This window comes from Brevibacterium sp. FME17 (genome assembly GCF_014897515.1).
GTDB lineage: Bacteria > Actinomycetota > Actinomycetes > Actinomycetales > Brevibacteriaceae > Brevibacterium.
Genome location: NZ_JABUYD010000002.1, coordinates 227,136 through 284,806 on the forward strand (window position 1 = coordinate 227,136; position 57,671 = coordinate 284,806).

52 protein-coding genes (2 of these 52 cut by a window edge) are annotated in these 57,671 nt (G+C 61.8%); 31 read left to right on the forward strand and 21 right to left on the reverse strand.

The features are described from left to right. Positions 1-796 carry the 5' portion of a PaaX family transcriptional regulator C-terminal domain-containing protein gene (locus tag INT40_RS02970; protein WP_226830678.1) on the reverse strand. The gene continues 11 nt to the left of window position 1, outside the view, so the window shows 796 of its 807 coding nt (coding positions 1-796); the start codon lies at positions 794-796; its stop codon lies beyond the left edge, outside the window. A 168-nt stretch (positions 797-964) separates the two neighbouring features. On the opposite strand from INT40_RS02970, the gene INT40_RS02975 reads away from it, so the two are divergent. The 8 genes from INT40_RS02975 (at position 965) to INT40_RS03010 (ending at position 11,058) form a co-directional block, all read left to right on the forward strand. Further along, on the forward strand, positions 965-2,350 hold the full coding sequence (locus tag INT40_RS02975; RefSeq protein WP_193095462.1) for an MFS transporter: 1,386 nt from the start codon (positions 965-967) through the stop codon (positions 2,348-2,350). Beyond that, complete coding sequence (locus INT40_RS02980; RefSeq protein ID WP_319021922.1) at positions 2,347-3,957, forward strand: long-chain fatty acid--CoA ligase; 1,611 nt, start codon at positions 2,347-2,349, stop codon at positions 3,955-3,957. The genes INT40_RS02975 and INT40_RS02980 overlap by 4 nt, the downstream gene beginning before the upstream one ends. Then, positions 3,954-4,778 carry a crotonase/enoyl-CoA hydratase family protein gene (locus INT40_RS02985; protein WP_193095463.1) on the forward strand — a complete coding sequence of 275 codons (825 nt, stop codon included), beginning with the start codon at positions 3,954-3,956 and terminating at the stop codon, positions 4,776-4,778. The genes INT40_RS02980 and INT40_RS02985 overlap by 4 nt, the downstream gene beginning before the upstream one ends. Positions 4,779-4,789: 11 nt before the next feature. Beyond that, positions 4,790-6,832, forward strand: a complete 2,043-nt coding sequence (locus tag INT40_RS02990) for an acetoacetate--CoA ligase (RefSeq protein ID WP_193095464.1) — start codon at positions 4,790-4,792, stop codon at positions 6,830-6,832. Continuing rightward, positions 6,829-7,800, forward strand: coding sequence for a 3-hydroxyacyl-CoA dehydrogenase NAD-binding domain-containing protein (locus INT40_RS02995; RefSeq protein ID WP_193095465.1), 972 nt, complete (start codon positions 6,829-6,831; stop codon positions 7,798-7,800). The genes INT40_RS02990 and INT40_RS02995 overlap by 4 nt, the downstream gene beginning before the upstream one ends. A gap of 73 nt (positions 7,801-7,873) precedes the next feature. Further along, positions 7,874-8,758 (forward strand): amidohydrolase family protein, encoded by an 885-nt coding sequence (locus INT40_RS03000; RefSeq protein WP_193095466.1) that lies wholly within the window; start codon positions 7,874-7,876, stop codon positions 8,756-8,758. 103 nt (positions 8,759-8,861) lie between these two features. Then, positions 8,862-10,649, forward strand: a complete 1,788-nt coding sequence (locus INT40_RS03005; protein WP_193095467.1) for a hypothetical protein — start codon at positions 8,862-8,864, stop codon at positions 10,647-10,649. A 217-nt stretch (positions 10,650-10,866) separates the two neighbouring features. After that, a complete protein-coding gene (locus INT40_RS03010; protein WP_193095468.1) occupies positions 10,867-11,058 on the forward strand; it encodes a hypothetical protein in 192 nt (63 codons plus the stop codon). Positions 11,059-11,073: 15 nt separating this feature from the next. On the opposite strand, the gene INT40_RS03015 is transcribed toward INT40_RS03010, so the two are convergent. Beyond that, positions 11,074-11,832: an SDR family NAD(P)-dependent oxidoreductase gene (locus INT40_RS03015; RefSeq protein WP_193095469.1), complete on the reverse strand. Its 759-nt coding sequence runs from the start codon at positions 11,830-11,832 to the stop codon at positions 11,074-11,076. A 33-nt stretch (positions 11,833-11,865) separates the two neighbouring features. Beyond that, positions 11,866-12,888 carry an acetamidase/formamidase family protein gene (locus INT40_RS03020; protein WP_226830681.1) on the reverse strand — a complete coding sequence of 341 codons (1,023 nt, stop codon included), beginning with the start codon at positions 12,886-12,888 and terminating at the stop codon, positions 11,866-11,868. A gap of 104 nt (positions 12,889-12,992) precedes the next feature. Here INT40_RS03020 and INT40_RS03025 point away from each other — a divergent pair, with 104 nt between their 5' ends. Beyond that, positions 12,993-13,757, forward strand: a complete 765-nt coding sequence (locus INT40_RS03025) for a phosphatase PAP2 family protein (RefSeq protein WP_226830689.1) — start codon at positions 12,993-12,995, stop codon at positions 13,755-13,757. 44 nt (positions 13,758-13,801) lie between these two features. Here the strand turns inward: INT40_RS03025 and INT40_RS03030 are convergent, their stop codons facing one another. The 3 genes from INT40_RS03030 to INT40_RS03040 all read right to left on the reverse strand — a co-directional run bounded on the left by INT40_RS03030 (position 13,802) and on the right by INT40_RS03040 (position 16,774). After that, a complete protein-coding gene (locus INT40_RS03030) occupies positions 13,802-14,404 on the reverse strand; it encodes a PadR family transcriptional regulator (protein WP_101569692.1) in 603 nt (200 codons plus the stop codon). Between the two features lie 70 nt (positions 14,405-14,474). Next, positions 14,475-15,878, reverse strand: coding sequence for a vanillate/3-O-methylgallate O-demethylase (ligM, locus tag INT40_RS03035; RefSeq protein WP_193095471.1), 1,404 nt, complete (start codon positions 15,876-15,878; stop codon positions 14,475-14,477). Between the two features lie 44 nt (positions 15,879-15,922). After that, on the reverse strand, positions 15,923-16,774 hold the full coding sequence (locus INT40_RS03040) for a methylenetetrahydrofolate reductase (RefSeq protein WP_193095472.1): 852 nt from the start codon (positions 16,772-16,774) through the stop codon (positions 15,923-15,925). A gap of 281 nt (positions 16,775-17,055) precedes the next feature. Between INT40_RS03040 and INT40_RS03045 the strand changes: the two genes are divergently transcribed. Continuing rightward, positions 17,056-18,369, forward strand: a complete 1,314-nt coding sequence (locus INT40_RS03045) for an MFS transporter (RefSeq protein ID WP_226830691.1) — start codon at positions 17,056-17,058, stop codon at positions 18,367-18,369. Between the two features lie 60 nt (positions 18,370-18,429). On the opposite strand, the gene INT40_RS03050 is transcribed toward INT40_RS03045, so the two are convergent. After that, complete coding sequence (locus INT40_RS03050; RefSeq protein WP_193095474.1) at positions 18,430-18,954, reverse strand: DUF3237 domain-containing protein; 525 nt, start codon at positions 18,952-18,954, stop codon at positions 18,430-18,432. 339 nt (positions 18,955-19,293) lie between these two features. Between INT40_RS03050 and INT40_RS03055 the strand changes: the two genes are divergently transcribed. Continuing rightward, positions 19,294-22,551 (forward strand): DEAD/DEAH box helicase, encoded by a 3,258-nt coding sequence (locus INT40_RS03055; protein ID WP_193095475.1) that lies wholly within the window; start codon positions 19,294-19,296, stop codon positions 22,549-22,551. A 92-nt stretch (positions 22,552-22,643) separates the two neighbouring features. Here the strand turns inward: INT40_RS03055 and INT40_RS03060 are convergent, their stop codons facing one another. Both INT40_RS03060 and INT40_RS21120 read right to left on the reverse strand, forming a co-directional pair. Further along, entirely contained in the window at positions 22,644-22,826 is a 183-nt protein-coding gene (locus tag INT40_RS03060; protein ID WP_101569686.1) for a hypothetical protein, read from the reverse strand. Between the two features lie 91 nt (positions 22,827-22,917). Continuing rightward, positions 22,918-23,994 carry a DUF418 domain-containing protein gene (locus INT40_RS21120; protein ID WP_193095476.1) on the reverse strand — a complete coding sequence of 359 codons (1,077 nt, stop codon included), beginning with the start codon at positions 23,992-23,994 and terminating at the stop codon, positions 22,918-22,920. Between the two features lie 152 nt (positions 23,995-24,146). Between INT40_RS21120 and INT40_RS03070 the strand changes: the two genes are divergently transcribed. Beyond that, positions 24,147-24,395, forward strand: a complete 249-nt coding sequence (locus tag INT40_RS03070; RefSeq protein ID WP_101569684.1) for a hypothetical protein — start codon at positions 24,147-24,149, stop codon at positions 24,393-24,395. A gap of 138 nt (positions 24,396-24,533) precedes the next feature. Here INT40_RS03070 and thpD read toward each other — a convergent pair whose 3' ends face one another. Next, complete coding sequence (gene thpD, locus INT40_RS03075; protein WP_101569683.1) at positions 24,534-25,439, reverse strand: ectoine hydroxylase; 906 nt, start codon at positions 25,437-25,439, stop codon at positions 24,534-24,536. A gap of 142 nt (positions 25,440-25,581) precedes the next feature. After that, positions 25,582-27,438, reverse strand: coding sequence for an acyl-CoA dehydrogenase (locus INT40_RS03080; protein ID WP_319021923.1), 1,857 nt, complete (start codon positions 27,436-27,438; stop codon positions 25,582-25,584). Between the two features lie 184 nt (positions 27,439-27,622). On the opposite strand from INT40_RS03080, the gene INT40_RS03085 reads away from it, so the two are divergent. From INT40_RS03085 to INT40_RS03110, 6 genes are all read left to right on the forward strand, one after another. Beyond that, entirely contained in the window at positions 27,623-28,966 is a 1,344-nt protein-coding gene (locus tag INT40_RS03085) for a dicarboxylate/amino acid:cation symporter (RefSeq protein ID WP_193095477.1), read from the forward strand. A gap of 302 nt (positions 28,967-29,268) precedes the next feature. Then, the gene (locus INT40_RS03090) at positions 29,269-29,751 is read left to right on the forward strand and encodes a hypothetical protein (protein WP_101569681.1); all 483 of its coding nucleotides are present in this window, start codon (positions 29,269-29,271) and stop codon (positions 29,749-29,751) included. 37 nt (positions 29,752-29,788) lie between these two features. Continuing rightward, entirely contained in the window at positions 29,789-30,814 is a 1,026-nt protein-coding gene (locus INT40_RS03095; RefSeq protein ID WP_193095478.1) for a D-cysteine desulfhydrase, read from the forward strand. 70 nt (positions 30,815-30,884) lie between these two features. Then, positions 30,885-31,352, forward strand: coding sequence for a ribonuclease E activity regulator RraA (gene rraA, locus INT40_RS03100; protein ID WP_193095479.1), 468 nt, complete (start codon positions 30,885-30,887; stop codon positions 31,350-31,352). A 2-nt stretch (positions 31,353-31,354) separates the two neighbouring features. Then, complete coding sequence (locus INT40_RS03105) at positions 31,355-31,660, forward strand: hypothetical protein (protein WP_193095480.1); 306 nt, start codon at positions 31,355-31,357, stop codon at positions 31,658-31,660. 99 nt (positions 31,661-31,759) lie between these two features. Then, positions 31,760-32,131, forward strand: a complete 372-nt coding sequence (locus INT40_RS03110) for a PH domain-containing protein (protein WP_193095481.1) — start codon at positions 31,760-31,762, stop codon at positions 32,129-32,131. A gap of 62 nt (positions 32,132-32,193) precedes the next feature. Here the strand turns inward: INT40_RS03110 and INT40_RS03115 are convergent, their stop codons facing one another. Further along, positions 32,194-32,691, reverse strand: coding sequence for a hypothetical protein (locus INT40_RS03115; RefSeq protein ID WP_193095482.1), 498 nt, complete (start codon positions 32,689-32,691; stop codon positions 32,194-32,196). A gap of 419 nt (positions 32,692-33,110) precedes the next feature. Then, the gene (locus INT40_RS03120) at positions 33,111-34,700 is read right to left on the reverse strand and encodes an acetolactate synthase large subunit (RefSeq protein ID WP_193095483.1); all 1,590 of its coding nucleotides are present in this window, start codon (positions 34,698-34,700) and stop codon (positions 33,111-33,113) included. A gap of 603 nt (positions 34,701-35,303) precedes the next feature. On the opposite strand from INT40_RS03120, the gene INT40_RS03125 reads away from it, so the two are divergent. The 4 genes from INT40_RS03125 to INT40_RS03140 are packed head-to-tail and all read left to right on the forward strand — an operon-like array spanning position 35,304 to position 40,115. Next, on the forward strand, positions 35,304-36,830 hold the full coding sequence (locus INT40_RS03125; protein ID WP_193095484.1) for a GntP family permease: 1,527 nt from the start codon (positions 35,304-35,306) through the stop codon (positions 36,828-36,830). Further along, the gene (locus INT40_RS03130; protein ID WP_193095485.1) at positions 36,827-38,266 is read left to right on the forward strand and encodes a four-carbon acid sugar kinase family protein; all 1,440 of its coding nucleotides are present in this window, start codon (positions 36,827-36,829) and stop codon (positions 38,264-38,266) included. The genes INT40_RS03125 and INT40_RS03130 overlap by 4 nt, the downstream gene beginning before the upstream one ends. A 46-nt stretch (positions 38,267-38,312) precedes the next feature. Then, entirely contained in the window at positions 38,313-39,359 is a 1,047-nt protein-coding gene (gene pdxA / locus INT40_RS03135) for a 4-hydroxythreonine-4-phosphate dehydrogenase PdxA (RefSeq protein WP_193095486.1), read from the forward strand. A 30-nt stretch (positions 39,360-39,389) separates the two neighbouring features. Next, a complete protein-coding gene (locus tag INT40_RS03140) occupies positions 39,390-40,115 on the forward strand; it encodes a DeoR/GlpR family DNA-binding transcription regulator (RefSeq protein WP_193095487.1) in 726 nt (241 codons plus the stop codon). Between the two features lie 82 nt (positions 40,116-40,197). On the opposite strand, the gene INT40_RS03145 is transcribed toward INT40_RS03140, so the two are convergent. The 5 genes from INT40_RS03145 to INT40_RS20480 form a co-directional block, all read right to left on the reverse strand. Beyond that, the gene (locus INT40_RS03145) at positions 40,198-41,823 is read right to left on the reverse strand and encodes a BCCT family transporter (RefSeq protein WP_319021924.1); all 1,626 of its coding nucleotides are present in this window, start codon (positions 41,821-41,823) and stop codon (positions 40,198-40,200) included. A 180-nt stretch (positions 41,824-42,003) separates the two neighbouring features. Next, on the reverse strand, positions 42,004-42,798 hold the full coding sequence (locus INT40_RS03150) for a universal stress protein (RefSeq protein ID WP_193095489.1): 795 nt from the start codon (positions 42,796-42,798) through the stop codon (positions 42,004-42,006). Beyond that, positions 42,795-43,100, reverse strand: a complete 306-nt coding sequence (locus INT40_RS20470) for a hypothetical protein (protein WP_226830693.1) — start codon at positions 43,098-43,100, stop codon at positions 42,795-42,797. The genes INT40_RS03150 and INT40_RS20470 overlap by 4 nt, the downstream gene beginning before the upstream one ends. Then, positions 43,027-43,311, reverse strand: coding sequence for a hypothetical protein (locus tag INT40_RS21305; RefSeq protein WP_413463544.1), 285 nt, complete (start codon positions 43,309-43,311; stop codon positions 43,027-43,029). Before INT40_RS21305 ends, INT40_RS20470 begins: the two co-directional genes overlap by 74 nt. Before the next feature lie 63 nt (positions 43,312-43,374). Beyond that, positions 43,375-43,563, reverse strand: coding sequence for a hypothetical protein (locus tag INT40_RS20480; protein ID WP_226830697.1), 189 nt, complete (start codon positions 43,561-43,563; stop codon positions 43,375-43,377). A gap of 35 nt (positions 43,564-43,598) precedes the next feature. On the opposite strand from INT40_RS20480, the gene INT40_RS20485 reads away from it, so the two are divergent. The 3 genes from INT40_RS20485 to INT40_RS03165 all read left to right on the forward strand — a co-directional run bounded on the left by INT40_RS20485 (position 43,599) and on the right by INT40_RS03165 (position 47,218). Continuing rightward, positions 43,599-43,781 carry a hypothetical protein gene (locus INT40_RS20485; RefSeq protein WP_226830699.1) on the forward strand — a complete coding sequence of 61 codons (183 nt, stop codon included), beginning with the start codon at positions 43,599-43,601 and terminating at the stop codon, positions 43,779-43,781. Positions 43,782-44,080: 299 nt separating this feature from the next. After that, complete coding sequence (locus tag INT40_RS03160; protein ID WP_180958862.1) at positions 44,081-45,466, forward strand: MFS transporter; 1,386 nt, start codon at positions 44,081-44,083, stop codon at positions 45,464-45,466. Between the two features lie 135 nt (positions 45,467-45,601). Beyond that, entirely contained in the window at positions 45,602-47,218 is a 1,617-nt protein-coding gene (locus tag INT40_RS03165) for a nuclease-related domain-containing DEAD/DEAH box helicase (protein WP_193095490.1), read from the forward strand. 58 nt (positions 47,219-47,276) lie between these two features. On the opposite strand, the gene INT40_RS03170 is transcribed toward INT40_RS03165, so the two are convergent. Both INT40_RS03170 and INT40_RS03175 read right to left on the reverse strand, forming a co-directional pair. Beyond that, positions 47,277-48,839 (reverse strand): AMP-binding protein, encoded by a 1,563-nt coding sequence (locus tag INT40_RS03170; protein WP_193095491.1) that lies wholly within the window; start codon positions 48,837-48,839, stop codon positions 47,277-47,279. A 30-nt stretch (positions 48,840-48,869) separates the two neighbouring features. Further along, the gene (locus INT40_RS03175) at positions 48,870-49,505 is read right to left on the reverse strand and encodes a TetR/AcrR family transcriptional regulator (RefSeq protein ID WP_180958861.1); all 636 of its coding nucleotides are present in this window, start codon (positions 49,503-49,505) and stop codon (positions 48,870-48,872) included. Positions 49,506-49,671: 166 nt separating this feature from the next. Between INT40_RS03175 and INT40_RS03180 the strand changes: the two genes are divergently transcribed. Both INT40_RS03180 and INT40_RS03185 read left to right on the forward strand, forming a co-directional pair. Beyond that, positions 49,672-50,814, forward strand: coding sequence for a thiolase family protein (locus INT40_RS03180; RefSeq protein ID WP_193095492.1), 1,143 nt, complete (start codon positions 49,672-49,674; stop codon positions 50,812-50,814). 27 nt (positions 50,815-50,841) lie between these two features. Next, entirely contained in the window at positions 50,842-52,008 is a 1,167-nt protein-coding gene (locus INT40_RS03185; protein WP_193095493.1) for an acyl-CoA dehydrogenase family protein, read from the forward strand. A gap of 61 nt (positions 52,009-52,069) precedes the next feature. Here the strand turns inward: INT40_RS03185 and INT40_RS03190 are convergent, their stop codons facing one another. After that, complete coding sequence (locus tag INT40_RS03190) at positions 52,070-53,041, reverse strand: NADPH:quinone oxidoreductase family protein (protein ID WP_193095494.1); 972 nt, start codon at positions 53,039-53,041, stop codon at positions 52,070-52,072. 153 nt (positions 53,042-53,194) lie between these two features. Between INT40_RS03190 and INT40_RS03195 the strand changes: the two genes are divergently transcribed. The 4 genes in view from INT40_RS03195 to INT40_RS03210 are tightly spaced (at most 50 nt apart) and all read left to right on the forward strand, a layout consistent with a single transcriptional unit that may run on beyond the window. Beyond that, positions 53,195-54,229 carry a phosphotransferase family protein gene (locus tag INT40_RS03195; protein WP_193095495.1) on the forward strand — a complete coding sequence of 345 codons (1,035 nt, stop codon included), beginning with the start codon at positions 53,195-53,197 and terminating at the stop codon, positions 54,227-54,229. After that, the gene (locus INT40_RS03200) at positions 54,226-55,053 is read left to right on the forward strand and encodes an SDR family oxidoreductase (RefSeq protein ID WP_193072497.1); all 828 of its coding nucleotides are present in this window, start codon (positions 54,226-54,228) and stop codon (positions 55,051-55,053) included. The genes INT40_RS03195 and INT40_RS03200 overlap by 4 nt, the downstream gene beginning before the upstream one ends. Beyond that, complete coding sequence (locus INT40_RS03205) at positions 55,037-56,242, forward strand: acyl-CoA dehydrogenase family protein (RefSeq protein WP_193095496.1); 1,206 nt, start codon at positions 55,037-55,039, stop codon at positions 56,240-56,242. Before INT40_RS03200 ends, INT40_RS03205 begins: the two co-directional genes overlap by 17 nt. A 50-nt stretch (positions 56,243-56,292) precedes the next feature. Next, positions 56,293-57,671, forward strand: partial view of a class I adenylate-forming enzyme family protein gene (locus tag INT40_RS03210; RefSeq protein ID WP_193072495.1) — the 5' portion only. 355 nt of this gene lie beyond the right edge of the window; the window shows 1,379 of its 1,734 coding nt (coding positions 1-1,379); it begins with the start codon at positions 56,293-56,295; its stop codon lies beyond the right edge, outside the window.

A 57,671-nucleotide genomic window follows, 5' to 3' on the forward strand; every position in this document is an offset into this window, starting at 1 on the left:
TACCGAACTCGCCGGAGAAGAATGAGGTAATGGCAGAGCACTCGGTCTGAGCCAACCGCTCGCTGAGTTGGCGGAATCGATCCCCTTGCAATGCGCCCGACCACTCGATCGGCAACAAATCCGCCGGCAACTGAGGGTCAGTTCGCGCAAGCAGAAGCCAATCAAAGTGCAACTCCACGCGCTTGACGAGCGCCTCTATCGGCGACAGCGACTCAGGATCGACAGCCCGCCACTTCTCGCCGAACGCCTCATAGTCCGCTCCTAACTCTCCCAGGTCGAACGCACCAACGAGAGTCTCCTCTGTCGTCGGCGGCTGCGGCATGCCATAAACAACAATCGGCGAGAGCTCGGATGCTTCCGAGCCCAAGATCGTGGCGACATCATGTTGCCCTGGCGCCACCCACGGCCCACCATCGACCTGGGCAAAACCGGCCCACGAGAGTCGCGACGATAATCGGTGCCGCAGAGTCCGCTTCGACTCCGGCACCTGGATGCGCACAAAGGTCCACTGACCATCCCAGTCCTGCGGCTGCCAGCCGGCAAACATCTTCTCTTGGCCCTCACGAAGGACTGACCGACCTCGATCGGACAGGATGTAGTAGGTCTTCCGCCCCTCTTTATGTCTGACGATGAACTTCTTTGCGCTCATCCGCTGCAGCACGGACCTCGCCGCTGACTCCCCCACTCCGAGCTGGCCCATGACGAACACGATCGAGGCGCCGCTGAGCGGCCTGAGGTCATCGAGCATGTGGACGCCGGCGAGTGCAAAGAAGAGTGACTGAGGTTGAACCGTCATGCCTCCACTTTACGGTCTCCACACCACCGCGGAACCTTATTACATCGCATTTGATTGACGCAACAGCACTGAGTTGCATAGTATCGATACGAGCCCGATCAGCGTTGATCGGGCTTCTCCCCCACCGCAACCGACCATCACTCAAGCCACACAATCAGCGAGGATCACATGGCTTCCGCGAACTCCACGCCAACGAAATCGACACCGATGCTCAAGCGAGCAGCCGCCTCGGCGTACCTGGGCAGCGTCATCGAGTACTACGACTTCTTCGTCTACTCCGTCTGCGCCGCCCTTGTCTTCAAGGACGTCTTCTTCTCCAACCTCACCCCGGCCGTCGGCACATTGGCCAGCTTGGCCACATTCGCCACCGGCTATCTGGCTCGTCCTCTGGGCGGCATCGTCTTCGGCCACTTCGGCGACAAACTCGGCCGCAAACGCATGCTCGTCGTCAGCATGTTCACCATCGGCATCGCCTCCACAGCGATCGGCCTGCTGCCCACCTATGACCAGGCCGGGCTCATCGCACCGGTCCTCCTTATCCTCATCCGCGTCATCCAGGGAGTTGCGATCGGCGGCGAATGGGGCGGCGCCATGCTCATGTCCGCAGAGCACGCCACCAAGAACCGCGGCTTCTGGGCCAGCTTCACCAGCGCCGGCGCGCCCACCGGTCAGCTCGTCTCCGCGCTCGTCATCGCCGGCACCCTGGCAGCCATGGGCCCGGATACCTTCATCGCCTGGGGCTGGCGCCTGCCGTTCCTCGCCTCGGTCCTCCTGCTCATCATCGGCGTCATCGTCCGCTCCGCCGTCGACGAATCCCCCGAGTTCCTCGCAGCGAAGAAGCGCACACCCAAGCGCGGCATCCCGATCATCGCCACCCTGCGCAAGCAACCCCTCACCCTCGTGCTCGCTGTGGGCGTCGGACTCTCCGCCTTCATGTTCCAGGGGCTGCTCACCACCTACTCCATCGCCTACGGCGTCCAAATCGGCATCGAACGACAGACGATCCTCAATGCTCTGTCCTTCTCCTCCTTCTTCGCCATCTTCGGCATCATCGGCTGGTCCCGCCTCTCCGACACCGTCGGCCGCCGCCCACTCGTCATCGCCGGAGCCGTGTTCATCGCCATCTGGGGCTTCGCACTCTTCCCCATGTTGGAGACGAAGAACGGACTCGTCATCACCATCGGCATGATTGTGGGACAGGGCATCATCCACCCGATGATCTACGGCCCCCTTGCCGGCCTGTATTCGGAGCTCTTCGACACCGAGCACCGCTACACCGGAGCTTCTCTGGGCTACCAAATCGCCGGCATCGGAGCGGGCATCTCCCCCGTCCTCTTCGCCGCGATCATGAGTTCTACCGGTTCGCCCTCGACCATCCCGCTCTCGATCATCATCACGATCGTCGCCGCCATCAGTATCCTCTGCATCTGGCGATTGGGCGAGACGAAGACACGTAATCTCGCCGAACAGCGCTTCGCCGAGACAGCAGCAACCACCAACACAACATCGACGAACACCACCCCACCGACAGCCATGGAAGGACCGACTCTGTGACCTTCGTCCACCCCAGCTTGGCCAGGCTTTCCGAACGCCAGGCCACCGACTACGGCGAGCAGACCGCCATCACCTTCGCTGGCACCACCTACTCCTACACCCGGATGCACGAACGCACCCTGGTATGCGCCGCTGACCTCCACAGCCAGGGTGTTCGCCGAGGTGACCGGGTCGCCTATCTTGGTCCCAACCACCCAGCGACGATCGTCGTCCTCCTCGCCTGCCTGCGTCTAGGAGCGATCTTCATCCCGCTGAACTGGCGACTGGCTCCCGCCGAACTCGACTATCAGCTCACCCTCGCCGAGGTGGCCCACCTGTACATCGCACCCGACATGGCCGACATGGCTGCCGGTCTCGCGGTCGACGTCCCCCAGGAAACGGTGCGCTGGGAGGACACGGCCACCTCGGCGAGGGTGCCGGTTGTGCCTGCTGCCGAGGTCACCGGTGACGAACCGGCATTCCTGCTCTTCACCTCCGGGACGACCGGGCGGCCCAAGGGGGCGGTGCTCTCACACGCGAATCTGCTGTGGAACTCCTTCAACCTCCTCCTCAACACGGACCTCACCGCCGATGACGTCACCCTAGTCACCGCTCCGCTCTTCCACGTCATCGGCCTCGACCAACAGGTGATGACCAGCTATCTGCGCGGTGCCCGCATGCTCATCGAATCCAAGTGGGACGTTGACCGTGCCTTCGACGCCATCGAACACGAGGGACTGACCTGGATGGCCGGCGTGACGACCATGTTCTCCGACCTGCTCCAGTCACCGAGGTGGAACACCGCTGACCTCACTTCGCTGCGCTTCGTCAATTCCGGTGGTGCCCCGATCCCGGTCTCCCTCATCGAGGCCTTCCAGGCCAAAGACATCATGTTCTGTCAGGGCTACGGACTCACAGAAACCTCCCCAGGTTGCACGTTCCTCCCCGCCGCGAGCGCCTTGGACAAGCCGGGATCGGCGGGACGGGCGGTGCCCTTCACCGAGGTGGAGGTCCGCGACGCTTCAGGGAACGTATGTTCGTCCGGAGTCAAAGGTGAGATCGTCGTTCGCGGACCCAATGTCACCAGCGGCTACTGGAACAACCAGGCCGCAACCGATGCGGCGTTCTCTCCCGGAGGCTGGTTCCACACCGGCGACATCGGCTACCTCGACGACGATGGGTTCCTATTCATCGTCGACCGGCTCAAGGACATGTTCATCTCCGGAGGCGAGAACGTCTACCCCGCCGAGGTGGAATCCGCCCTCTTCGACCACCCGGGCGTGGCTGAGGCCGCGGTCGTCGCGGCCCCAGATGAACGGTGGGGCGAAGTCGGCCACGCCTTCGTCATCGTGTCTGTTCCTGAGACCGAGTCTGGCTCTGATGCCGGAGTCGAGTCTGCGGCGTCAGCCCCAACTTGCGAAGAACTGCGCCAATTCTTACTCAACCGCCTGGCCAAATACAAGGTGCCGAAGTACTTCGACCTCGTCGACGAACTGCCACGCACCGGCTCTGGGAAAGTCCACAAGATCTCCCTGCGCACAACCGGCGGACTCGGCGCCCACGCCACCACCGGCCCCTCAGCCCCCAGCACTGACAATTCTGCACCAGCACCGAAGGACAACGCATGACCGACCTCCCCACCTCCCACCTCACCGACGTCTCGGCACAGCCGACCACGGTCGACATCTCCGACACGCTGCACTTCACCGCTGAGGGCAACATCGGAATCCTCACCCTCGACCGCCCCGCCAAACGCAACGCACTCGATGACGCGACGGTGGCCAGCCTCGGCGAGTTCTTCCGCACCCCACCCGAGGTCTCCGCGATCGTCCTCCACTCCACCGGTGATCACTTCTGCGCCGGCCTCGACCTTTCAGAAATGGCCGAACGCGACGCCGTGGCCGGCCTCCACCACTCGCGCGGCTGGCACACGACGATGAACCGGATCACCGAATCGCAGATCCCCGTCGTCGCCGTCCTCCAGGGCGGAGTCATCGGCGGCGGCCTCGAACTCGCCTCCGCCGCGCACCTGCGGGTGGCCGAAGAGACCGCGTACTTCGCTCTGCCCGAAGGCAAGCGCGGACTCTTCGTCGGTGGGGGCGCTTCGGTGCGTGTGCCCAGGTTGATTGGTCTCAGTCGCGTCCAGGACATGATGCTCACCGGTCGCCGCTTCACCGCTGCCGAAGCTGAGGCCATCGGCCTCGTCAACTACCGTGTCGACGGCGGTGAAGGACTAGCCAAGGCACGCGAACTCGCCGCTTCGATCGCCTCGAACTCTCCGGTGACGAACTATGCGATCACCCAGGCGCTGCCCCGCATCGTCGAATCCGGCCGCGACGAGGGCTACATGATGGAGTCCCTCATGGCCACCGTGGCCCAGTCGAGCACCGAGGCCAAGGACCTCATGCGAGCCTTCCTCGACGGTTCCGGCCCCAAAGTCACGAAGTGAGAGGACCCTATATGTCGACAATCATCCGCGAGGTTCCCTCCGATGCCCTCGAGACCAGCCGCATCGGTGACTTCCTCAGCTGGGTCAACCAAAAGTTCGGCTACTCGTTCACCGGCTGGGACGGGCTCTACACCTGGTCGATCACCGACGTCGAGGACTTCTGGGAATCCGTCTGGGAGTACTTCAACATCCAGTCGCACACCCCGTACTCCTCGGTGCTCGGCGAACGGGTCATGCCGCACGCTCGCTGGTTCACTGGAGCAACGCTCAACTACGCCGAGCACTCCTTCGGCGCTCCCGATCAGGCCGACGACGTGGCCGTGACCGCGGTGTCCCAGACCCGTGACAACTTCACACTGACATTTGCCGAGCTGCGCACCGAGGTGGCCAGAGTCCGTGCGGGACTCGAGTCATTGGGTGTGAAGAAGGGTGACCGGGTGGTCGGGTATCTGCCCAACCAGCCCGAGGCTCTCGTCGCGTTCCTCGCCTCGGCCAGTCTTGGCGCGATCTGGGCCAGCTGCGCCCCCGAGTTCGGCACGCAGTCCGTCATCGACCGCTTCAGCCAGGTCGAACCCACCGTGCTCTTCGCCGTCCCCGGATACATGTATGGCAACAAGGCCGTCGATCGCAGCGCCGAACTCACCGAGGTCCTCGCAGCACTCCCCTCACTGACCCACCTCGTGTCCCTCGACTACGGTGACTTCGCCCTCGATGACGGCACATGTGAACGGTTCAGCACCGGATCGGGGCTCAATCACGCAATCGACGTCGTTGACTACGCGGGACTCGGAGCCGCCTCGGCGGGCAGGGACGGTGGAGCCGCCTCGGCGGAGTTGGAATTCGAACCGGTCCCCTTCGACCATCCGCTGTTCATCCTCTTCTCTTCGGGCACGACGGGCAAGCCGAAGGCCATCGTGCATAGCCATGGCGGCATCCTGCTCGAGACCGTGAAGAATCACGGGCTGCACTTCGATCTGGGCCCGGGCAGCCAGTTCTGCTGGTTCTCCACGACCGCGTGGATGATGTGGAATGCCCTCGTCGGTGGGTTGGTCGTGGGATCCGCAATCGTCATGATCGACGGCAATCCGAACTACCCCGATCCCAAGGAACTCTGGCGCATCGCCGCGAACACGAAGGCCACTCTCATGGGTGTGGCGCCCGGGGCGATCATGTCCGCACGCAAGGCGGGGTTCAACCCCACTGAGGAGTTCGACCTGTCCACCGTCTCGCAGTTCGGAGCTGCCGGCGCACCTCTGCCAGCTGAGGGCTACGAATGGGTCATGGACCAATTCGGCCAGTCGGTGCTGCTCAACGTCGGCTGCGGCGGCACCGATGTGTGCACCGGCATCCTCCAAGCCTCTCCGCTGACTCCCGTGTACTCCGGTGAGATGTCGGGAATCTCGCTGGGATTCGCCGCCACGGCCTTCGACGCATCCGGCAATGAGGTCATCGATGATCTGGGCGAACTCGTCATCACCGCGCCGACACCGTCCATGCCCGTGACCTTCTGGGGACCCGACGGTGACGCCCGATACGAGGCCGCGTACTTCGACAAATACCCTGGCGTCTGGCGCCACGGCGACTGGGCGAAGTTCACCACCGGCGATGGGGTCGTCGTCACCGGCCGTTCCGACGCCACCCTCAACCGGGGCGGGGTGCGGCTGGGCACCGCGGACTTCTATTCCGTCCTCGACACCCTCCCCGAGGTGGCCGATGCCCTCGTCATCCACCTCGAAGACCCCGATGGTGGGATGGGCGAACTCGTCCTCTTCGTCCAGCTCGAAGACGACGTCCCGTTCTCTGCCGAGTTGTCGACGCGGATCTCGCGTGAACTCAAGACACGACTGTCACCACGTCACACCCCCGACGAGGTGGTGCCGGTTACTCGGATTCCGCTGGGTCGGACGGGCAAGAAGCTCGAGGTCCCAGTCAAACGCATCGTCCAAGGTGCCACCGCCGACTCGGTGGCGAGCGCAGGAGCTCTGCAGGACCCGAAGTCACTTGATGAGTATGTCGACTATGCGCAGACACGCAAGACGGCGGTGAACGCATGAGCGCCATTACTTCAGCAGACGCTGTCCCTGTTTCATCGAAAGCCGCCCTCAATGTGGCGATCATCGGCACCGGAGTCATCGGTGCCGCCTGGGCCACCGGGTTCCTCGCCGCCGGGCACACTGTGACGGCGTTCGATCCGGCCGACGGCGCCGATGAACGCTTGCGCAAACAGGTGTCGAACTTCGGTGCTGAAGCGGATGCGTGCACCACCACGGTGCTGGACAACCTGACTTTCGCGCCCAGCCTCGCCGAGGCGGTCGCCAACGCTGACTTCGTGCAGGAGAACGGTCCCGAGCGCCTTGAGGTCAAGCAGTCGATGCTCGCCGAGATTGATGCCGCAGCGCCCGAGGCTGCGGTCATCGCTTCCTCGACCTCCGGGTTCTCCCCCAGCCAGCTCAACGCGCTGGCGAGCAAGGCACCGGGACGCATCGTCGTCGGTCACCCGTTCAATCCCGCGCACCTGGTCCCTCTTGTTGAGGTCGTGCCCTCAACGGGCACCTCGGCGGAGGTCATCGAGCGTGCGATGGAGACCTATCGGGCAATCGGGAAGAAGCCGATCCTGGTCCGCGCCGAACTGCCCGGGCATGTGGCCAACCGCCTCCAGGCTGCCATGTGGCAGGAAGCGTATTCCCTCGTCGATCGTGGAGTCGTGTCCGTGGCCGACATCGACACCGCAATCTCCTACGGGCCGGGACTGCGCTGGGCGATCCTCGGGCCGCTGGCACAGCAGTCCCTGTCCGGTGGCGCCGGTGGCATGCGGCACGTGCTCGACCATCTGGGACCACCACAGGAAGTGTGGATGCATGACCTCAAACAGGTCCACCTCGACGAGGACCTCAAGGAGAAGCTCATCTCCGGCGTTGATGAGGAACTCGAAGATCGTGACCCGACGGTGCTCACGAAGCAACGCGATGACATGCTTTTGGAAGTCATCGCCCTCAAACGCAAATACGGCGAACTACCGTGACCCCGACGCGCTCCCCTCACCCGGGCACTCTGCCTCCCCGCATCACTCTCATCAGCATCGAGGAAGGACACTCATGATCTACCAGCCCAACATCGACCTTACAAAGATCACGGCCATCGACGTGCACACCCACGTCGAGGCCGACAACCACCAGCACACGTCACTCGACACCGAACTCCTCGACGCCTCGGCGGGGTATTTCAAGGCTCCGGTGCCGCGGACGCCCACGGTCGATGACCTCGCCGCCTACTACCGGGAGCGGAACATGGCCGCGGTGATCTTCACCGTCGACGCCAGGACCGCGCTGGGCGGGCATCCGCCGGTGTCGTCGGAGATGATTGCTCAGAAGGCTGCCGAGCACAACGACGTCCTCATCCCCTTCGGGTCCGTGGATCCTCACAATGTCGCCGAGGCGGTCGCCCGCGTCGAGGACCTCGCGGTGAACTACGGGGTGCGGGGAATGAAGTTCCACCCCAGCTTGCAGGACTTCGACCCCAGCGAACGCAAGTACTACCCGATCTACGAGGCGTGCGCACAGCACGGATTGGTTGCGCTGTTCCACACAGGCCAAACGGGAATCGGCGCCGGGCTACCCGGCGGTCGCGGCATCAAGCTGCGGTACTCGGACCCTATGCTCCTCGACGATGTGGCCGCGGATATGCCGGAACTGACGATGATCTTCGCCCACCCCTCGGTTCCCTGGGCCGATGCCTCGATCTCGATCGCCACGCATAAATCCAACGTCTTCATCGACCTCTCCGGATGGTCACCGAAGTACTTCCCGCCACAGCTGACCCGGGCCATCGGATCGATGCTGAAGACGAAGACTCTCTTCGGATCAGACTTCCCGCTCATCACCCCCGAACGCTGGATCAACGATTTCGAAACTCTGGGCATCAAAGAAGAAGCTGTGCCGCTGATCATGAAAGAAAACGCAGTGCGGGTGTTGGGGTTGTGAAGGACAAGAATGCGTGTTTTGTCGGCAGGTGACGCGAAAAAACCCGCGGCCAGCCCCCATCAATTCGGATGCGCACCGACTGCTCATGCAATAGCGTGAGAGCATGCCTTCACAGCCACCGGAGCCACCGATCGATAAGGCCGGTTTTCTCACCGAACTCTCCGACCTCCTTGCCGACCCGAGTCCCGTCCCTCTGCTGATGGCCGCAAGTGCCATGGGGTACACGGCCAATGCCGAAGAGAACGAAGGGTCGTCACCGGTCTCGATGCCACCCAAAGTCGAGTCGGAGCCGGTCTCGGAGGCGTTCCTTGCACTGACCTCGGCGATGATGGACTCTGCCGCTCCGGAGACGGACGCGCTCCTGCTCATCTGGGCCGCCATGTTCGACGACTCCCTGCTGCGACGACGTATCCACCATGCCGTCGATCCTCGATCGGCGTCGTTGCCCGATTGGGTGCGCAACCTTGACTCTGCCTCGCCCGTCGCAGCGATCTCACTGCGCCACGAGCTCGGTCACGAAGAGACTCTGTTCGTCGAATTTTCGCTCTCGGGAATGCCGGTGACGATGGCTGTCGCTGTGACTCGTCTGGGTATTCCCTACCTCGAGGACTGCTATCCGACGGAAGATACTGCCGAAGAGATCCAGCGGTTCACCGCCGACGATCCGCAGATGCCGACGCATCAAATCACGCTTACAACAGCGGATGCCCGCGCTCGAATCGAAGAGTACGTCGAGCATGGCGACCACATGATGCCGCCAACGGATACCGACACCTGGCCCTCCGTCCGGCTGCTCCTATCCTGGATGCTGCGGCTCCTGCCTGACGGCGGTGACGTCGAACAGCCACACGAGTGGACCGCGGAAGAGGTCGGCGCACTTGTCACTGATTTCCTGGTTTCTCCCTGGGCTCAAGACATCAGAAGCGATGCCGCGATGCACGCAGAGCGACTCTTCAACTTCCAGCTCACACACGGATCCGGCGAACCTCTAAAATGGGGCGCGACTGCCGCACTGATGATGATGGGCGATCTCTATCCGCGCAAGGTCCTCGCCGATGACGAGCATATGCTCAGCATGCCGACAGTCCTTGCCGCAGTGATTCAATTCGCCAATGAACGCTCTGGCACCTCACCCGAGTTCTCGAGGTCAGCACTCGAAGCGATCGATGACGCGCTCCCCGAGTACCAGCGCCGAGTGACCCACGATTCAAGCACATCTGGGTCATCTGCCGCTGGACTCGCGGAGGTTTTGGGCTTGCCACCGGATATCGAAATTCCACAGGAGCTCATCGATCAGTTCGACGCCATGGGGCTGGGTCTTGACTCCGCCGAATCATTTGATCCGCTGGCGATCAGCCCGGAGGGCGCCGAGCTCTGGCGCGAGGAGCTTCGCCGACGGGTCGGCGGCGAAGATAATCTCGCTTCTCTCGATGAGAAGCCGCTGCCCGCCGAAGACTTCAACACCGATGGCATCAGCCCGAAGGTTCTCCCCCAGGTGCAGGCGTTGGCTGCCGACCTCTCCGCCTTCGCCGACGCCCAGTTCCGCGACCCGGAGATGACCACCGCTGTGCTGCGGACCCTGAATCTCACGGCCCAAACCAACCCTGGGGCATTTCGCCGAGGTTTCGCCCACCCGCCAGCGATCGCCGCACTGTGTTGGATCGCAGGTAAGAACAACCGATGGTACATCGCCGAGGTTCGCCAGCGCACGATTCAGTCGATGACGCTTGCCGCTGGGGCGACGACACAGCCGACTGCGCGTGCGAAGTCGATGCTCAAAAATGTCTCCTATACGCTGCAGGAGCAGGAGCTCGACCTAGGTGACCCTGCTTTGCTGACCTCACTGGAGCGGGGTGAGATCGTTGCGATGCGTGATGCCATCGCCGATTGAGTCGGGTCCCTGCATCACACCAAACGATGTCGCACCAACCTTTAGCTGTCCCAGCGCCCCTGTTCCCTCGAATGGGTATCCAAGTAAGCACCAGGACCGTCGACGGCGGATCCTCTGAAAACTCTGTATTCCGGCGCGCACACCACTCCCGACTCTATGCCGCGGCCTCAGGCGGCGCGTAGACTCGGTCCTACTTCCCACTCCATCGAGAAGGGTGATGATCGTGCCGATCGAAGACGGAATCCAAAAAGCCACCAAGAACCTCGACGACGCCGCCGAAGCGGCGCCGACTTCCCACGTCGTTCATGCCACCGACCGCGAAGAGAAGAACGACGACACCGAAGCCAACACCCCCGATGAGGATCAAACTCCCGCCGTCGCGGCCGACGAAGAAAAGTCTGACGACTGAACGACTGCAGTGACCTCAAAACTGGATACCGCGAGTCAACGCACCGTCGATCAATAGGTTCGCCCCAGACGTCCGGCTCGACAGAGGACTGGACAGGAAGACGACGCTCGCAGCTGTCTCCTCTGGTGTTCCCATCCGGCCTGTGGGGTTCAGGCCCAGCGCGAACGAGAACAGCTCAGGGTCGCTCGTCTCGATTCCCGGCCACACTCCGTCCTCGTGATACGTGTTGCCCGGCGACACCGTGTTCACCCTGACGCCCTTGTCGGCAAGGCTGAGCGCCAGTCCGGCCATGTAGCCGATGATCGCGGTCTTCATCGTGCCATAGGGCCCGGAGGCGAAGTCAGCTTCTCGACCAGAGACACTCGAGATGGATAGCAGCGATGCCACATCGCTCTTCTCCAAATATGGGATCACGAGCTTGGACAGGTTCACCGTGCCCATCATGTCGACGTTGAACGACTCGTACCAGTTCTCTTCGGTATCCGGTATCGCCAAGGCGCTGACGCTGTTGACGACCATGTCGATTCCGCCGAACTCTGCGGCCGTGGCTTCGACCCATTCGGACAGAGACGTGGCGTCTTGAACATCAAGGACCGTGCCGATGGCTCTGCCCCTCGAAGCCAAGGATTCTTCCGCCTCGGCGACCTCTGAGGCCTTTCTTGCACAGAAGGCCACGTTGGTACCCTCGGCGATAAATGCCTCGACGATGGCACGCCCGATACCCCGTGTGCCCCCGGTGACCATTGCTGTCTTCCCGCTGATCTTCAGGTCCATGACGGAACTCTTTCTCCTCGATGCTCTCTGGAACTAGGACAAGGAACATGCACGATCACGCAGGTCCGCGTGGATCCCGTCGAAGGCACTGCGCGTGGGCAGGAGGGACTTCGCAATCTTCGTCACGACGCTGTAGTTGGTGTCGACCACATTGGCGACGGGGACTAGGGAGATCTGGGTGAGCAGCTGATAGGCGTCCATGGTCTCCAGTCCGTACAGCTCGCCGAGCCAGCGGATCATTTCGACTTGGGAGATCCTCCACGAGTCCTCCATCGGCCTCGAAGACCCGACCACCATCCAATGGCCGTCGTTTTCCAGCCGCGGCCACGCCGGACCGCCGCCTTTGATGAGGTCGACGATGATCGTCGAGTTCATCGCCCCCTCGACCGCTGTGCCGCACGCTTCGCCCTCGCCCTGCCGGTAGTGACCGTCTCCGATGGAGAACATGGCTCCGTCGACGTTGACTCCGAAATAGGCTGTCGTACCGACCTTCATCTCGGGGGTGTCCATGTTTCCGCCGTAGCGTTCGGGAGTCAGTGAGGAATGCACCTCGCCTCCGGCAGGCGCCACGCCCACGGTGCCGAGCATGGGTTCGAGAGGCAGCGCCAGTTCGAAGTCGCCCTTGTGCGTCTGAAAACCCACCGTCTGTGCGGCGGAGTCGATCTCGTATATCCAGACTCCTTCCGGCAGCGGGTCGTGCAGGAGGCTGGTTCTGTCCGTTGCCGTCAGTCCGCCGAAGAACGGGATCATCGCCGATGCTCCCCAACTGCGTGCAGGAGTGAGTTCGACAATGTGGATGACCAGGGTGTCCCCCGGTTGGGCTCCTTCGACGTAGAAGGGTCCCGTCTGCGGGTTGAGATACCGTGCGTCGAGCATTTCGCTCGGAATGTCAGCGACAGAAGTGATCGCATTGTTGAATGCGTCCTCGGACCACAGGCGCAGGGCTGTGCCGGGTGTGATCGTGGCTGCCGGTTGGGATCCGCCAAAGGTGTAGACGAATTGATTGCGCTCTGGAACAAAGTCAACGACGTCCATACTTGATGCTACGTGAGTCATGTCATAACACCAATAGTATTCAGCGCCAAGATGCGCTGGTGGTTCAACTCCCATTATTCAGCTGTTTCCACGTCGGCACCTCGAACCGACTAAACTCGCCCTTGATGGTTGTCGATTCTCGCATGGCGCCTGATGGTCAGACCGGCTTTCCCTCCGATCATGACCGAGTACAGGCGAAGAGTAAGGGATGGCTTACTCAGGCAACCTCAATTTGGGTGCTGGCACTCGGATTCGTCGTGTTGACTATCTTCGCCGCGGGGCCGTTGCGAGTCTGGGACTACCAGCTCAATCGTCGCTGGCTCTACCTTTTCAACCCTGATCTGGTGTGGTTCACACAGAATATTCTGGACAGCATTGCCGGGCAGGCAGTCTGTATGCCCGTGCTGGCGATTGTTGCGATTGTGCTCGCGCGCAGGAGGCAGTCCTGGCGCCCGATCGGGTTCGCGCTGGCGGCCGAGGCGGCCTTCTTCATCGGCATCGGGGGGCTGAAGATTCTGCTGGCCCGGCCGGCGACAACTTTGCATGATCCGAGATTCTTCCAAGGCGGTCTGCTCGAGTTCGGTGATCGTGGGATCAGTTTCCCCTCCGGACACTCCGCCGAAGCGGTGCTCATCTATGGCGCCGCCGTCTACCTCATCGCCCACTACAGTGGCACCTCCCGACGGCTCGTCCATATTCTGTGCTGGGTCGTGGTCGCGATCAGCGTGAACTCCGTGGCGGTCTCATTCCTCCTCGGTTGGCACTGGGCCACAGATCTCCTCGGTGGCCTCATTGCGGGCGGCCTGTTCCTGCGCATCCTGGTGCAGTGCGACAGACAGACGCGCTACCGGTGGGCTCGTATGGACAATTTCACCGCAACATCTTCGTGAATCTTCGCAGCTCGGCTTGATTCCGCCACGGTGGCGAACTCAAATTATTGTGCGGTCTGCGCGCTTTTTCGTTCAAGCCTCTTGCTGAGCTTCAGGCCCCGCTGGGCCCATTCGATCTCGCTGCGGGCTCGGGCGGCCAGACCCTCGTAGGCGAACTTCTTATACTCAATGGTGACTTCACGGTCTTCATCGGCCGTGACTGCCAGACGACGATTGAGCATCGGAGATTCGAGAGCTTCAATGGTGGCGATCTCGTCCTCCCAGACTTTGAGTTCGCTCGTCCAGTGAGCTATGTGCTCGTTGAGGAACGTAAAGACGGCGTCCTGGTCAGCCGACTCGAGGTATGCGGCCCTCAAGTGAGCGGCGTCGCGTGTGCGCTGGTACTTCAATGGACTGTGCATCCAGTCGATGAAGGCCTGCTCCCCCGCCTCGGTGACATGATAGACACGGCGCATTCCAGCAGATCCGCGAGTCTGCTCCTCAGCGATGATGAGCTCTTCTTTCGCCATCTTCCGCAACTCGGGATAGATCTGCGAATCCGGGGCATGCCACACGTGACCAACGGATTGGGAGAACTGCTTCTGCAGCTCGTAGCCGGACATCGGGCCGATGCGGAGCAACGCCAGGAGAGCGCTTCGGAGACTCATCGTGGTTCCTATTCTGTGAATCAGCGAGGGGGTCCGGGCCCGCTGCCCGAACCCCCTCAGACTACAACTCTCAGGCGCCTTGGCCCGTGCGCCACCCACCGCGATAGGTCTGACGCGCAACCGTCGAATACGGAACGGGGCTGACGACGACACCCACCTCGGTCTGCTCGTGCTTCTCCACCGATGCCTTCGATGTGCCGCCATCGGGCTCGCCCCAGACGACCTTGAGCTCAGCTCCCTCGGGAACGTCGGGATTGACCGTGGCCAAGGACAGACCTCGGCGCTCATTGGCCGAGTACCCGGTGAACATCGAGATGCCGACAACATTGCCATCGGCATCGACGACCGAGTCATAGTTCGCCGAACCGTAGTTGGCCAAGGGCAAGTCGAAGTACTTGTAATTCGGTCCATCGACATTGAGCGGGGAGGACAGCACTTCACCCAGATCATCGGCATCCCAGGCCAAAGTCACCTTCTTACGCTGGGTTGCCGGATCCATGGCTTCCAAGGCACTGCGGCCGATGAAGTCGTGGTCGAACTTCACGAACGACCCGTAGCCGAGCTCCCATGGGGTCAGGTAATAGTCCTCGATGTTGTCGGAGACGAACGATCCAGCCAGTGTGCCTGTGGCTTCGTAGCTGTCGGCGCCGAGCCATTCGCGGTAGCCGCGCTCGGCCTCTCCAGAGTAGATGGCCGGCAGCGGCGAGGGAATCCAACCCGACTCCAGCGTGTTTGACGGGTAGGCCCGCGCGCCGACGGGCAGCAGACCGAACTCAGCACCCGCCTCGACGATGGCATCTCGGATCGCGTCGTGGTCCTCGTAGGGGCCCCAGATCTCGAGGCCGGGGGCACCTGCCATGCCGTGGCGCAGGGTGCGAACCTGCTTGCCGACGATGGTCATGGTCGACATGTTGAAGAATTTCAGCTTCTCCAGCTCGCCGCCGTTGAGCTTTTCGATGATCGCCCAGGCGTTGGGGCCCTGGATCTGGAAGCGGTAGTAGCGGCGGCTGACAGCGTGACCGTATGGCCGTGATGGGGACCTGCGGTCGACCTCGATGTCGAGGTTCGAGTAGCCGCCGGTCTCACCGTGGTAGAGCAGCCAGTTCGACGCGGGTGAGCGTCCCACGTACACGTACTCGTCTTCGGCTTCGTGGAAGAGGATGCCGTCGCCGACAACGTGGCCGGATTCGGTGGTGGGCACGTACTGCTTGGCCTTGTTCACAGCAAACTTGGCGACCGAGTTGATCGCGGTGTCGGAGATCAGCTTGATGGCATCGGGACCCTTGAGGAATACGTTGTCCATGTGGTGCGACTGATCGTAGAGGACAGCGGTCTCACGCCATGCCTTCTGTTCCTTGATCCAGTTGGTGAAGTCAGCGGGGACGACCGGATAGATGTACGAGCCGATCTGCGAATTGCGCAGATGATCGACGGCATTGGTCGAATCGAGGATCTGCTGGAGATTGTCTGTCATGGTCGATGAACCTCTCTGTTCTTATCTCTGTGTGTGACTGGCGTTCAGGCCTGTGCAGTGAAGTCTTGGACCCATTCGGCTGTGGACGCGAGTCCGCCGAAGGTGTAGAAGTGGGTCTTGACCCCTGAGGACGCCGAGGTGATGGATTCGTATGAGGTCAGATCCTTGAGGAATCGCTCCGGTCCGGCAGTGCCGATCAGATTCGTCAGCGAGAACCCGTACTTCTTCGCGATTCCCGCGCTGGCGCCCACACCGAAGCGGCGGGCATAGCCCAGGAGTCGTTTGATGCCTGCGGGACCGGGGGTGCCGATGCGAAGGTCAGCCTCGATGCGGCAGCCGCGCACTTCATGGACCCACGCCACGACCGCCGCAGCGTCGAAGGCGAACTGGGTGAGGACGACTTGGCCCAGCCCCTGCTCCGTCAGAGACTCGGTCTTCGCAGACATGTGCTCCCAGAGAGTCTCCGTGCTGATGTCGGGGTGGCCTTCGGGGTAACCAGCGATGCCCACCTCCCTCACCCCATAGTCCTGCAGGATTCCGGAGCGGATGACCGAGAGCGAATCAGGGTAGGGGCCTTCGGGCGTTGCCGGGTCTCCCCCGACTACGAAGACATGGTCACTGGCCCCAGCTTGCTGCAGAGCATCGAGGAACTCGCGCAGCTCGGTCTCTGACTTCAGCCTGCGGGCCGAGATATGAGGAACGGGAACGAATCCGAGTTCGAGGACTTCCTTGGCGGCCTCGACACGCATCTGAAGATTCTCGTTGCCGAGGAACGTGACGTTGACGCGCGTTCCCTGCGGAATCGCATGAGCAGCCTGCTGCAGGCTGGGAATGTCTTTGCCGGTCATCTCCAAAGAGAAGTCGTCCAGCACCTTGGTAGCGGTCGTTGCCTCCACGTGGCGATTCCTTTCGCGAACACTGCGGTGGGTTCTTGAAATCACTATACGCATAGGTATTTACCTATGTCCATAGGTAAACTGCTTTTCGCTGATGACACCGGGGTGCCATCGACCCGCTCGCCACCGCGCGGCCATTGCCCGAGTCCGACGCCGCTGATAATGTGCTGAGCGTCACGCTTTCCCTATCATCATAGGTATCCCGCAATGGTGCGGGTGCTTATCTCACCTCAGAATCGGAGTATGCGGTGGACCTGCGCGAACGACTCAACACCTCTCGAATGTCGGCCTATCAATGGCTGATCGTCGGCATCTGCACCCTTCTCAACGCCCTTGACGGCTATGACGTCCTTGCCATCTCCTTCTCCTCGAACCAGGTCAGCGAGGAGTTCTCCCTCTCGGGGACGGCGCTCGGACTGGTGATGAGTGCGGCGCTGCTCGGCATGGCAATCGGCGCCCTGGTCCTAGGCCCGGTTGCGGACCGGATCGGGCGACGGAACATGACGATTGTGGCTCTCATCGTCAATATCTGCGGTCTCTTCCTCTCCGCCACCGCCACCTCGGCGGCTCAGCTGGGCATCTGGCGCGTCGTCACAGGACTGGGCGTGGGCGGCATTCTGGTGGGCACCAATGTCATCTGCGCGGAGTACGCCTCCCGCAAGCGCCGCGGCCTGGTCATCAGCATCTACACCGCCGGCTACGGCATCGGTGCAGCACTCGGCGGATCGGTGATGGTCTCGCTCATCGCCACCTCAGGCTGGCGCTCGGTCTTCGTCCTCGGCGGTTGCCTCGCCACGGCGTCCCTCGTTCTCGTCCTGCTGCTGGTCCCCGAGTCGCCGTCCTATCTCTACAACCGGAAACCGGCGACCGCGCAGAAGAAGCTCGATGTCATTGCTCGGAAGCTGGGCTTCACCGACACGGTCGATCTCTTTGCCACGACCATCGCCGAGGAGAACGCGACGAGCGACTCAGGTGTCCTGGCTCTGTTCAACCGTCGCAACCGCCGGGTCACATTCGTCGTCTGGGCAACGTTCTTCATCGTGATGTTCGGCTTCTACTTCGTCAACTCTTGGACCCCGCGACTCATACACGAAACCGGGCTCACCGACACCTTGTCAATGATCGTCACTGTCGGTCTGACCTTGGGCGGGGCGATCGGCTCTGTCGCCTTCGGGCTGTTCACCTCCCGCTGGTCGACCCGGTCAGTTCTGGCATGCTTCTCAGTGCTGGCTGCGATCCTGATGGCAGTGTTCATCTTCACCGCGCAGTGGATCGTTCTGGTCGTCATCGTCGGCGTCCTGGTCGGCATGTTCAGCAACGGCTGCATTGCCGGCCTCTACGTTCTCACCCCGCAGTCCTACTCCTCTTCACTGCGTTCGACCGGTGTGGGTTGGGGAATCGGGATCGGTCGCTTCGGCGCGATCATCGCCCCGACAGCCACCGGTGCGATGCTCGACGGCGGATGGACTCCGCAGGCGATCTACGTCTTCGTCGGCGTGGTGCTTCTGCTGGCGGCAATCGTGCTTCTGGGCATGCGCGGAGTCGATGTTGAGGCCAACCGTCGCCCGGACGTCAGAGAAGCTGCAGGAGTGTGACGGTCAGGCCATAAGCCCGAGGTCTGTGGCACTGGATGGCGCGAGCGGAATTGGCAAATTTCAGCGGACCTGGAAGATGTAGATGCGCACGCCGTTGGGGCTGCGCACTCCGGAGCCGATGAACAGGACGTCGCTGAGCCAGGCGTATGGGCCGGACTGGTCGGCGCTCAAACGAGGTGCGCAGCGGAAATAGATTCGCTCAGGGTCAACCTGTTCGCCGTTCATCAGCTTGTTCAGGTCGCTGCTGCTGCCGGTGCGCAATGCCCGATTCTCGACGAGGATGTGGTGCCCGTCGTCGGTTTTCAGTACATAGTCGGCGGCCAGGTAGGCCACGGTCTCGCTGGGGTATTGCTGGAAGTCGGCACCGGCGTCGAGCACCTCGCCGCTGAGTCCCGGGCCTGAGACCTTGCCGCCGCGGATCGGGATGACCTTGCGCAGCCCGTCGACTGTGGTGCCGATGGCGATCGGCGCGTCCACTTCAACGTCAATGGTGGCTAAGTAGGACAACCCGGGAGGTGTGGCGTCGCCGGAGACTGCGAGGTCTGGGCCCTCTGGAATGCCTGGGTTCTCTGGACTTTGGGTCATTGAGGCCTCACGATCAGTGACGGAATAAGCGTCGGCCAGCGGGTTTGCTCGGCCAGAGAAGATTGTTTGCTTGCGGAGATGATTTCCTCTTACGACAGCCGATGACATTTATTGCAGCTTCTCTCGCCTAGTGTGAGCGAAAGCAGGTCAAGATGCCAACGTAAAAGGGTACGTCGGTAACCATCGGAGAAGTCCTTGAAGCCGCCGCACCGATTCGGCCAGACAGCACCGTCGCCCTGACCTGTACCTCGAGTCCACATGCCGGTCACAGACCTTTGGCCGCCTACCTTCATTACCCAAGCTCATTACAGAAGTGACATTGTGTTTTAGGCTCGTCTTATGCAGAGTCGACGATCTTCGAACACGTCCGAACCAGAGCGAGTGCTCTCCACCTGGCAGATGCTTGAACAGTTCAACCCCCAACAGCTTCCGGCACTGACAATGCGCGCAGCGTCGTCGACGAAGCAAGTCATCGATTGGCGCCCCGGAGACGAGCTTCCGTGGAATGCTCTGCCAGAACACCCCGCGCAGAGTGCCAATCAGTCTAAGAAGAGGACTGAGAAGAAGCCTCATGAATGGCGCCATACCCTGTACCTGGGTGTCTATCAGATTCCTGATATCTACGAGGCTTTGCACAAGGTCTTCGTTGACGACGATGAGGCATACGATCCGCGTCGTGGTGGTGTAAGCGCCGCTGCCAAAATCGTTGTGGACTCTGCAGGAGAGGTTTCGACCGGCAGTCAGATCCTGTCGGGCGCGCTGTGGGGCGTGGGTCGAGCTCACAACCCGGGCCCGCAGAGCCCCGACTGGCTCGATGGGTTCGATCTGGCATCGGAAGAGTTGGCCGATGCCATTGACAAGCTGCAAGCCGAGCGACGGGACGAAGCGCGCACGTCCGAACCGCCGCCGATTGATGAGGTTGCTCTCCAGCAGTTGGTCAAGGTGGCTCATAGAACTGCCGGAATCGGCAAATTAAAGTCGTTCGCCTCAGCAATTGTGAGGGTCAACAGTCTCTATCTTCCGAAGGACTCGAGTCCCGATGACTCTGATTTCCTCAACAGCTTCGTCCTAGATGATCTGGTACAGATCCGTCGAGCCTCAAGATCTTCGAAACCTTTCGGCAATGCGCTCAGAGACTATCTCACACCCGAAGGTTCGGAACCTCGAGACCGCATCGACATGATCGAGGAGCCTGAGAAAGTAGACAGGTTGCTCGGTCCCGAACGACTGCCCGCGGGACGTTGGCCATCAGATCCCAATCATCCGCTGGCGCTCAGTCAGCAATTTGCCGTGAATCAGGCAGTCACAGATTTACACGGAGACAGCGGAATACTTGCTGTGAACGGTCCACCTGGCACGGGCAAGACCACGATGCTGCGTGATGTCCTCGCGGGTCTCGTCGTTGAACGCGCAAGGAGCATCGCCAAGCTCCAACGCGCCGCTGATGCTTTCACCGGAGAAGCACTGAGATGGAAGGACCGAGACGAATGGCCCAGAATCGTGCACGTCCTGCGCCCTGAGCTCACCGGGTTCGAAATGGTCGTTGCCTCTTCGAACAATTCGGCAGTGGAGAATGTCAGCAGCGAGATTCCAGCTCGAGCGGCTCTTGGCGGCAGGTGGAACGACGATGCTGACTATTTCGCCGACCTCGCGAGTCATCTTGCGTTCGACCAACTGCCAAAGACGGCGAAGGGCGCTGAAGGGATCAATACTGAATCGGCTACTGAGGCCTGGGGGTTAGTCGCCGCCAAGCTCGGAAAGTCTTCCAATCGCAGAGAAGCCGGCCAAAAACTCTGGTGGGGAGACAAAGAATCCGGGCTTGAAGGGTTGGGCACCTTTCTCAACGACCTCAGATCCAATCGCACGTCCCCACGTCGGAGCTGGGAGTCAGCAAAGGAGCGATTCCGCAAAGCCGACAACAAAGTCCGAGAAACAGTTGACGAGCGACGTGCAGTTGAATCTCGTTTGATCGAGCTGAACAATGCACCATCGTCGCTTGCCTCGGCGACACACAGGACGGAAGCCACAGAACAGCAAAGGCGGGAGCTGGAGGGCCAGTTCGCTCAAGCGTCCGCGGATGAACGAGACGCACATCGGTTATCTGATTCTTCACAAGCAGAAGCTGACCGTCATCTGCAGTTACGGCCGGGTTTCTGGGAGAACTTGTTTTCGGGATTTTCCAAGCTTCCCACCTGGCGGGCAGATCACGAGAAGAAGATTCACCTCGCGGATGCGGCGCACTCGTCCGCGAGTCATGCCTCGCAGTTGCGCGCCGATATCGAACAGACACTGCGCCATATGCACCGGGCACATGACAACGCCATCAGAATTCTCGATTCGACCAGGAAACGGATTGCATGGCTCGAAAAGCAATGCGCCAAGGATCGCGCCGATCTCAAAGGAAGTCTTCCGCGAGAGACTGACGATATCGAGCGCGAGAAGCAGGCACCGTGGCTCGACGAGAAACTCAATGAGGCACGATCCGACCTTTTCCTCGCTGGTTTGGACCTCCACCGTGATCTCATCGAAAACGCGGCCAAGCAGTTCTACCAAAGCCTGATGGCCGCCGTCGACGTCATGCAGGGTTCCATTCCGTACCAGTTGGAGGCAGACAAGCGACGAGCCGCCTGGCAGACACTGTTTCTGCTGATTCCTTTGATATCAACGACTTTCGCCTCGGTTCCACGAATGTTCGGACCCCTGGGGCAGGAATCACTGGGGTGGCTCTTCATCGATGAGGCCGGGCAAGCCACTCCTCAGCTCGCTGCCGGTGCAATCTGGCGCTTCTCCCGTGTACTCGCCGTCGGTGACCCTATGCAGCTGGAGCCCGTGATGACTGTTCCGGCAAAGGCGTCACTTGATATCGCCTCACATTACAATGTTTCCGACATCTGGCTGGCTCCTCGTGCCTCGGTGCAGACTCTTGCTGACCGGGTCAATCGGTACGGAACAAGGATCGGCTCGGGCGACAATGGAATCTGGGTCGGTTCTCCGCTGAGGATTCATCGTCGATGTGATGACCCGATGTTCTCGATCTCCAATGCAATCGCCTACGACGGGCTCATGATCAGCGATGTGAAGCGAGGCAACAATCCGCAGTCTGATGTCTTTTCGACTCTGCGGCGTGAAGAAGACATTGTTGCGGAGAGCTATTGGGCGGATCGGCCCGCCACTCTCGACGGGAATCACCTTCAACCTGACGAAATCACCGCGTTCAACGATGCACTCGACTACCTCAAGAAGAGAGAGATTCCGGATTCGGAGATCCTCGCGATTTCGCCGTTCAAGAGTGTGGCCGAAGCCTTGGAGACGGTAACCAAACACCGACCAGAGCTGAAGGCAGGTACTATTCATGTGGCTCAGGGGCGGCAAGCTGACGTCGTAATCCTCGTTCTTGGTGGAGCAAGAGATCGCCCGGGGGCCAAAGGATGGGCCTCTCACAGTCCCAATCTGCTCAACGTCGCAGTCAGCCGCGCGAGACGACGGCTCTATGTCATCGGAGACCAACGCCTGTGGAAGGGAATGAGTCATTTCGACCGTGTGGCCCGCGATCTCCCCCGTCGCTCCGCTCCGTCTGCTCGGACGGTGAGCTCCTGATTCGACCGCACTGACAGTAAAGCGCGCTGCCCCATCGAACCGCAATTGCAGTCCGAAGGGGCTGCGCGCTAGTCATCTCGCCTCAGGCTTGGTCAGTAGTGACCTGGTGGGTCACTGGCGGGGAATGATTCGTCTTCCCATTCGTCGACCATCTCGTCCTCGTGGTCATGACGGATCTGCTCTGACTCTGACCTTCCTTCGGAACTGTCGCTCGCCTCGGCGGGGGTGGTTGAAGATTCGTCCCTGCCCTTCTCCGGCTGAGGATTCTCAGACATGGCTACACCTCCCCTCGGCTGTCGGTGCGCAAACCTGATAACTCCATCATGCACCTCCGTGCGCCTCTAGCGATACTGTTTTCGGAATACCTCACAGGCTCCGGTTCGATCCTCTCACCAGCAACGGCGTGATCTCCAAATAGGTGCCGCAGCGCCAGACCCACTCCAGAGGCCCGAAACGGAACCAACGCAGCCACAGCATCGAGAACACGCATTGGACCACAATGACACCGAGACAGAAACTCAATGCGGAGACGGCAGACAGCTGACCAGCAGCAACGAACAGCGGAAGCACCGTCACACAGATGACGGTCTGACCAAGATAGTTGTTGAACGCCATCCGGCCGTAGAAGCGCAGGAACGACAGCCAACCCCGCGCGACCGGCAGACGAAGGAGCAGGATCAGCCCGGCGATGTACATGAGGCCGGGGATCATCGCCGTGCGGAACGCGATCTCATGAGCCGCGTCCGTCCCTGTCCCGGCAGCGATGGTCCAGACCCAGACAGGTACCGACACCACCAGGGCGATCATAAAGATCCGGGTAACCGGAACCCGAGTTCCTGCGGCGAACAGGCCGCGTTCGGCCAACCAGAATCCGAGGGCCATATGACCCAGTGTGCGACCGAACTCCAAGATCAGCAGCAGTGCTCCCGGAACCTCAGGACCCGCGGCAGTAAGAGTGGAGACCAGGTGCAGAGAGTCCGGGATGATCGCCGCAGCGATGGCGACCATGAACAGAATCGATCGCGGCAGGAGGGTGAGCAGCAGAAGCACCAAGCCGAGGCATCCGTACGAGGTCAGCACATCGATGCCTCCCAGTGCGGAGTTCACCACACCGGCGAGTATCAGGATGAGCATACGTCGGATGTAAACCCAGGTGGAACGGCCCTTCGCCCGCAGTCGGGAGAGGAAGATGAAGACCCCAGTGCCGAAGAGGAAGGCGAAGACGAAGTGGAACTTTCCCAATGCAAGGATGTCGACGACCTGCCACACCACGGCATCGACGCCTCGCGGTTCCGCGGTTTGACCGGCGCTGTTGAGGAAATAGGTGATGTTGACGAGCAGGATGCCGGCGATCGCGATGCCGCGGATGACATCGATCGAGACGATGCGATCGTTCGGGCGGGAGGCAGTGGGACGAGTGGTGGAGGCTGATGCATCTTTCACGGTCAGCGACCGTATCAGGAACGCAGCCCTAAACGACAAACTATCTTGTGATCAGTCTGTCGGTGCCAAGCGGCCCGCTCCTGGCCCCCTCCGACCTGCCTCGGAGTAGAATGGAGGCTCAGACCGATCTGGACGAAGTGGGGTGTTGAGACATGACTGACGATCAGGATCAGCGGAAGAAGATCGACAAGATCAACGACAAACTCGACGAGGTGGCTTCGAAGGCGAGCGGACCGGACGTCTCATACGGATCAACTCCCGGATACGTTCAGGAACACGTCGAAGAGGAAGCCCAAACTGCTGCCGACGGCGAGGGCGTGAAGCTCTACCGCAACCCGGATGGCTCGCATGAGGCCGTCGACGAGTCGAAGGCGCCCCAGCGAAGCGACTCAAACGACTGACACGCGGACACGCTGACAGACGAAGAGTCCCTGACAGGCTGAAAGAGGGTCCGGCACCTGGTCATCCAGGTGCCGGACCCTCTCCATCAGATTGGGGCCTCTGTGTCTGGCCGTCCGTACTGCCTCAGGTCGTCCGCGTCAGGAACCGGCGGGAGTGAAGTCCGTGCTGCAGGCGAATTCCGGCCGCGGCTTCGGTGCGGCGAAAGGTTCGACACATGTGTTCTCCACCGAGTTGTAGACGATGAAGATGTTCGACCTCGAATACGGCGTGACGTTTCCGTTCGAGGCGTGCATGCAGTTGGAATCGAACATGACCGCACCACCGGCAGGTCCCTCGAGAACATCGATGCCGTATTCATCGGCGAAGTCAGTCAGCGTCTGCGGATCGGGAGTGCCCGCGCCCTGCATGACCAGTGACTTCTTGTAATTGTCCTCCGGGGTGCCTCCGACACAGCTGATGTAGCGCTGATGCGAACCGGGCATGATCATCAGCGGCCCGTTGAACGAGTAGTTGTCAGTCAGCGACAACGACAGGCTCACTGCACGTGGCTCGGGCATGCCGTCCTCGGCGTGCCAGGTTTCGAAGTCGGAGTGCCAGGAAAACTCCTTGCCCACGAACCCCGGCTTGTAGTTGATGCGGCTCTGGTGGATGTAGACCTCGGACCCCAGCAGCTGCTCCGCGCGGGCGATGACCCGGGGATCATTGGCGATCTTGCGAAAGATCTCATTGCTGCGGTGAATGTCGAAGATCGATCTGACTTCGTTGGACTTCGCCTCGACGATGGTGGCGTCATCGTCCTTGACCTTCGGGTCATTGGCCAAACGGGCAAGCTCGGCTCGGAACGTCTGAAGCTCATCGGGGGTGATGAGTTCATCGATGGTGAGAAACCCCTTGTCATCGTAATGCTGCAGCGACTTCGCATCGAGAGGCCCCTGTTCGGCAGAGCCGAAGGCGATCGGTCCCCTGCGGTCGAGGACTTCGGTGGTCTCACCGGTGCGGGTGGGGTAGAGATCCGTGGTTGTCGACGGTGAAATTACTGTCATCGTGCTTCCCTCCTCGGATAGTGCGGACGCCTCATCGCAACCGGTACTGATTCTTAAGGGGAACGACGAGAACATTCCGCTTGAGCCGCCACCGTAACAAGGGGATGCTCTCGGTGAAAGCCCACCACCAGGGCTCACACCCTCACAAGCACGTGTCATCCAGTTCGGTGAACGTTGACGGGCCACCCTCAACAAGATCGAACCAGGGCCCGGTCTGCGGCAGTTCATGAACGAAGAAGTAGCGGGCGGCAGTGATCTTGCCCCGCAGCAGTCTCGAGTCACCACGCGACGCCACGGCTGCCTCGGCGGCCATACCCTGCTGCAGCCACAGCCAGGCGATGACCGTGTGCCCCACCGCTTCGAAGTAGGTCCACGCGTTCTCCAGCGCATGAACAGGTTCACCCGACTTCCACACAGCGGCGGTGACGGTTTCGACGCGGTCGATGGCCGCTGCCAAAGCAGCAGCTTCTGCGTTCCACGAGGTCGAAGCGGTCGCCTCCGCGAGGGTGGAGCGCATCTCCTCCACGAGAACCTTCAGCCCTTCTCCCCCACTCATGACGACCTTGCGGCCGAGGAGATCCTTGGCCTGGATGCCGTGTGTGCCTTCGTGGATCGGGTTGAGTCGATTGTCGCGGAACAGCTGCTCGACGGCATGGTCGCGGGTGTAGCCGGCTCCGCCGAGGACCTGAATCGCGTGGTCATTGGCCTTCAGCCCCCACACGCTTGGCCAGGTCTTCACGATCGGGGTGAGCACGTCGAGAAGAAGCGCCGCGCGTGCACGCTCGGCCTCGTCCTCTGCAGTTTCGGATTCGTCGAGGAGCGTGGCGGCGTAGAGGATGAGACCGAGTCCGCCTTCGACGTAGCTCTTCGAGGCCAGGAGCATGCGGCGGACATCGGCGTGTTCGATGATCGGGACCTGCGGGGAATCCTTGCCGCGGCCGTCGTCGGAGCGGCCCTGGCGGCGTTCACGGGCATAGCGCAGTGCGTCGAGGTAACCGTGGTAGCCGAGCGCGACGGCCCCAGCACCGACGCCGATGCGCGCCGAGTTCATCATGTGGAACATGTAGGACAGGCCCTTGCCGCGCTCCCCCACGAGGTAGCCGATAGCACCGGATGAACCGTGTGGTGTGTGCGTTCCCTCCCCGAAGTTGAGCAGCGTGTTCGTGGTCCCGCGCCAGCCCATCTTGTGGTTGAGGCCCGAGAGCACGACATCGTTGCGTTCACCGAGGCTGCCGTCGCTGTTGACGAGGTGCTTGGGCACGATGAAGAGACTGAGCCCTTTGGTTCCCGGTCCATCGCCGTCGGCCCGGGCGAGGACGAGATGGACGATGTTCTCGGACAGTTCGTGGTCGCCGCCGGAGATCCACATCTTCGTGCCGTGTACCCGAAAGATGCCCTCGGGCCCGTCTGGATCGGGGACGGCTCGCGTGGTGACGTCACCAAGTGAGGATCCGACTTCGGGTTCCGAGAGGCACATGGTGCCGAAGAACCGGCCTTCGATCTCGGGGAGGACGAAGGTCTCAATCTGCTCCTGTGTCCCGTATTCCAACAGCAGGCCGGCGTTTGCCATGGTCAGCATCGGATAACTCGAGGTCGCGATGTTCGCCGATTGGAACCAGGTGAAGCAGGCGGTGGCCACGGTCTGGGGCAGCTGGATGCCTCCGACCTCCTCGTCCATGGTCGCTGACAGCAGCCCGACATCGGCGAATCGTTCGAGTGCAGTCTTGATCTCGGGGATGAGGGTGACTCTCTCCCCGTCGAAGGTTGGTTCGTTGAGATCGGATTTTCTAGCGTGCGGGGCGAAGTGCTCCTTTGCCAGCTCCTCACTGGCGGACAGCACCGAGTCGAAGGTTTCGCGGGAGTGTCCGGCGAATCGTTCGCGCTCACAGAGCTCGTCGACGCGCAGCCAATCGTAGAGGAGGAACTCGATGTCTGCTGATGAGAGCAGGGAGTCGGTGGAAGACGGAGGGACAACATTGTCCAGGTTCTGATCGTTCACGAAACCCAGTCTAAACTAATTGATCGTTAAGCACAGGGTGTTTCGCCTGCCGCTCGCCTGCCGCTCCGGAAGTCCGCTTTCACCGGGCGGACGACTCAGCTTGAATTCGCTCAATCCCTTAGGATCGCCTGAACAGTTCTCCTTGCTCTCCGAGCACCCCGATACCCCGGAAAGGTCGTCGCTCATGGCATCCACTGCAGGCCCAGCAGCTGCCGGCAACCCGCAGCAGTCCCCGTCGAAGCTCGGCCAAATCCTGCGCAACTATCGCTTCCCGCTGTTCATCCTCACCGGCGTCGTCATCGGTGCGATCATCGGCCTGATCTTCGGCGAGAAGGCCGCAGTCATCAAACCTTTCGGCACGCTGTTCATCAACATGATGTTCACCCTCGTTGTGCCGCTGGTCTTCTTCTCCATCTCTTCGGCGGTGGCGGGTATGTCCTCAGCCACGCGGCTGGGCAAGATCCTCGGCAGCATGCTCGGCATCTTCGCGGTCACCGGCATCATCGCTTCGATCGTGATGATCGCGGCCCTGTGGATCACCAAGGCCACCCAGGGCGTCCAGGTCGAGATGACTCAGCCCAAGGACGTCGAAGAGCTCGGATCGATCGGCGATCAGCTTGTTCAGACTTTCGTCGTCGACGACTTCTCGAAGATCCTCTCCGCCGAGCACATGCTCGCCCTCATCGTCTTCGCGGTCATCGTCGGCATCGCCACGTCCAAGATCGGCGAGGCGGGCCGCCCGTTCGCCGCATTCCTCCATTCGGGATCCGAGGTATTCCTCAAGTTCACCTCGATCATCATGTATTACGCCCCGATCGGCCTGGGCGCCTACTTCGCGGCTCTGATCGGTGAGCTCGGGGCACAGCTGGTCGGCGATTACGTCCGTGCCTTCCTCGTCTACTACCCCGTGGCGATCGTCTACTTCGTCGTCGCCTTCACGCTCTACTCCTTCCTTGCCGGCGGCCGGCGCGGAATCGTCGCGTTCTGGGCGAACATCATCGAGCCGACGGCGATCTCCTTGGGCACGTCCTCCTCGGTGGCCGCGATCCCGGCCAATCTCCGGGCCGGTGAGCGCATCGGTGTGCCCCGCGATATTCGGGAGACGATCATTCCGATCGGGGCGACGATCCACATGGAGGGTTCGAGTCTGTCTGCGATCCTCAAGATCGCCTTCCTCTTCGCCGTCTTCCAGCGCGACTTCTTCACCCCCGGAAATATCCTCATCGGCATCGCTGTGGCCCTGCTGGCCGGGATGGTCATGGCCGGCATCCCCTCGGGCGGATTCATCGGGGAGCTGATGATCATCACCCTCTACGGCTTCCCTGCCGCGGCACTGCCTGTCATCCAGATCATCGGCACCGTCATCGATCCCCCGGCCACCACCGTCAACGCGGTCGGCGATCAGGCCAGTTCTATGATGGTCGCCCGCGTCCTGGACGGGAAGGACTGGATGGACAAGTCCGAAGAATCTCAGGAGCTCGACCCCGATGTCACCGGCTCGGACACCACCGAATCGGCCGACGTTTAAGTCCGACGACACCCCCGAGACGACGACTGGTCCGAAATTTCTTGATCACGATCGCATTTCGGCTGCCCGCTTGAAACCGTCCTTATCGGTCCGTCAACTCGGCGTTTCCACAAGGGTTCATGCAAATATCTCGAAGTTGCGACGTCGTTGCAACGTGAAATTCGCAGAACTGCAACAGTCACTGAGAGCTTACTCAGGGACCGCTGTTCGTCGCTCACCTGCAGTGACGATAATCATTAGGATCGATGACATCTCACCGACGGTCACTCACTCTGACTGTCACAGCAGGAGGCAATGACGCTATGAACACCACCTTTCGCAATCACGCAGCAGCGCTGTCAGTCGCGACGCTCGTTGGCCTCGCGGGAGCAGCAATCACCGGCGGATCCGCGCTGGCCGCAACGAATTCCCCAGCAGATTCCGGCTCCGGCTCGGGCTCCGAGGTCAGTGTTGCCGTCGATGCGCACAGCGATGGCTATCCGACGAATGCGTCCGGCTACGCGGATGCCCTCGTGAAGGCGTGGGGTGTCGGCTCCGACACAGAAGTCCGGGAATACGCCACACCCGGCGTCGTCAAAGCCTTGTCCAAGCATGGTGACGAGCATGCGAGTCAGTGGGATCGCATCGCCGCCGACGGGGCCGGCAAGTCGTCGTCCGTGGTCTATAAGAACAAGGTCACCGGAGAACTGTTGATCTTCGGAGTCAACAATGAAGCCGCCACACATGGCCTGCACCCGGCGGTTCACCATATCCAGTTCAAGGACCGCACTGAGTCGTCCCACTGAGCCTGCCGAGAACAGTTGGCACGTAGACTCAGGAACCATGGTTGACCTGAACACACTGCCTCGCCGCCGCTACTCCAACGGACCCACCGCGCTTGAACACCTCGAGCATCTGAGCACGGAGTTGGGCGGCCCCCAGATCTGGATCAAACGCGATGACCAGCTGGGCCTGACACAAGGTGGGAACAAAACCCGCAAGCTCGAGTTCCTCATCGCCGATGCCCTGGCGCACGGCGCCGACACTCTCGTCACCGCAGGTGGGGTGCAGTCCAATCACTGCCGGCTCACGCTCTCGGCGGCCAGACGCGAAGGACTCGAGTGCCACCTGGTTCTCGAAGAGGACCTCGGTTCCGACGGGGTGCCGATCCCGGCGGATGCCGGGGGCAATCCACCTGAGCACACGGGCAATTTCCTGCTCTTCGACCTCCTCGGCGCGGATTCGGCTGAGGTTCATCCCAACGGCAGTGACCTGATCGCCCGTGCCGACGAGTTGGCCGCCGAGCTTGAAGCTCAGGGGCGCAAGCCCTATGTCATCCCTGTCGGCGGCTCGAACGTCACCGGCGCCCTGGGCTATGTCGACTGCGCGCAGGAGCTGCTCACCCAGTTCGCCGAGGTGGGCCTGAACGTATCGTCGATCGTGACCCCGAGTGGGTCTGCTGGGATGCAGGCAGGACTCGTCGCCGGTCTTCACGGTGCCGGCAGTCAGATTCCTGTGGTCGGCATCAACGTCAGCCGCTCGCAGGACGATCAAGAGCCTAAGATCGTAGGGCTCGTCGACGAGGTCGCCTCATTCCTCGAACTCCCACCGGTCCCCCGCGATCGCAGCCTCGGCCTGGGCAAGTACTTCGGCACCGGGTATGCGCTGCCGACACCGGGAATGATCGAAGCCGTACGACTCTTCGCTCAGACCGAGGGAATTCTCCTCGACCCGGTGTACACCGGGAAGGCCGCGGCCGGCCTCATCGATCTCATCAGACAGGGACGGTTCGGCCCCGACGAGCATGTGGTCTTCATCCACTCGGGTGGTGTGCCGGGGCTCTATGCTCGGGCCGGAGCCTTCGCATAGTCTGGTGCCGACGGCCAACATCTTCTCAACTGACCACTTTGTGTGACTCACCTACCTGGAGGAAAACACCATGACAGTCTCGACCGCTGATCTCTGGGACGAACGCGGACTAGAACTCAATTCGATTGCTCTGAACTTCGGTGACTTCGGTGCCAAGGACTCGTTCTCCGGGCCGGCTCGGACCGTGCGCTGCTTTCAGGACAACGCACTGGCGAAGTCGACCCTGTCCCAGCCCGGCGACGGGGCCGTGCTCATCATCGACGGTGGCGGTTCCATCGCCACTGCCCTCATGGGTGACATGATCGCAGAGCTGGCCGTGAACAACGGCTGGGCCGGCGTCGTCATCAATGGAGCTGTCCGCGATCGAGTGGCACTGTCGTCCATGGGCTTGGGCATCAAGGCCCTGGCCAGCAACCCGCGCAAGAGTGCAAAGACCGGTGATGGCGAGCTCGACGTCACGGTCGAGGTCGGCGGTGCCACGATCCGCCCTGGCGCAATGGTGTTTGCTGACCCTGATGGGGTTGTAGTGGAGAAGTAGGGATGGGCAGGAAACTGCGCGAGATCAGGTACTTTCCCGATTTCGGGAGGAAGTACCCGCTATGGAAAAGCGGCACCGAGAAGTATGCGATGGACCCCTGGGACTACGATCTGTCCAATGGACTTGCATCTGGGCTGAGGGAATTGATGGAGCTCTGGAGCTCACACTTCACGGACAGGCACGGCCCTGAATTTGAATGGGACTCGGTTGAAAATGAGGGGCGCTATTGGGACCAAGGCGATCAACTCCTAGAAAAGCTGCGCTCGGAGGTGGCAGACATAGCGATCGTTCTCGATCAGCGACGTTAATGGTGTCACTTTGTGTCCTTCTGGAGAAGTAGCAACCGCTCATCCTCCCTTCTCTGCGCCGGATTCAGCATCTCACTACTTACGCAGTATAATTCGATCATGGCTAACGATCTTCAGGCATTGGCAGCGTGGACCTTCACCTCTGAGTGTCCCATTCCAGACGACCTCAGTCCGATCCTGGTGGCAGGAGAGACTCCGGTCGCTGCGTATAGAACGATTCGTGACTCGGCGATCTTCACGAACAAGAGACTCATCATCCGTGACGCCCAGGGGCTGACGGGCAAAAAGATCGAGATGTACTCGATTCCCTATTCGTCCATCAACATGTGGTCGAGTGAGAACAGCGGAAAACTCGACTTCAACGCCGAACTGGAGCTGTGGACTCGGGCCGGTCATGTGAAGATCAAGATCGGCAAGGGCCTCGACGTCCGACGCTTGGATAATCTCGTTGCCCAGGCCGTCATCGGTTGAGACTGTCATCGGTTGAGGCCCGAGTTCGGGGCCAGTTGAAATCAGGCGCTCCAACTTCCTCCTCAGCGATGCACGGAGTCGAAGTCCTGATCGGCGGAGTCCCATACAGAGTCAGCTTCAACAGCTGAGCCACTGGCAGTGAGTTCGTCAACGGTGTCGGTGCTGTACATATACGACCAGGTGCCTGCATCGGTGGTGCCGGTGACCATGAGCATGTCATAGGCGAATTCGGCGCTGCCTGCAGCTTGAACCGCATCGGCGGTGGCCTTCTTATCGGTGTTCATCTCTCCGTTTGAAGGGAATTCGACGTGTAGGCGGTCGGCGTCTCTGTTGTGGTCGAAGTCCGGGTTGCTCTCGGACTCACGGTGTACATGGACCTCGGCGACAGTGTCACGAAGAAAATCACCAAGTTCATCGGTGCTGTCGAACTCACTGCTGGGAACCTCGGCAACCTGACCGGGCTCGATGTCACCGGCCTCGGTCTCACTGCCGCTGCAGCCGCTGAGTAAAAGGGCGAGTGCCACGGTCAATGCCGAGACAAATTGAGGGACAGACTTCATGACTCCACCCTATCCAAATCGGGTCAGCAACCGTGACTCCGGGTGCCATTCAGACTACGACGTCAGCCGAATCGTTCCGGGCAGATTCCTAGGAGCTTTCACAGCCGCCAGAGTTATAATCAATTCACTGAATCTGCGATGAAGTGGGGCGAATCATCATGACCGCAGAAATGAAGAGATCACACACATCCACTAACCCGATCATCCGCCTGGCCAGGCGATTCAAAAGTGTGAATATCGGGCAGGGAGAGAAAGTCGGATATACCGAAGACAGCTCGGAGACCCGGATGCAATCAACCGCATTGCACGAGGGAGTCACGCTGTATCGGAATCCAGACGGCTCGCATGAGGCAATCGATGAGTCTCATGCGGGCGACAATTTCGACTGACAACTAGGACAACTTTCGGCCCCAGCGGGGTTACACAAGCACTTCGATAAGTCGAGGCCCCGAGTCGGCCAAACCCGCCCGGAAGTCACGGTCAAGCTCTTCGATGGTCTCGACTCGTGTGGCTGGCACACCCATGCCGTGGGACAGCGAGACCCAGTCGATGGCGGGATTGCCGATGTCGAGCAGAGATTCGGCCTTCGGCCCGAAGTCGGGGACACCGACATTGGACATCTCATTGCGCAGAATCTGATATTTCCGATTGGCGAAGATGAGGACGACGATGTCGAGCTGCTCTCGCGCGTAGGTCCACAGAGACTGTGGGTTGTACATGCCCGAACCATCGGACTCTAAGACGATGACTTTCCGCTCGGGGCTCGAGATCGCAGCTCCAGCGCCGACGGGAAGCGCCCACCCGATGGACCCACCGGTTCCGCCGAGGTAGTCGTGGGGCTGCGATGTGGCTGTCTGTGCGTAGAAGTCCCGGCCCGTGGTGATGGATTCATCGAGGACGATCGCGTTCTCGGGGATGGAACCCGAGAGCCACGCGGCGAGTTTCGCCGCGGTGATTGTGCCACTGGGAACAGAAGCCGGAGCCAGCTCCGCACGCAAAGAAGGGTGACCAGCTGAACTGCTGGCCGCCTCGGCGAAGTGATTGCCTACCGGCCCTGCCCCGAGCGCCTCGCGAAGATCCTCAAGTGCCTGCAGCGAATCAGCACCGATGGGGCTGAGCGTGTAGAAGGTGGTGCCAGGTGCGGTGAGCACGCTCGGCTTGTCCGGGTAGGCGAAGAAGGCGACGGGTGGTTTCGCGTCAACGAAGATGAGCGCGTCGAAGTTCTTCAGCAGCTCGACAGACGGTTCGACCGGATACGGAATCTTCGTCACTGTGGGTCGCCCGGCACCTCGTTCGGTCCGTGCTGCGAAGGTCTCTGCCAGCAGAGTGGCACCGCTCGCCTCAGCAATTCTGGCGGCGACCTCGAGCTGAGATGAGCGCAGAGCACGTCCACCGAGGAGGATGGCAGTCCGGGGACCGGCCTCCCTCAGACGTGCCGCCGCCGCTTCCACCTCGGCCTGGTTGATCGACGGTGAAGTGGGTGCGACCGTATTCGGTGGCTGAGTGTACTCATCGGCGGTGTTCCACGCGGTATCGGCTGGAAGGATGAGCGAACTGATCTGCCCCGAGAGGCTGTAGCCGATGGCATCCGCTGCGTCCTTGGCGATGGAGTTCGCCGACGGTGAGGTGCGCACCCAGTTGCTGAAGGGCCGCAGCGCCCCCTCGATGTCAGAGGTCAGCGGTGCGTCGAGGCTCCGGTGGTAGCCGGCATGATCGCCGATGATGTTGACCATCGAGGTCCGAGCCCGTAGTGCGTTGTGGAGACTCGAGAGGCCATTGGCTGCACCCGGCCCCAGATGCAGCAGTGTGGCCGCGGGCTTGTCGAGCATTCGCGAGTAGCCGTCAGCGGCCCCGGTGACAACGCCCTCGAAAAGGCCGAGCACACCGCGGACGTGAGGCTGCCGATCCAGGGCCGCCACGAAATGCATCTCCGAGGTGCCGGGGTTGGCGAAGCAGACTTCGATTCCGTTGTGACCCAGTGTCTCCAGCAGGCTCTCCGCACCATTCATGCCATCATCTCCCTTGAAATCGGCCGTGGAAGCCTTCGGCGTCCACGGTCAGCAGTTCGTTCTGTCATATCACGCCGTGCTGTCATGCCGCTCGTTCGTCTGAATCGGTGAGCGGAAATATCAGTCTTGCACTCTCGACTGCACCCCTACACCAACCTAGTTGAGCATTCCACTACATGCTCACAAGATAGACTTCGCCGACGACGGCCGCTCGGTGCGGATCTCCGACCCCTAGGGCACCCAAGTCACGGTCGCTGCGGGCAGCAGCTCCGTGGACGAGGCGCTGGCGCGATAGCCTCAGAGCGGCAGCCACACGCGCGATACCTCGAGCATCACTGACCCCCAGAGACATGTCGGCGCGAGGATTTTGCGGGAATAGAACGTAGAAATCTGTCGCACCCGTCAACGTTCTTTTCCCGCAAAACCCACTGGCGCATGGGTCGCACCCCAAGCCTCCACGCCGCCACACCTCAAAACATTGCATAGATACGCATGTGTCGGCAATACTTGCTCATTATGTTCAACTTCGGGTTCGGTTCATGGCGAATCGACTCGGATCAACCCCGGCTCTCTGACCGAGTCGGCCTCACTGCGGAGGATCTTATGGATCTGCAACTCATCCTGGCGCTCATCGCCGGGATCGCCACGATCGTCGTCATCGTCCTGGCGACCCGCCTCGACGCCTTCATCGCACTTCTCACGGCAGCAGTCGTGACCGGCATCGTCGCCGGTCAGGACCTGCTCTCACTCGTTGACGCGATCACCACAGGATTCGGCAACACTCTGGCAAGCATCGGCATCGTCATCGGTCTGGGCGTGGGCATCGGCAAGATCCTCGAGGTTTCCGGGGCAGCAGACTCTCTGGCCCGTGCCTTCCTGAGCGCCTTCGGCAAGGGCCGTGAGCCCTGGGCCATGGGCACTGTCGGCTCGCTCGTGTCCATCCCGGTCTTCTGCGACTCCGGCTATGTCATCATGAACCCGCTGGCCCGCTCCATCGCCCGCGTCAAGCGCGGCGGCTACGTCACCCTCGCACTCGCGCTGGGCTGCGGCATGACCCTGACCCATCACATGGTTCCACCGACCCCGGGACCGCTGGCCGCGACAGGCATTCTCGGTGCCGACATCGGATCCGTGATCCTCACCGGCCTCATCTTCACCGTCATCCTCCTCCCGGTTGTCGTCATCTACGCCCGCTGGATCGGCCCGAAGCTCGAACCCGTGCTCAACTCTGCGGTTAAGCGTGATGTGTACGGCACTGTCCCACCGGCCTCGGCGCAATCACACGCCAGCGAAGGCAGCGAAGTCGCTGGTCACAGCGGCGCCGCCACCATGACCGGTGAAGACGCACCCACTGCCACCGCGACTGATGGCAACGCGGACACTGCAGACTCCGGCAACGTCGCTGACACCGTCAATGCCGAAACGGGCTCAACGAAGAAGCCTGGAGCCTTCCTCGGGTTCCTCCCGCTCATCGTGCCCCTGTTGCTCATCGTTGCCAATACCGTGTCGACGGCGATTGACAAGAACGCTCAGGGTGAGCTCTCCGGCGACGCCTACGAGCCCTCATCGTGGGTGGCCCCTCTGGCGTTCCTCGGCAACCCGGTCATCGCGCTCATGATCGGTCTCGTCCTCGCGGTCTACACCCTGCTGCCTCGTGTGACACCCCGCAATAAGGTGCAGAACTGGCTGGCCGACGCCGCAGCCTCGGCGGGTCTCATCCTGCTCATCACCGGCGCCGGTGGGGCCTTCGGCAATGTGCTCACCGAATCCGGTGTCGGTGATGCCCTGGCCGAGGGCATCGCCTCGATCAGCCTGCCGGCGTTCCTCGTGCCCTTCCTCATCGCTTCCCTGGTCCGCATCGCACAGGGTTCGGGCACGGTCGCCATGATCACCGCTGCTTCGGTCACCGCCCCGCTCATCGCACCACTGGGTCTCAGCCCACTGGTCGCGGTCATGGCCTGCACCGCCGGTTCGATGGTCTTCTCCTACTTCAACGACTCGTACTTCTGGGTCGTCACCCGCTTCGCCGGCCTCGACGGCATCAATGCCATCAAGGGCTGGTCGGGCATCACCACCGCTGTGTGGGCCGGTTCCATTCCGCTGCTGTTCGTGCTCGACTTGATCGCATGAGCGAGGACTCCACACCCCACACCCCCGACTCGGACCAGCCCAACCCCGTTGGCCCTGGATTCGGCGATGCAGCCAGCCCCCGCATTCTCATCGTCGCCGACGATCTCACCGGCGGCAACGCCTGCGGCGCCCTGTTCGCCGAGGCGGGTCTGCGGACCATCACCGTGACCGGGACGAACAGGAGCGAGAAGGTCAACCTCGATGACCTCCTCGACGACTACGACGCAGTCGTGCTCAATGCCGACTCCCGGCACCTGCCGCCGGAAGAAGCTGCCGAGCTCACCGAATCGCTCATCAGCATCACCAGTGACATCGACCTCGTCGCTTGCCGCATCGACACGACATTGCGAGGCAATGTCGGCTCCTCCGCCGAGGCGGCACTCAACGCTCGCAGAAAAGCAGCCGTCGAACACGGTGGACAGAAGAAGCGGGTCATGGGTCTCTGTGTTCCTGCGTTTCCCACGGCGGGTCGTATCACTGTCCAGGGCCAACAGCTCCTTGCGGGACGGCTGCTCGAACACACCGAACTCAAACACGATGTCCGCTCCCCCATGCACACCTCCGATGTCGACGCGATCCTATGCGAGGGCACCGATCTCGACTGCCGCCTCATCGAGATCTCGACGGTGCTATCGGGCCACTGGGCGATTCGCTCCGAAGTCCTCGATGCCATCTCCAATGGAGCCGACATCATCATCGCCGATGCTCTGACGGCCGACCACGTCAGGCTCGTCGGGTCCGTGGTCGCCTCAGTGACGAAGGAGCTTGCGGAGGACTTCACCGGGGAGGATCCCTTCGGCGCCCGAGCGAGGTCAGGCTTTCGCAATGGCGAGATCCTCGATTGGGTGACCATCGACCCGGGTCCCGGCAGTCTCGCTCTTGCACTGTCCCTGCTGCCGACTCGCCCCGGCGGTGCCATCCTCGGCATCTCCGGGTCGGCCACCGAGGTGACGCGCGCTCAGCTGGCCACGCTCGCCGACGACCCCATGATCACCCTGATCCGCACCGTCCTCGATGCGGAGAACCTCCCCGATGTCGAGGCCACACTCGAACTGGTGGAGGAGGTCACCTCAGCGCGAGCAATCATCATCGCCACCGTGCTCGAATCCGGTGACCTGCTTCAGCTGAGCAATGAACAGTCGGAGATGACGACGAAACGACTGGCCATGATCGCGGCCGCCGTCATGAGCTCCCCTGCCATCACGGGCCTCTATACGACCGGAGGCGATGTCACGGCGATGGTGATGAGAGCCGTCGGCGCCGTCGGGATGGAGATCGAGAAGGAGATCGTCCCCCTGGCCGTGGGCGGTCACCTTGTCGGCGGAAGCGCAGACGGACTGCCGATCGTGACGAAGGGCGGACTCATCGGGGACTCGGGCACAGCCGTTAAATGCCTCGACTACCTGATGGCGACCTCTCCCGTCGGACAGGGCTGAGAGACCTCACGATATGAACCACACAGAACCACACAAGGAGACTGACATGACCGCACCCGTACTCGCTATGACCGTGGGCGACCCGGTGGGAATCGGCCCCGAGATCACCGCGACGGTGCTCGCCGAATTCTCCGGCCGCGAGGATCAGCACGGTGTCGCCGTGGCTGACCTGGCCGTGATGAAACGCGCCGTGGACGTCCTGGGGCTCGACGTCGAACTGCGCCCGATCACCGACTGGTCGACACCCTCGGCTGGTGAGGGCGTCATCGACGTCTTCGACATCGGTGTGCTCGGCGAGGACCTGCCCGAGTGGGGCGTCGTCGATGCGCGTGCCGGTCAGGCCGCCGTGACCGCGATCGAGATCGCCACGAAAGCCGCAATGAACTGCGAGATCGCCGGCATCGTCACCGGCCCCATCAACAAGGAAGCCGTGTGGAAATCCGGCTCCAAGCACCTGGGCCACACGGAGATGCTGGGCGAGCTCACCGGTGTCACCAAACAGGACACGATGTTCGTCGTGGAGAACACGAAGACGCCGAACCACAAGCTCCAGGTCTTCTTCGCCACCCGCCACATTTCGCTGCGCAAGGCCATCGACGCGCTGACGATCGACACTCAGGTCGATTCGATCGAACGCGCCCACCGCGCCCTGCAGCTCTACGGTGTGGCCTCGCCGAGGTTGGCCGTCGCCGCGCTCAACCCGCATGGTGGCGAGAACGGTGCCTTCGGTGACGAAGAGATCGAGATCCTGCGTCCCGCGGTCGAGCGGGTCAACACGGCGGGCGCTTTCGAGGTCAACGGACCGATCCCTGCCGACTCGGTCTTCCACCAGGGACTGTCGGGCCGCTTCGATGGAATCCTCTCCCAGTTTCACGACCAGGGGCACATCGCGTCGAAGACCTACGACTTCGACGGCACCATCTCCGTGACCGTCGGGCTACCGATCCTGCGCACCTCCGTCGACCACGGCACCGCCTTCGACATCGCAGGCCAGGGCATCGCAGATGCTGGAACCATGCGCTCGGCCTACACCGCGGCCATCGGCTATGCACCCTTCGTCGACGGAATCCGCGCGGAATATCTGCCGCAGTAACCAGCTACCCGCCGAAGTAGGATTCTTATCATGGCAATTCGCACGGGCACGCAGAAGCGTCGCGAGGACATCCTGTCTCTGCTCACGACCGGCTCGTGGACCATCTCCCGGCTGGCTGAGGAGCTGGAGACCTCAGAGTCGACGATCCGCCGCGACCTGCGTGAGATGTCGGAATCCGGTGAGGTCATCCGCACGATCGGCGGGGCCACCGCCGCCGGCTATGTCGAACCTCCGCTGGGACAGCGGATGGAAGCCAACGCCGAGGCCAAGGATGTCATTGCCGCGGCCGCGATGGACTACCTCGGCGCCGGCGGCGTGCGAACGGTCTTCCTCGATGCGGGTTCGACCACGGTGCGTGTGGCCCAGCGCCTCCGTGAACGTCAGGATCTCACCGTCTACACGCGCGGAATCGAGATTGCTCAGACCCTGGCTCATCCGACCGGGCCTGAGGTGATCATGGTCGGCGGACGGGTCTCGGCCAAGTCGCATGGGACCACCGGTGCCTTCAGCGATCATGCCCTGAGCCGCATCCACGTCGATGTGGCTCTGCTGGGCGCCGATGCTGTGGATAAGGCGAAGGGCTTGGGCGAGCCGACTTTGGAGGAGGCTCGGACCAAGGAGCTCATCGCCGAACGCGCCCATACCGTCGTCGTCCTGGCCGACAGTTCGAAGGCCGGGCGGCAGGTGGCTGCCTGGGCTCCGATGCCGAAGGGGTGGGCCTGGATCGACGAGGATGGGGTTCACCTTCAGAAGTGAGTTCACCCGCAGAAGTCAACTCGCTCTCAGAAGTGAGAAAGACTGCGCACCACGAGGATCGTGGTGCGCAGTCCGCTTCGTCTCAGGCCAGGTTCTGTTCCTTGGCCATCTGTCTGACATAGATCGGTGCTGCGAACAGTGAGGGCAGCATGACGAAGCCCACCGGCACTGCGGTGATGACGATCGCCGATTGCAGCGCGTCGACTCCGCCGTCTCCCAAACTGATGAGCACGGCCGCAGTGACGCCGATGAGCAATGCCCATGTGGCCCGCAGCTTCGGCGAGGGTTCGCCGCTCGTCATGCATGACTGCGACATCGCGAACGACATGGAGTCCGTGGTCGTGGCCACGAACGTCATCGTCAGGATGAGGAAGCCGAGGCTGATGATCAGCGACAGCGGCAGATTATCGCTGATGGCCATGACGGCTGCGGGCAGTCCTCCGTCCAGCAGCGGTTCGGAGATGGATCCGGCTGACTTCTGTTCGAGGAAGATGCCCGTGCCGCCCAGGACAGTGAACCAGAACGTTGTGGCGATGGGAGGCAGAACCGTGGTGCTGATGAGCAAGTCCCGCACGGTGCGGCCCTTTGAGATGCGGGCGACGAAGATCGCCATCAACGGCGCGTAGCCGAGGAACCAGCCGAAGAAGAACACGGTCCACCCTGAGAGCCATTCGGTGTCGCCGCGGTAGAGCGTCATGCTGAAGAAGTCGGTCATGTACAGAGCGAAGCCGCTGAAGTAGCTCTTGATGACGAACCAGGCCGAGCCGAGTGCGAGCACTGCAGCCATGAGCGCCAGTGCCATCCAGACGTTGGCGCTGCTGAGGAATCGGATGCCTCGGCTGACGCCGGAGAAAACGCTGACACCGGCGACGGCGGTGAGCACGGCGATCACAACGAGCTGTACGGGATAGATATCGGGGATGCCGAACAGGGAGTTCAGGCCGTAGGAGACCTGCATGCCGAGGAATCCGACGGGTCCGATCGTTCCTGCAGCGACAGAGATGACACAGACGATGTCGACCACGGCTGCAATCGGTCCGGTCGCAGCTTTCTTGCCCAGAACAGGGTAGAGCAGGCTGCGAGGACGCAGGGGCATCCCCTTCTCTGCGGCGCGCATCATCACGATCGTTCCCAGGGACCCGAGGATCGCCCAGGCGAGGAAGCCCCAGTCGATGAAGCTCGTGGCAAGTGCGGCGGCCACTGCGTCGAAGCCGCTGTCTCCGCTGTCGGAGAAGTACGGCGGTGTCGTCGCGTAATGGTACATCGGCTCTGCGGCCGCCCAGAAGACTCCCCCGGCAGCGAGCAGTGTCGTCATGATCATGGCGACCCAGCTGAAGCGGTTGAAGTCTGGGCGGGCCTGGTTGCCCAACCGGGCCTTGGCCCATGGGGTGAAGATGAGGATGATGGCGATGAGTGCCGTGGCCAGCAGGAGGATCTGCCAGTACATGCCGAAGATATCGGCGCAGGCGGCGAATGCTGTGCCCACCCAGGCTGACATCTGGTCCGGAAGAATCAGGGCGAGGGCGACGAAGATCGCGAGGATTCCGACGCTGGCTCCCGCGACAGGGATATCGATGCGGCTGCGCTGGGCAGCTTCGGTGGGCCCATTTGGGGAATCATGATCGGCAGCGACGGTGTCTGTCTCTGCTGTAGGAAGAGGGTCTGCGTCCTTCTCGGATGATTCCGAATGGTTCCTGGTGTTGTCCACGTGTCGTACTGCCTTCCGAGCCCCGCTGGCCGAAGTTCCGGCAACAGGACAGTGCGTTGTGTTGAGCATTCTGTCAGGATTCGCAGCGCTCAACTCTAGGACATCAGGCGAGTGAACAGGCAGTCCCTGCCGGCAAAACCACCTGAATGTGCGGGGACTCACTCGATATTGCGGACAGTGTCAACCTGGGGCGGTCACTGGTCTCTGCATCGAGAGTCGCTTGCACCTCGGATGCGTCAGCTCCAACAGCCGTTGGGAGAGGCTGGCTGGCGCCGGGGGTTGGGCAGCAGAATCATCGGCACCGGCGAGAGGCGCATGATGTGCGTGTCCGGAAGCCACCTGATCCCACCAGTATGAGTACATACCGTGATCGGTGAATGCTCCCAGGCCGGTGGGTCGAGACGGCCTGACTGCGAAGGTGACAACCTCGACTCCGATGCCCAGCCAATGAGCCAGGCGCGACACGGAGTCGTAATACCTTTGGGCCCTGCGCGAGGGGTCGACAGCGAAGACCAACCGTCGAGCCTCGGTCCGGTACGAGTTGCAGCCGCGAGGCACCAGTGCGATCGGCAACGGCGAGGAATGGACCAAACGGTCGGTCGTGCTGCCGAGGACGATGCGCCCCAGTGGCCCGCGCACCGAGGACCCGGTGATGAGGGCCTGTGCATTGTGGTCGGTGGCTTCGGTGTGGAGCACTCGGGTCACGGATCGACCGGATCGGGTGACCACCTCGGCGTCCACATCCTCAGGCAGGGCCTCCTTGGCATCGGCGATCGCCTGGGAGGACATGTTTCTGATCTCCTTCTTCCAGTCGTCGGAGACCCCAGAGGAATCTGACATCTGGCTGGACGAGAACCGGTCCTGGACGACGAGGCAGAGGATCAGGGGCTCCCCCGTGGTCCGGGCGAGGTCAGCGCCGAAGCGCACAGCGGCGCGGCTCTTCGTATCGATGCCGAATCCGACGAGAACGCTCATTTCAGCGCCTTCTCACGTTCTTTGCGAGCCAATCGCGACTTCCGGTACCCGTAGGCGAAGTAGACGACGTCGAAGGCGAAGAGTGTTCCGATGCTGACCATCTCGGCAAGTATCTCGATCGTCACCAGCCCGGACAACAGCACCACGGATCCGACGGTCAGGGCAGTCATCAGCACCGGTGTGCCCCAGCCGGGGTGGATGCGGGAGTAGATCGGCGGCAGCAGTCCGTCACGGAAGAGAGCGAAGCCGATGCATGCCATCGCGACGATGTCGACGAGGATGACCGAGCTCAGTCCTGCCACGGCGGCGATGCCGATGAGAATGTCTGCCCAGCAGACCCATCGGCGTGTCCTTCGCCGGCTTCTTCGTCTCCTCGCCGAGGTTGGCGACGGCTTCGAATCCGGAATACGCGAAGAAGACAACCGCCGCGGCGACGAAGACACAGACGTGAACCTTGATGATGACGAGGCCGTTGGTCACCCATTTCGACTCGCGAATGCCGCGCAAGGCCACCCAGCCGAGGACGAGTGAGATGAAGATGTCGCCAAGATTGACGATCGACCCTTCCTCGGCGAATCACACCGGCGGCAGATCGAAGACACCGGCGATGTATCCGGACCAGCCCCGGGCGACGACCGAGGCACCGAGTGCGAATTCGAGGATGAGATCCCATGCGATGATCCAGGCGAAGATCTCACCGATCGTGGAGTAGGCGTAGGTATAGGAACTGCCTTGCGGTGGGAACTGCCGCTGCCAGTTCCGCATAGCAGAGGGCAGCGAGGAGAGCGACGAGTCCTGCAATGACGAAAGAGACCATCACAGCTGGTCCCGCATTGTCTTTGGCTTCCAGACCGGTGAGCGTGAAGATGCCCGCCCTCCCCCGGCTCGTCGTCTTGGTGGATGACGTCATTCCTGCGCAGCACTCCCATGAGCTCCGGCAGACTACCACCGCGGGAGCCACCGAAGTGCAGAAAAGGCGGTGAGCGGACTTTACGCCTCTTCGCACCTCAGACGAAGCGCGCCATCAAACCGAAATTGTGTCAATAGGGAACAGGTAACGATATCTGCAGAGTTTCCTGTGAAACTATTCGTGCGTTCAGATTTTGCCTGAATTTCACGTCACTCCAGGTCAGAGACTCATGAAATTAGGGAACCGACATAGACACGCCGTTGGCTTGACAACATTTTCGCGTTGATTCGCTCAGAAGATACTCGTAGCGTACATAGTCGCTTCTCTCATGAGGTCCATCACGATGATGGCCCCACACGATCGGAGGAACACGTGAGTAACTCCAACACGCATCCCGATGCCAACATCCCCGATGCCCCACCCGAGCCAGACCTGAAAACCGTCCGCAAGGCAGTGACCGCCTCGGCGCTGGGAAACGCCACGGAGTGGTTCGACTACGGACTGTACGCGGTCTCGATCACCTACATCACCCAGCACTTCTTCCCGGGCAGCCACGGTCAGCTTCTCGCGTTGCTCACCTTCGCCGTGTCCTTCATCTTCCGACCGCTCGGCGGCATCGTCTGGGGTCCGATGGGCGACCGTCTCGGTCGCAAGAAGGTACTGGCTCTGACAATTCTGCTTATGGCCGGTTCGACCTTCTGCATCGCACTGCTGCCCAGCTACGCCACCATCGGCGTCTTCGCGCCGATCATCCTCGTACTGCTGCGCGTCATCCAGGGATTCTCCTCAGGCGGCGAGTACGGCGGCGCGGCCACATTCATGGCCGAGTACGCCCCCGATAAGCGCCGTGGCTTCTATGGCAGCTTCCTCGAGTTCGGCACACTGGCCGGCATGGCCGCCGGTTCGCTCTTCGTCCTTCTGCTCCAGCTCGGTCTGGGCGACGAGAAGATGATGGACTGGGGTTGGAGAATTCCCTTCGTCTTCGCTGGCGTCCTCGGCGTGGTCGGCCTCTACATGCGCACAAAGCTCGACGAGTCTCCCGTCTATGAGGAGCTCAACGACAACGACCAGGGCAAGTCGGTCAAGGAAGTCTTCCGCATCCTGTTCACCGACTACTGGAAGCAGCTGCTCATCCTGGGCGGCATGGTCGTCGCGGTCAACGTCGTCAACTACACGCTGTTGTCCTACATGCCCGCCTACCTGCAGGGCCCGGTCGGCATGGGTTCGAATGCCGCCCTGACAGTGATGTTCCTGGCCCAAGCGTTCATGATGATCCTCATTCCCTTCGGTGGGATACTCTCGGACAAGGTGGGACGCAAACCTGTCTGGTACTTCTCGCTCGTCGGCCTCTTCGTCGCCGCCATCCCGATGTTCATGCTCATGGCCAACGGCTTCGTCTGGGCCCTCGTCGGGCTCGCTGTACTCGGGATTCTCTACATCCCGCAGATCTCGACGATCTCGGCGACCTTCCCTGCGATGTTCCCCGGCCCAGTGCGTTTTGCCGGCTTCGCGATCTCCTACAACGTCTCGACCGCGCTCTTCGGAGGCACCGCACCCTCAGCCAATGATGCGATCATCGGGGCTACAGGAAATACGATCGTGCCTGCCTACTTCGTGATGGGGGCGTGTGCCATCGGCTTCATCGCCACCATATTCATGAAGGAGACGAAGGGCGCGTCGCTGCGCGGCTCTGGTCTTCCCGAAGAGGGAGCCGACATCGTCTTCGAAGAGCAGGAACTCGTCGAAGACGCGAAGTGACCGACGTCTGCACTCACAAAGCGCTGACAAAGGCTGACAGAGCTCAGCGCAGATAGCCTCAGGGTGCTGTTCGGGCCCGCTGGATTCCCAGCGGGCCCGAACAGCATCTGCTGACTATTGGGATAGTCTCGGACCATGGTCACGTTGATCCCACAGCAGCCTGATTTCGCTGATTCCACCGCCGAGGAAACCGTCTGGAATTCCTTGTGCGAACAGCTCCCCGACGAGGCGACAATAGTCCACGGTCAGCGCCTGACCGGTGAAGACAAAGACGTCGAGATCGACATTCTTGTGCTTTGGCCCGGTGTCGGGATCGCCGTCATCGAGGTCAAGGGCGGTCGCGTCAGCGTCGAGGACGGGACCTGGATCACACAGGGTGTGCAAGGGCATCGCAATCGACTCAAGGTTTCCCCACTCGAACAGGCGATGGTCGCCAAGCACACCCTCGTCACCTATCTGAATTCGCGTGTCTCGAAGACACCGGGACCCATCAGCCACCTCGCGGTGCTGCCCTACACCCAGCTGCCCCGGGATTGGGAGCAGCCGGATGCGCCGAGGCGCCAGCTCGTGGACTCCACACAGCTCGATTCGATCGCCGCAGCGATTGCCACCCAGATGCGCTTCGACTTCAATCCTGCCCGCGACGATCTCTTCACCCCACACGAGTTCGTCTTGAAGAACCTGCGGCGGACGAATCAGGCTGTTGAGAATGTACGCATCACGGCCTCAGAGATCTCGGATCGAGCCGATGCACTCAGCCGTGAACAGGCGAAGCTCACCCGCATCCTGCGCCACCAGAACCGCGCAGAGGTCAGTGGCGGTGCCGGCTCGGGCAAGACTTATCTGGCGCTCCGCAAAGCCAGAGCTCTCACGCAGGAGGGCAAGAAGGTCGCGCTGATGTGCTATTCGCGGGGGCTGGGGCGTTTTCTCCAGCTCTTCACCGCGCAGTGGCCAGAATCCGACCGGCCGGCGTATGTGGGCCTGTTCCACGATCTGCCGATCTCCTGGGGCGCGGCACCGGGCAGCGATGACGACTCCGACTATTGGGAGCACAATCTTCCCGTTCAGCTCAAGGACCTAGCTGACAGCCGCCCGCGCAAGAGCCTCTTCGACGCCATCGTCATCGATGAGGGCCAGGACTTCAGCCTGCTGTGGTGGGAGGCTGTCCAGTCGTGCCTGCGCAACCAGGTCGAGGGCACCCTCTATGTCTTCACCGATGAGCGGCAGCGGATCTTCGGTCGCGACGGCGAGTCACCGATCACGATGAATCCTATCCAGCTCGATGAGAATCTGCGGAACTCCGAACAGATCGTCGCCGGGTTCGCCCACCTCGCGTTCGAACCACCCATCCCCCGCAACGGACCCGGCGAGGAGATCGAATGGAGCAGGGTCGAGATCGACGATGCCATCGCCGAGGCGGATTCCCAGGTGGAATCGCTCATGGACTCCGGATGGAACCCCGGTGACATCGCCCTGCTGACGACCGGCAGCCGCCACCCTGAGCAGAGATCGATCGTCGAAGCGGAAGGCCCCTCGGCCTATTGGGATCAGTTCTTCGCCGCCGAGGACGTCTTCTACGGTCACGTCCTCGGCTTCAAAGGCCTCGAACGTCCCGTCGTCGTCCTCTGTCTCAATGGCTTCCGCGACATCGAACGAGCCTTGGACATGCTCTACGTCGGAATGTCACGAGCGACCACCAAACTCGTAGTCGTCGGTGATCTCAGCGTCTTCGACCGGATCGAGAAAAACTGAGTACTTCCGCCCGAGGCGTCTTCATCCGGCGAGCGCTCAATCTGCGAGTGCCGAGCACTCAGCCTGCGAATGCTGCAGGATCCGGCAGCTTGCGCTTAACCAACTTCCCTGTCGGTGTCCGCGGCAGCTCAGCCACGAAATAGAACTCGCGGGGAATCTTGAAACGGGCCAGCTTATCGCTCAGCCACGTCCGGATCTCGTCCGCCGCTCCGGCTTCGTCGACACCGTCGGCCAGCTGCACGAATGCCACCGGGACCTGCCCCAACTCGTCATCGGACTGTCCTACGACGGCGACATCGGCGATCTGAGGTCGAAGCGCCAACGCATTCTCGATCTCCTGCGGGTAGATGTTGACTCCGCCCGCGATGATCAGGCCAGTAGTTCGCTCGGCGATGTAGAGGTAGCGATCCTCGTCGAGGTACCCCATGTCGCCGGTCGTCGCCCAGGTGTCGGGGTGGTCCGGATGTCTGGATGTCTGCGTCTTCGCATCGTCCTTGTAGTACTCGAACAGGGATCTTGCGTCTTCGAAGTAGATGACGCCGACCTCCCCTGCCGGAAGCTCCTGTCCATCCGGACCGCAGATGTGGACAATGCCCTTGATTCCGTCACGACCGACCGAGCCTGGCTTCTCCAGGGACTGTTCGCTGGTGATCACGGTCAGGCCGATGCTCTCGGTTGCCGCATAGTACTCGTAGAGGACGGGCCCCCACCACTCGATCATCGCCTGTTTGACCTCCGGCGGACAGGGAGCGGCTGCATGGATAGCCACCTCAAGACTGCTGACATCGTAGGAGCTGCGGACTGGCTCGGGGAGTTTGAGCATTCGGATGAACATCGTCGGCACCCATTGGGAATGGGTCACGCGATGCTTCTCGACCATCGCCAAAGCAGGCTCCGCCTCGAAATGCGACATGATGACGGCGGTTCCGCCCCTGGCATGCGTCGTCATCACGAAACGCAGTGGCGCAGCATGGTAGAGCGGTGCCGGTGAGAGGTAGACAGTTTCCGAGTCGAAACCGAAGAGCATAGTGAACAGCTTGACGATCGACACATCCTCGTCTTCGATCTGCAGATCTGTCGGCCCGGGCAGGATCCCTTTCGGCCGCCCGGTGGTGCCCGAGGAGTAGAGCATGTCATCCCCTCGCGGTTCGACTACCGGCTTCCTCGCCGAGGCGGCTGCCAGCACCGCCTCATATTCGTCCCAGTCGGCGAATACGTCACCGCCCTCACCCGTGGGGACGGCGTCGATGCGGATCCGGTTCTCCACCTGCTGACACGAAGCCGCCACCTCGGCGGCCGCATCCAGAGCAGTGGAGAGCAGGAAGACCCTGGCGTCGCAGTCGTCGACGATATAGGCCGATTCCGCGGCCGTCAGGTGCGAGTTGACGACTGTGATGATCCCACCGGTGCGCAGCGCCGCCCAGAGTGCCTCGACGATCTCGAAACGGTTCTCTGACATGACGGCGATGTGGTCGCCCTTGACCAATCCTGCGGCGCGCATGTGGTTGGCCAGGCGCAGCGATCTGTCCTCGAGTTGGCCGTAGGTGAGCACAGCATCGGTGTCTGCCATGACGACGGCTGGCTTGTCGGGGGTCTCCGCTGCCCATTTTCCTGGATACATGTCACGTCCTTGTCAGTGTCGGCATTGAGGTCATCCGGTGGTTGTGTGCGCAAGGAGCGTACGCGCGGTTCGCTGCCATTCTCCGATCATCGGTTCGGTTGCGGGGTCGAGGTGGGAGAAGGTGTAGGTTACGGCCATCCCGCGCATGCTGGAGAAGAGAATGTTGAACATGTGCTCGTACCGCTCGGACGCGCAGATCTTCGGCCCGAACAGCTCCCGAGCGTTGTCCCTGACTCGCTCGAGGACCGTCTTCTCATGGTTTCGCACCTTCTCCGCGAGCAGGTCGTCCGTGCGGGAGGCACCCCAGAGCTCGAGTGCGGTGAAGAAGCTCGAATGCATGAGACCGGCCCACAGCGTCAGCACCGCCCAGTCGGATCGCGGTCCCACCTCGGCGGCAGGAGGACGCTTGCGCATCAGGGAACGGCTGAGATCATCGGTCCGGTCCTCCAGATGACGGTCGAGACGCTGTTCGCCGAGGCGGGCCACCGCGGCCGTGAGCAGCTCCCGTTTCGAGGGGAAATGGTGCAGAAGCCTGCCCCGGGTCACGCCGGCCCTGGATTGAACCTTCATCGTCGTCGTGGCTGAGTAACCCTCGGCGAGCAGGCATTCGATCGTTGCGTCGAGGATGATCTCTCGCGAAAGTGCCGTCCGGTTCGACTGATCCACTGCACTCTCCTCCGCCTGCAGATCGACTGGCCCGTCTACTTACGGTCTATCTTGACTGTTTCTTGGCTTCGTGAAAATCTTAACTCACGATCAGTTATCTGAGTCACATACTCGCCATCGACCTCCAGCTCTCTGACTGCAGGTTCGGCACCTCGAAGGAGCACAGATGAACGACGCAGTCATCGTCGCCGCACGACGTACACCGACCGGCAAGCGCAAGGGCACGCTCTCAGGCATCCATCCGGCCGACCTGGGCGCCATCGCCGTGGCCGATGTCGTCGCCCAGACAGGGATCGATCCAGAAGTCATTGACGACGTGATCTTCGGTTGCGTGTCCCAGTCCGGCGAGCAGACCGGTGACATTGCACGTACCGTCGCACTCTCCGCAGGACTCCCCGAGTCAGTGCCCGGCGTCACGGTCGACCGGCAATGCGGGTCCTCCCAGCAGGCCGTGCACTTCGCTGCGGCCGGCCTCATCGCCGGACAGTACGACGTCGTCGTCGCAGGCGGCGTCGAGTCCATGTCCCGCGTCCCCATGGGCTCATCTGCCGCTGGCCAGTCCCCGTACGGGCAGAAGTTCAATGCCCGCTATGACGACGTCACGCCGAATCAGGGCATCGGCGCTGAAATGATCGCAGAACAATGGAAACTGAGTCGCACCCAACTGGACGAACTCGCCGTGCGTTCCCACGAACTCGCAGCCGCAGCCACCGATGCCGGTCGCTTCGAATCCCAGATCATCACTGTGAGCACCGAAAGCGGAGACCTCAGAACCGATGAGGGCATTCGCCGCGGCACCAGCGTGGAGAAGCTGGCTGGTCTCGACACCGTGTTCAAGCAGGACGGCGTCGTCACCGCAGGCAACGCCTCCCAGATCTCCGACGGTTCGGCAACCATGCTGATGATGACCTCAGCCAAGGCGAAGGAACTGGGCCTGACCCCGATTGCGAAGGTGCACACGGCCGTCCTCGCCGGCGCCGACCCCGTCATCATGCTTACCGGCCCCATCCCCGCAACTGCGAAGGCGCTGAAGAAGTCCGGGCTCTCCGTCGACGACATCGGAGTCTTCGAGATCAACGAAGCCTTCGCCTCGGTGCCGTTGGCCTGGCTGCAGGAAACCGGAGCCGACATCAACCGCCTCAACCCGAATGGCGGGGCCATCGCTCTGGGCCACCCACTCGGCGGCTCGGGTGCGAGGCTGATGACGACGATGATCCACCACATGCAGCAGCAGGGAATCCGCTACGGACTGCAGTCGATGTGCGAGGGCGGCGGCCAAGCCAACGCCACCATCCTCGAACTGCTCTGAACCCGTTTGACGAAGAGGACACCACCCATGAAGAGAAACCTGTACAACGAGGACCACGAAGCCTTCCGCGGCACCGTCGCCACCTTCCTCGACCGTGAGGTCGTGCCCCACGTCGAAGCCTGGGAGGAAGAGCACCTCGTCGACCGATCAATGTGGAAGAAGGCCGCCGAGGCGGGCGTCATCGGCCTGACCATCCCCGAGGAATTCGGTGGAGCCGGAGTCGATGACTTCCGATTCGAGATGGTCCGCAGCGAAGAGATCGCCCGGCGAGGCGTCGGCGGGACGACAAGTGGATGGGGAGTATCCGACGGTATCGTTCCCGGCTACCTCCTGGCCTTCGGCACCCAGGCTCAGAAGGAGAAATACCTGCCAGGCCTCGCCTCGGGCGAGGCGATCGGTGCGATTGCCATGACCGAGCCGAATGCCGGCTCTGACCTCCAAGGCATCACGACTAAGGCTGTGCGCGACGGAGACGACTGGGTGATCAACGGCGCGAAGACTTTCATCACCAATGGCTACCACTGCGACTTCGTCATCGTCGTCGCCCGCACGAATCCCGACGCCAAGCCGTCCCAGGGGACTTCACTGTTCATCGTCGACGACGGCACTCCGGGCTTTGAACGCGGGCGAAAGCTCAAGAAGCTCGGCATGGACGCCCAGGACACATCGGAGCTGTCCTTCTCCGATGTGCACGTGCCCGCCGATGCTCTCCTCGGCGAACTCGACCAAGGGTTCATCCACCTCATGGTCAACCTGCCGACCGAGCGCATGCTCATCGGTTCGGGAACACTGGCCGGCGCCAGAGCAGCACTTGCGTGGACGGGCGAATACGTCTTCACCCGGCCAGCCTTCGGACAGACGATCGGGGACTTCCAGAACACGCGTTTCGAACTCGCCGAGCTCGAAACCCGCGTCGATGCCCTTGAAGCATTCGTCGACCGCTGTGCGCTGGCGCTCAACGCCGGTGAGCTGACTCCAGTCGATGCGGCGAAGGCGAAGTACCTGGGCTCCGACCTCGAGATCGAGGTCATCAACAGGTGCCTGCAGCTCTTCGGCGGCTATGGTTACATGCTCGAATACCCGATCTCCCGAGCGTTCAAGGACAGCCGGGTCCAGGCGATCTTCGGCGGATCGAACGAGGTGATGAAGGAACTCGTCGGCCGCGACATCGCCAAGCGCTACCGCCAAAAGTGACGCGTGCGGTGCGGCGGTGGTTTGCCCACAGCCGCACCGCACAATTGTGTTTCAGTGTTCCCTATTCGCCTTTGACTTCGAGGAGCACCTTGCCCTGCACACTGCGGGAATCGAGTTCGCCGATCGCCTTCGCGGCGTCGCTGAGCGGATAGGTGCCGTGAATCGCCGGGTTGAGCTTACCCGCCGCCACATAGGCGGCGATCGAATCCCACTGTTCGGCAATGTAGCCGGGCCGCTCGCGGGTCGCGGCTCCCCACGCCACACCATCGACGGAGATGTTCTTCAGCAGCAGACGATTGACCTTGACCGAAGGGATCTCACCGGCGGTGAATCCGAGGACAAGAAGGCGACCATAGGGGGCGAGGACTCGGGTCGAGTCCGTGAAGCGGGCCCCGCCGACCGGGTCGAAGACATAGTCGACTCCGTCCGGGTAGATCTCCTTGGTCGCGTCCTTGAACCCCTCGGCCATGACCACGTGGGTGGCACCGAGTTCGCGGACGGTCTGAGCCTTGGCCTCGGTCGATACCACGCCGATGACCTCGAGGCCCATGGCCAGCGCCATCTGCACCGCCGCTGATCCGAGTCCGCCGGCGGCGCCGTGGACGAGGATGGATTGTCCTGCCTTGGCCTGCGCCCTCAAGCGCAACGCAAAGTCCGCGGTGAGCACGTTCATCGGCATTCCCGCCGCATGCGCCAGACTGATGCCATCAGGCACGGGCACCGTCTGCTCGTCGTTGACCACCATGAATTCGGCGAACGAGCCTTTGCCGGGAATTGCGGCCACACGGTCACCCACGGAGAACCGGGATCCCGGGCCCGCCTCGGCGACAATGCCGGCAGCCTCCGACCCGAGGACGAAGGGCAGGTCGTGCTTGACCTGGTACATGCCCCGGGTCTGGAGCAGTTCGGGGAAGGTCACGCCGGCATAGGCGACCTCAATGAGGACCTCACCTTGCCCCGGGCTTGGCCGGTCGACCGCGGCGAGCTCAACATCATCTGGTCCGGTCAAGGCGGCAACGCGAATGGCTCTCATGATTTCCTCACTGTGGATGAAAGAAGCTTGGGATGGCCCACTCATCACTATCACATTCGGTGGTGACCGACATCACGATTTCAGCTTGACTCCCACGCTCCGTTTGAATACTGTGATTGAAACTGAACGATTGTTCACTCGGGAGGGTCGACGTTGACCACAGCACCTGCAGGATTCGATGCTTCAACCATCGGAGCATGGATTGAGGACCGGTTCGGAGTCACGGACTTCGACGTCGAAGTCATGTCCATCGGACGCTCAAATCTCACATTCACCATCACCGTGGACGGACTCCCGCGCTGGGTGCTCCGACGTCCACCGCTCGGGCATTCCGGCGGAAGCGCGCACAACGTTTCGCGGGAGGGCAGGATCATGGCCGCGTTGTCCGACAGCCCCGTTCCAGTCCCCCATGTCATCGACATCGTCGACGATCCTGAGATCCTCGACGTACCCTTCGTCTTCATGGATCACTGCCCCGGGTTCGCCATCAACGAACCCACCGATTGGGCGCAGATCCCCGATGGCCCTGGACTCAACGACAAGCGGGCGTGCGCGTTCGGCATGGTCGACACGTTAGCGGCAATCCATCGCGTCGACATCGACGAAGTGGGACTCGGCGACCTGCGCCGCAACGGCGGGCTCATCGAACGGCAGCTGCGACGCTGGCTCGGACAGGTTGAAGAGATCTCGATGCGCGACATCCCCATCATCCGCGAAGTCCACGACGCCCTGGCCGAGAGAATGCCCGACCCGGCCGGCAGCCCAGTCGGCCTGGCTCACGGAGATTTCAAGCCCAACAACATGATCTTTGCCCCGGACGGTGCGGTCAACGCGGTCGTCGACTGGGAGCTCACCGCCGTCGGCGAGGTGCTCACCGATCTGGGCTACTTCGTCGCGATGCTCACGGTACCCACCGACTACACGAGCATCTGGGTTCCTACCCCCAACCTCGGCTTCCCGGAGGCTGAGGAGATCATCGACCGCTACCAAGAGGTCAGCGGACACGAGGTCCACGACGTCGGTTACTACGAGGCCTTCGCGATGTGGAAGCTCGCGTGCATCCGCGAAGGTGTCTACACACGCCTGGTGACCGGCAAGATGGGCGACCTCGACCTCGATCCGGAAGCCGCCGGTGCCGGAGTCGAAGACCTCGCACGGCAGGCCCTGACACTTCTGGAGAAGTCATGAGCAGCCTCGCCAATACCAAGGCCATCGTCACCGGGGCCGCCGGTGGCATCGGTGCCGCCCTTGCTGCCGAACTCATCACCCGCGGAGCCACCGTCGTCCTCGCCGACCTGTCCGCGACGGTCACCGACACCGCCGCCGGACTCCATTCCGGTGCGCACGCGTGGGTGGGGGACGTGTCCTCGGTCGACGGAATCGACGATCTCATCGCCTTCGCCGACGACCGCCTCGGCGGGGTCGACATGTACTTTGCGAACGCCGGCATCATCGGGCCTGCTGGTCTCGGCGATTCCGACGGAGATTGGGACGCAATCATCGACGTCAACCTGCGCGCCCACATCCGCGCAGCTCAAGCCCTCATCCCCCGCTGGCAGGAAGCCGGATCAGGATATTTCGTCGCAACTTCGTCGGCGGCCGGCCTGCTCACCCAGATCGGATCGGCCGCGTACTCGGTGACCAAACATGCCTCGGTCGGGTTCGCCGAATGGCTGTCCCTGACCTACCGCGACGACGGCATCCGGGCCTCGGTCATCGCCCCGATGGGCGTCGACACAAACCTGCTGCGCGACAGCGGTGCCGACGGACCGGCACAGTCCGCGGTCACCGAGGCCGGCGCGGTGCACACGCCCGCGGCCGTCGCAAACGTCGCCCTCGATGCCGTCGAGGCTGAGCAGTTCCTCATCCTCCCCCACCCCGAGGTGCTCGACATGTACCGCATGAAGGGCAGCGACTACGACCGTTGGCTCAAGGGCATGAGCCGCTATCAGAACCGACTCAACGAAGCGAACCGACTCAACGAGGAGACCACACATGCTGGAAACAAGTGAACGCAGCCGCGATTACCAGGAGCGTCTGACCACGTTCATGAACGACTTCGTCTACCCCTCGGAGTCCGTCTATGCCGAGCAGATGGCTGCGGCAGACAGCCCGCACACTCAGCCGCAGATCCTCGAGGACCTCAAGGCCGAGGCCAAGAGCCAGGGACTGTGGAACCTCTTCCATCCCGACCCCGAATGGGGGCCGGGATTGACGAATCTCGAGTACGCGCCCCTGGCCGAGATCACCGGCCACAGCATCGAGATCGCCCCCGAATCCATCAACTGCAATGCCCCCGACACGGGCAACATGGAAGTCTTCACCCGATTCGGCACTGATGAGCACAAGGAGAAATACCTCAAACCTCTGCTCAACGGTGAGATCGCCTCGGCATTCGCCATGACCGAACCCGCGGTTGCCAGCTCCGATGCCACGAATGTTGAGATGCGCATGGAGCCCACCGAGGACGGGTTCGTCCTCAACGGCCGCAAATGGTTCGCCTCGAATGGCATGCACCCCAATTGCCGTGTCCTCATCGTCATGGGCAAGACCTCCCCCGATGCCGAGGTGCACCGTCAGCAGTCGATGCTCGTAGTTCCGATCGATGCCCCCGGTGTCACCGTGGTCCGCAACCTGCCCGTCTTCGGTTACCACGATCGGGAGGGCCACGCCGAGATCACGTTTGAAAACGTCAAGGTCCCTGCCAGCGACATCCTCAAGGGCGAAGGTGAGGGGTTCGCGATCAGCCAGGCCCGCCTGGGTCCAGGTCGCATCCACCACTGCATGCGTGCGATCGGTGCGGCCGAACGGGCGCTGGAGCTCATGGTCAAACGCGCCGAGGAGCGGGTGACCTTCGGTGAGAAGCTGTCGTCTCGCGCGAATATTCAGGACTGGATCGCCGAGGCCCGGATCGAGATCGATCAGGCCAGGTTGCTGACATTGCATGCTGCGGACATGATGGACAAGCACGGCAACAAGGTCGCGAAGAACGAGATCGCTGAGATCAAGGTCGTCGCCCCGGCCATGGCGCTGAAGATCATTGATCGTGCGATCCAGGTCCACGGCGGCGCCGGTGTCACCGAGGACTTCCCGCTGGCCAGCATGTGGGCGCACATGCGCACCCTGCGTCTGGCCGACGGTCCTGATGAGGTCCACAAACGTTCGATCGCCCGCAACGAGATCAAGAAGTATCGTAAGTAAGTCCAGCACATCCTGTTCGACATCCATTCAACGACGAAGGAAGCGAAGCAATGAGCAGTTGGTTTGACACCCGGCCCTGGCTGAAGACCTGGGGAGATCTCGCGAATAACCCCTACACCCTCGAGAAGTCCACCACTCTCCAAGACCTGGCGTCGACGGTCGCCTCATACGGCGACGAAGAGGCCATCAGCTACTACGGATTCGGCCTGACCTGGTCGCAGTTCGACCAGTATTCCACGGCGTTCGCCGCCTATCTGGTGGAACGGGGAATCACCGCCGGCGATCGCGTCGCGATCTATGAGCAGAACACTCCCGCCTTCATGATCGCCACCTACGGCATCTGGAAGACCGGAGGCGTCGTCGTCCCGCTCAACCCCATGTATCGCGGGGAACTGGAGCACATCTTCGCCGACGCCGAGGTGAAGGGACTTGTGGTCTCGAAAGCAGCATTCCTGGGCCGGGTGGCTCCGTATGCGGCGGCCCTGCCTGTTGTCGTGCTCAGCGATGACCGGAGCTATCAGGTCGATGGTCCCGATGCGATCTTCTCTATGTTCGATGAACTGCCCGGAACACCTGGCGAGAATCCCGGCATGGGCCAGACACCGAACCTCCCTGATTTCCAGGCCGTTGTCGAGTCCCATCTGGGTACCGATTTCACGGCGGTCATCCCAACTCCTGAGGACGAGGCGATCGTTGTCTACACCTCCGGGACTTCTGGCAAGGCAAAGGGCGCTTCCGGATCTCATGCCTCGGTGTCGAGCAACTCACGCTACTGTGTGCGGACACCGACCTTCGAACCAGGTGACGGCTTCCTCACGCTGGCCCCGGTCTTCCACATCACGGGGTTCATCTGCCAGTTCATCGCTGGAGTCAGTGGTGGTGCTCGGCTGATCCCCAACTATCGGTTCGAGCCGGGAACTCTTCTCGAACTCTTCCTGCGGGAGAAGCCGACGTATATGGCGGGGCCAGCCACGGTCTATACGGCGATGCTTGCCCATCCCGCTGCGACTGCAGAACACTTCGCGTCGTTCAAGCGGATCATGTCGGGTGGAGCTCCCCTGCCCGAGGGACTGGTGAACAAGTTCATGGACAAGACCGGTGTCTACATCGGGCAGGGATACGGCCTGACTGAAACATGCGCGCAGGCCGCCACTGTCCCGCCCGGGCTGAAGGCGCCGGTGGATCCCGACAGCGGCAATCTCTCCTGCGGTCTGCCGCAGCCAGACACGATGATTCGCATCCTCGATGATGCCGGCGAACCGTTGGGACCCGATGAGATCGGCGAAGTCGCCATCTCTGGCCCTGAGGTCGTCTCCGCCTACATCAACAATGAGAAGGCCACGGCCGAGCAGATCCCAGATGGGGAGCTGCGCACCGGCGATGTCGGCTATATGAACGACGAAGGATGGCTGTTCATCGTCGACCGTAA

Coding starts and splice junctions, on each gene's coding strand:
- INT40_RS03200 (WP_193072497.1), top strand. CDS start 54,226: ATGAGCAGCCTCGCCAATACCAAGGCCATCGTCACCGGGGCCGCCGGT.
- INT40_RS03130 (WP_193095485.1), top strand. CDS start 36,827: ATGAGCGAGGACTCCACACCCCACACCCCCGACTCGGACCAGCCCAAC.
- INT40_RS03205 (WP_193095496.1), top strand. CDS start 55,037: ATGCTGGAAACAAGTGAACGCAGCCGCGATTACCAGGAGCGTCTGACC.
- INT40_RS03050 (WP_193095474.1), bottom strand. CDS start 18,954: ATGACCCAAAGTCCAGAGAACCCAGGCATTCCAGAGGGCCCAGACCTC.
- INT40_RS03125 (WP_193095484.1), top strand. CDS start 35,304: ATGGATCTGCAACTCATCCTGGCGCTCATCGCCGGGATCGCCACGATC.
- rraA (WP_193095479.1), top strand. CDS start 30,885: ATGACAGTCTCGACCGCTGATCTCTGGGACGAACGCGGACTAGAACTC.
- INT40_RS02985 (WP_193095463.1), top strand. CDS start 3,954: ATGACCGACCTCCCCACCTCCCACCTCACCGACGTCTCGGCACAGCCG.
- INT40_RS03005 (WP_193095467.1), top strand. CDS start 8,862: ATGCCTTCACAGCCACCGGAGCCACCGATCGATAAGGCCGGTTTTCTC.
- thpD (WP_101569683.1), bottom strand. CDS start 25,439: ATGACAGTAATTTCACCGTCGACAACCACGGATCTCTACCCCACCCGC.
- INT40_RS03090 (WP_101569681.1), top strand. CDS start 29,269: ATGAACACCACCTTTCGCAATCACGCAGCAGCGCTGTCAGTCGCGACG.
- INT40_RS02975 (WP_193095462.1), top strand. CDS start 965: ATGGCTTCCGCGAACTCCACGCCAACGAAATCGACACCGATGCTCAAG.
- INT40_RS03170 (WP_193095491.1), bottom strand. CDS start 48,839: ATGTATCCAGGAAAATGGGCAGCGGAGACCCCCGACAAGCCAGCCGTC.
- INT40_RS03140 (WP_193095487.1), top strand. CDS start 39,390: ATGGCAATTCGCACGGGCACGCAGAAGCGTCGCGAGGACATCCTGTCT.
- INT40_RS03045 (WP_226830691.1), top strand. CDS start 17,056: ATGTCGGCCTATCAATGGCTGATCGTCGGCATCTGCACCCTTCTCAAC.
- INT40_RS03010 (WP_193095468.1), top strand. CDS start 10,867: ATGATCGTGCCGATCGAAGACGGAATCCAAAAAGCCACCAAGAACCTC.
- INT40_RS03150 (WP_193095489.1), bottom strand. CDS start 42,798: ATGAGCGTTCTCGTCGGATTCGGCATCGATACGAAGAGCCGCGCCGCT.
- INT40_RS20485 (WP_226830699.1), top strand. CDS start 43,599: ATGACGAAAGAGACCATCACAGCTGGTCCCGCATTGTCTTTGGCTTCC.
- INT40_RS03055 (WP_193095475.1), top strand. CDS start 19,294: ATGCAGAGTCGACGATCTTCGAACACGTCCGAACCAGAGCGAGTGCTC.
- ligM (WP_193095471.1), bottom strand. CDS start 15,878: ATGACAGACAATCTCCAGCAGATCCTCGATTCGACCAATGCCGTCGAT.
- INT40_RS03185 (WP_193095493.1), top strand. CDS start 50,842: ATGAAGAGAAACCTGTACAACGAGGACCACGAAGCCTTCCGCGGCACC.
- INT40_RS02990 (WP_193095464.1), top strand. CDS start 4,790: ATGTCGACAATCATCCGCGAGGTTCCCTCCGATGCCCTCGAGACCAGC.
- INT40_RS03060 (WP_101569686.1), bottom strand. CDS start 22,826: ATGTCTGAGAATCCTCAGCCGGAGAAGGGCAGGGACGAATCTTCAACC.
- INT40_RS03115 (WP_193095482.1), bottom strand. CDS start 32,691: ATGAAGTCTGTCCCTCAATTTGTCTCGGCATTGACCGTGGCACTCGCC.
- INT40_RS03120 (WP_193095483.1), bottom strand. CDS start 34,700: ATGAATGGTGCGGAGAGCCTGCTGGAGACACTGGGTCACAACGGAATC.
- INT40_RS03085 (WP_193095477.1), top strand. CDS start 27,623: ATGGCATCCACTGCAGGCCCAGCAGCTGCCGGCAACCCGCAGCAGTCC.
- INT40_RS03070 (WP_101569684.1), top strand. CDS start 24,147: ATGACTGACGATCAGGATCAGCGGAAGAAGATCGACAAGATCAACGAC.
- INT40_RS03190 (WP_193095494.1), bottom strand. CDS start 53,041: ATGAGAGCCATTCGCGTTGCCGCCTTGACCGGACCAGATGATGTTGAG.
- INT40_RS03095 (WP_193095478.1), top strand. CDS start 29,789: ATGGTTGACCTGAACACACTGCCTCGCCGCCGCTACTCCAACGGACCC.
- INT40_RS03025 (WP_226830689.1), top strand. CDS start 12,993: ATGGTTGTCGATTCTCGCATGGCGCCTGATGGTCAGACCGGCTTTCCC.
- INT40_RS03000 (WP_193095466.1), top strand. CDS start 7,874: ATGATCTACCAGCCCAACATCGACCTTACAAAGATCACGGCCATCGAC.
- INT40_RS03180 (WP_193095492.1), top strand. CDS start 49,672: ATGAACGACGCAGTCATCGTCGCCGCACGACGTACACCGACCGGCAAG.
- INT40_RS03030 (WP_101569692.1), bottom strand. CDS start 14,404: ATGAGTCTCCGAAGCGCTCTCCTGGCGTTGCTCCGCATCGGCCCGATG.
- INT40_RS03015 (WP_193095469.1), bottom strand. CDS start 11,832: ATGGACCTGAAGATCAGCGGGAAGACAGCAATGGTCACCGGGGGCACA.
- INT40_RS03165 (WP_193095490.1), top strand. CDS start 45,602: ATGGTCACGTTGATCCCACAGCAGCCTGATTTCGCTGATTCCACCGCC.
- pdxA (WP_193095486.1), top strand. CDS start 38,313: ATGACCGCACCCGTACTCGCTATGACCGTGGGCGACCCGGTGGGAATC.
- INT40_RS20480 (WP_226830697.1), bottom strand. CDS start 43,563: ATGCGGAACTGGCAGCGGCAGTTCCCACCGCAAGGCAGTTCCTATACC.
- INT40_RS03020 (WP_226830681.1), bottom strand. CDS start 12,888: ATGACTCACGTAGCATCAAGTATGGACGTCGTTGACTTTGTTCCAGAG.
- INT40_RS02995 (WP_193095465.1), top strand. CDS start 6,829: ATGAGCGCCATTACTTCAGCAGACGCTGTCCCTGTTTCATCGAAAGCC.
- INT40_RS03110 (WP_193095481.1), top strand. CDS start 31,760: ATGGCTAACGATCTTCAGGCATTGGCAGCGTGGACCTTCACCTCTGAG.
- INT40_RS03105 (WP_193095480.1), top strand. CDS start 31,355: ATGGGCAGGAAACTGCGCGAGATCAGGTACTTTCCCGATTTCGGGAGG.